Annotated in this window: 48 protein-coding genes and 1 pseudogene (2 of these 49 cut by a window edge); 37 read left to right on the top strand and 12 right to left on the bottom strand. The window is 64.0% G+C overall.

Annotated features, from left to right (window positions below):
• Positions 1 to 290: the start of a LysR family transcriptional regulator gene (locus tag IVB36_RS35190; RefSeq protein ID WP_247394698.1), read on the bottom strand. Its footprint begins 604 nt before the window's first position; the window shows 290 of its 894 coding nt (coding positions 1–290); its start codon is at positions 288 to 290; its stop codon lies beyond the left edge, outside the window.
• A gap of 100 nt (positions 291 to 390) precedes the next feature.
• Between IVB36_RS35190 and IVB36_RS35185 the strand changes: the two genes are divergently transcribed.
• Together IVB36_RS35185 and IVB36_RS35180 are read left to right on the top strand one after the other, a co-directional pair.
• Positions 391 to 1,260, top strand: coding sequence for an NmrA/HSCARG family protein (locus tag IVB36_RS35185; RefSeq protein WP_247394472.1), 870 nt, complete (start codon positions 391 to 393; stop codon positions 1,258 to 1,260).
• A 42-nt stretch (positions 1,261 to 1,302) separates the two neighbouring features.
• Complete coding sequence (locus IVB36_RS35180) at positions 1,303 to 1,977, top strand: SDR family oxidoreductase (protein WP_247300278.1); 675 nt, start codon at positions 1,303 to 1,305, stop codon at positions 1,975 to 1,977.
• Positions 1,978 to 2,000: 23 nt separating this feature from the next.
• Here IVB36_RS35180 and IVB36_RS35175 read toward each other — a convergent pair whose 3' ends face one another.
• Positions 2,001 to 3,737, bottom strand: a complete 1,737-nt coding sequence (locus IVB36_RS35175) for a bifunctional protein-serine/threonine kinase/phosphatase (RefSeq protein WP_247300324.1) — start codon at positions 3,735 to 3,737, stop codon at positions 2,001 to 2,003.
• A gap of 55 nt (positions 3,738 to 3,792) precedes the next feature.
• Positions 3,793 to 4,632 (bottom strand): formate/nitrite transporter family protein, encoded by an 840-nt coding sequence (locus IVB36_RS35170; RefSeq protein ID WP_018457093.1) that lies wholly within the window; start codon positions 4,630 to 4,632, stop codon positions 3,793 to 3,795.
• Between the two features lie 676 nt (positions 4,633 to 5,308).
• Here IVB36_RS35170 and IVB36_RS35165 point away from each other — a divergent pair.
• The 11 genes from IVB36_RS35165 to IVB36_RS35115 all read left to right on the top strand — a co-directional run bounded on the left by IVB36_RS35165 (position 5,309) and on the right by IVB36_RS35115 (position 18,892).
• Positions 5,309 to 6,628 (top strand): CmpA/NrtA family ABC transporter substrate-binding protein, encoded by a 1,320-nt coding sequence (locus IVB36_RS35165; RefSeq protein WP_085352121.1) that lies wholly within the window; start codon positions 5,309 to 5,311, stop codon positions 6,626 to 6,628.
• Between the two features lie 60 nt (positions 6,629 to 6,688).
• Complete coding sequence (ntrB, locus tag IVB36_RS35160) at positions 6,689 to 7,585, top strand: nitrate ABC transporter permease (RefSeq protein WP_085352122.1); 897 nt, start codon at positions 6,689 to 6,691, stop codon at positions 7,583 to 7,585.
• A gap of 11 nt (positions 7,586 to 7,596) precedes the next feature.
• Positions 7,597 to 8,391 (top strand): ABC transporter ATP-binding protein, encoded by a 795-nt coding sequence (locus IVB36_RS35155; protein WP_085352123.1) that lies wholly within the window; start codon positions 7,597 to 7,599, stop codon positions 8,389 to 8,391.
• Positions 8,392 to 8,729: 338 nt separating this feature from the next.
• Positions 8,730 to 10,109, top strand: a complete 1,380-nt coding sequence (locus IVB36_RS35150; RefSeq protein WP_018457089.1) for an MFS transporter — start codon at positions 8,730 to 8,732, stop codon at positions 10,107 to 10,109.
• A 119-nt stretch (positions 10,110 to 10,228) separates the two neighbouring features.
• The gene (locus IVB36_RS35145) at positions 10,229 to 10,657 is read left to right on the top strand and encodes a globin family protein (RefSeq protein WP_026233298.1); all 429 of its coding nucleotides are present in this window, start codon (positions 10,229 to 10,231) and stop codon (positions 10,655 to 10,657) included.
• 10 nt (positions 10,658 to 10,667) lie between these two features.
• Positions 10,668 to 11,885, top strand: a complete 1,218-nt coding sequence (locus tag IVB36_RS35140; RefSeq protein WP_085385885.1) for an FAD-dependent oxidoreductase — start codon at positions 10,668 to 10,670, stop codon at positions 11,883 to 11,885.
• 15 nt (positions 11,886 to 11,900) lie between these two features.
• Positions 11,901 to 14,606: a nitrate reductase gene (locus IVB36_RS35135; protein WP_247394469.1), complete on the top strand. Its 2,706-nt coding sequence runs from the start codon at positions 11,901 to 11,903 to the stop codon at positions 14,604 to 14,606.
• 232 nt (positions 14,607 to 14,838) lie between these two features.
• The gene (locus IVB36_RS35130) at positions 14,839 to 15,741 is read left to right on the top strand and encodes an SMP-30/gluconolactonase/LRE family protein (protein WP_085352126.1); all 903 of its coding nucleotides are present in this window, start codon (positions 14,839 to 14,841) and stop codon (positions 15,739 to 15,741) included.
• Between the two features lie 45 nt (positions 15,742 to 15,786).
• On the top strand, positions 15,787 to 16,626 hold the full coding sequence (locus tag IVB36_RS35125) for an aldo/keto reductase (protein ID WP_247394668.1): 840 nt from the start codon (positions 15,787 to 15,789) through the stop codon (positions 16,624 to 16,626).
• A 185-nt stretch (positions 16,627 to 16,811) separates the two neighbouring features.
• Positions 16,812 to 17,753, top strand: a complete 942-nt coding sequence (locus IVB36_RS35120) for a DMT family transporter (protein ID WP_018457082.1) — start codon at positions 16,812 to 16,814, stop codon at positions 17,751 to 17,753.
• A gap of 59 nt (positions 17,754 to 17,812) precedes the next feature.
• Positions 17,813 to 18,892, top strand: a complete 1,080-nt coding sequence (locus IVB36_RS35115; RefSeq protein ID WP_085352129.1) for a zinc-binding dehydrogenase — start codon at positions 17,813 to 17,815, stop codon at positions 18,890 to 18,892.
• 4 nt (positions 18,893 to 18,896) lie between these two features.
• On the opposite strand, the gene IVB36_RS35110 is transcribed toward IVB36_RS35115, so the two are convergent.
• Complete coding sequence (locus IVB36_RS35110) at positions 18,897 to 19,358, bottom strand: Lrp/AsnC family transcriptional regulator (protein WP_014497003.1); 462 nt, start codon at positions 19,356 to 19,358, stop codon at positions 18,897 to 18,899.
• A gap of 133 nt (positions 19,359 to 19,491) precedes the next feature.
• Between IVB36_RS35110 and IVB36_RS35105 the strand changes: the two genes are divergently transcribed.
• Positions 19,492 to 21,855 (top strand): transketolase, encoded by a 2,364-nt coding sequence (locus IVB36_RS35105; protein WP_085352130.1) that lies wholly within the window; start codon positions 19,492 to 19,494, stop codon positions 21,853 to 21,855.
• A gap of 206 nt (positions 21,856 to 22,061) precedes the next feature.
• Entirely contained in the window at positions 22,062 to 23,492 is a 1,431-nt protein-coding gene (locus IVB36_RS35100; RefSeq protein WP_018457078.1) for an aldehyde dehydrogenase family protein, read from the top strand.
• A gap of 173 nt (positions 23,493 to 23,665) precedes the next feature.
• On the opposite strand, the gene IVB36_RS35095 is transcribed toward IVB36_RS35100, so the two are convergent.
• The gene (locus tag IVB36_RS35095) at positions 23,666 to 24,634 is read right to left on the bottom strand and encodes an SMP-30/gluconolactonase/LRE family protein (protein ID WP_247394466.1); all 969 of its coding nucleotides are present in this window, start codon (positions 24,632 to 24,634) and stop codon (positions 23,666 to 23,668) included.
• A gap of 89 nt (positions 24,635 to 24,723) precedes the next feature.
• On the opposite strand from IVB36_RS35095, the gene IVB36_RS35090 reads away from it, so the two are divergent.
• Positions 24,724 to 25,545 carry an NAD(P)-dependent oxidoreductase gene (locus tag IVB36_RS35090; RefSeq protein WP_247394463.1) on the top strand — a complete coding sequence of 274 codons (822 nt, stop codon included), beginning with the start codon at positions 24,724 to 24,726 and terminating at the stop codon, positions 25,543 to 25,545.
• A 38-nt stretch (positions 25,546 to 25,583) separates the two neighbouring features.
• Here the strand turns inward: IVB36_RS35090 and IVB36_RS40610 are convergent.
• Positions 25,584 to 26,856: pseudogene (locus IVB36_RS40610) on the bottom strand (MFS transporter).
• Positions 26,857 to 27,156: 300 nt separating this feature from the next.
• On the opposite strand from IVB36_RS40610, the gene IVB36_RS40605 reads away from it, so the two are divergent.
• Entirely contained in the window at positions 27,157 to 27,570 is a 414-nt protein-coding gene (locus tag IVB36_RS40605) for a hypothetical protein (RefSeq protein ID WP_018457074.1), read from the top strand.
• A 66-nt stretch (positions 27,571 to 27,636) separates the two neighbouring features.
• On the opposite strand, the gene IVB36_RS35075 is transcribed toward IVB36_RS40605, so the two are convergent.
• Both IVB36_RS35075 and IVB36_RS35070 read right to left on the bottom strand, forming a co-directional pair.
• Positions 27,637 to 28,053, bottom strand: coding sequence for a DUF1236 domain-containing protein (locus tag IVB36_RS35075; RefSeq protein WP_026233295.1), 417 nt, complete (start codon positions 28,051 to 28,053; stop codon positions 27,637 to 27,639).
• Positions 28,054 to 28,234: 181 nt separating this feature from the next.
• Positions 28,235 to 28,936, bottom strand: a complete 702-nt coding sequence (locus tag IVB36_RS35070; protein ID WP_085352224.1) for a GntR family transcriptional regulator — start codon at positions 28,934 to 28,936, stop codon at positions 28,235 to 28,237.
• A gap of 176 nt (positions 28,937 to 29,112) precedes the next feature.
• On the opposite strand from IVB36_RS35070, the gene IVB36_RS35065 reads away from it, so the two are divergent.
• From IVB36_RS35065 to IVB36_RS35050, 4 genes are all read left to right on the top strand, one after another.
• On the top strand, positions 29,113 to 30,843 hold the full coding sequence (locus IVB36_RS35065; RefSeq protein ID WP_247394460.1) for an IlvD/Edd family dehydratase: 1,731 nt from the start codon (positions 29,113 to 29,115) through the stop codon (positions 30,841 to 30,843).
• A gap of 62 nt (positions 30,844 to 30,905) precedes the next feature.
• Complete coding sequence (locus tag IVB36_RS35060) at positions 30,906 to 31,913, top strand: TRAP transporter substrate-binding protein (protein WP_247394458.1); 1,008 nt, start codon at positions 30,906 to 30,908, stop codon at positions 31,911 to 31,913.
• 149 nt (positions 31,914 to 32,062) lie between these two features.
• Entirely contained in the window at positions 32,063 to 32,644 is a 582-nt protein-coding gene (locus tag IVB36_RS35055; protein WP_085362278.1) for a TRAP transporter small permease, read from the top strand.
• Entirely contained in the window at positions 32,641 to 33,981 is a 1,341-nt protein-coding gene (locus IVB36_RS35050; RefSeq protein ID WP_026233292.1) for a TRAP transporter large permease, read from the top strand. The genes IVB36_RS35055 and IVB36_RS35050 overlap by 4 nt, the downstream gene beginning before the upstream one ends.
• A 17-nt stretch (positions 33,982 to 33,998) precedes the next feature.
• Here the strand turns inward: IVB36_RS35050 and IVB36_RS35045 are convergent, their stop codons facing one another.
• The gene (locus IVB36_RS35045) at positions 33,999 to 34,793 is read right to left on the bottom strand and encodes an enoyl-CoA hydratase/isomerase family protein (RefSeq protein WP_018457067.1); all 795 of its coding nucleotides are present in this window, start codon (positions 34,791 to 34,793) and stop codon (positions 33,999 to 34,001) included.
• 225 nt (positions 34,794 to 35,018) lie between these two features.
• On the opposite strand from IVB36_RS35045, the gene IVB36_RS35040 reads away from it, so the two are divergent.
• On the top strand, positions 35,019 to 36,239 hold the full coding sequence (locus IVB36_RS35040) for an FAD-dependent oxidoreductase (protein WP_247394455.1): 1,221 nt from the start codon (positions 35,019 to 35,021) through the stop codon (positions 36,237 to 36,239).
• Here IVB36_RS35040 and IVB36_RS35035 read toward each other — a convergent pair whose 3' ends face one another.
• On the bottom strand, positions 36,240 to 37,157 hold the full coding sequence (locus IVB36_RS35035) for a ribokinase (RefSeq protein ID WP_018457065.1): 918 nt from the start codon (positions 37,155 to 37,157) through the stop codon (positions 36,240 to 36,242). It abuts the gene before it with no gap.
• Between the two features lie 18 nt (positions 37,158 to 37,175).
• A complete protein-coding gene (locus IVB36_RS35030; protein ID WP_247394661.1) occupies positions 37,176 to 38,069 on the bottom strand; it encodes a sugar kinase in 894 nt (297 codons plus the stop codon).
• Between the two features lie 210 nt (positions 38,070 to 38,279).
• On the opposite strand from IVB36_RS35030, the gene IVB36_RS35025 reads away from it, so the two are divergent.
• The 9 genes from IVB36_RS35025 (at position 38,280) to IVB36_RS34985 (ending at position 47,622) form a co-directional block, all read left to right on the top strand.
• Positions 38,280 to 39,128: a VOC family protein gene (locus IVB36_RS35025; protein WP_247394449.1), complete on the top strand. Its 849-nt coding sequence runs from the start codon at positions 38,280 to 38,282 to the stop codon at positions 39,126 to 39,128.
• 221 nt (positions 39,129 to 39,349) lie between these two features.
• A complete protein-coding gene (locus IVB36_RS35020; RefSeq protein WP_018457063.1) occupies positions 39,350 to 40,009 on the top strand; it encodes a TetR/AcrR family transcriptional regulator in 660 nt (219 codons plus the stop codon).
• Between the two features lie 289 nt (positions 40,010 to 40,298).
• Positions 40,299 to 41,108, top strand: a complete 810-nt coding sequence (locus IVB36_RS35015) for an ABC transporter permease (protein WP_007593901.1) — start codon at positions 40,299 to 40,301, stop codon at positions 41,106 to 41,108.
• A 62-nt stretch (positions 41,109 to 41,170) separates the two neighbouring features.
• Complete coding sequence (locus IVB36_RS35010; protein ID WP_204510597.1) at positions 41,171 to 42,163, top strand: ABC transporter substrate-binding protein; 993 nt, start codon at positions 41,171 to 41,173, stop codon at positions 42,161 to 42,163.
• Positions 42,160 to 43,008 carry an ABC transporter ATP-binding protein gene (locus tag IVB36_RS35005; protein WP_247394446.1) on the top strand — a complete coding sequence of 283 codons (849 nt, stop codon included), beginning with the start codon at positions 42,160 to 42,162 and terminating at the stop codon, positions 43,006 to 43,008. The genes IVB36_RS35010 and IVB36_RS35005 overlap by 4 nt, the downstream gene beginning before the upstream one ends.
• A gap of 4 nt (positions 43,009 to 43,012) precedes the next feature.
• On the top strand, positions 43,013 to 44,410 hold the full coding sequence (locus tag IVB36_RS35000) for a hypothetical protein (RefSeq protein ID WP_247394659.1): 1,398 nt from the start codon (positions 43,013 to 43,015) through the stop codon (positions 44,408 to 44,410).
• On the top strand, positions 44,407 to 45,558 hold the full coding sequence (locus tag IVB36_RS34995; protein WP_247394657.1) for a Gfo/Idh/MocA family oxidoreductase: 1,152 nt from the start codon (positions 44,407 to 44,409) through the stop codon (positions 45,556 to 45,558). The genes IVB36_RS35000 and IVB36_RS34995 overlap by 4 nt, the downstream gene beginning before the upstream one ends.
• Positions 45,559 to 45,568: 10 nt before the next feature.
• Positions 45,569 to 46,759 (top strand): dihydrodipicolinate synthase family protein, encoded by a 1,191-nt coding sequence (locus tag IVB36_RS34990; RefSeq protein ID WP_247394429.1) that lies wholly within the window; start codon positions 45,569 to 45,571, stop codon positions 46,757 to 46,759.
• Complete coding sequence (locus tag IVB36_RS34985) at positions 46,759 to 47,622, top strand: sugar phosphate isomerase/epimerase family protein (protein ID WP_247394655.1); 864 nt, start codon at positions 46,759 to 46,761, stop codon at positions 47,620 to 47,622. Before IVB36_RS34990 ends, IVB36_RS34985 begins: the two co-directional genes overlap by 1 nt.
• Positions 47,623 to 47,758: 136 nt before the next feature.
• On the opposite strand, the gene IVB36_RS34980 is transcribed toward IVB36_RS34985, so the two are convergent.
• Positions 47,759 to 48,979 carry a cytochrome P450 gene (locus IVB36_RS34980; protein ID WP_204510601.1) on the bottom strand — a complete coding sequence of 407 codons (1,221 nt, stop codon included), beginning with the start codon at positions 48,977 to 48,979 and terminating at the stop codon, positions 47,759 to 47,761.
• Between the two features lie 107 nt (positions 48,980 to 49,086).
• Between IVB36_RS34980 and IVB36_RS34975 the strand changes: the two genes are divergently transcribed.
• From IVB36_RS34975 to IVB36_RS34950, 6 genes are all read left to right on the top strand, one after another.
• A complete protein-coding gene (locus IVB36_RS34975) occupies positions 49,087 to 49,641 on the top strand; it encodes a phosphonopyruvate decarboxylase (protein WP_247394653.1) in 555 nt (184 codons plus the stop codon).
• Entirely contained in the window at positions 49,638 to 50,228 is a 591-nt protein-coding gene (locus IVB36_RS34970) for a thiamine pyrophosphate-dependent enzyme (RefSeq protein WP_247394422.1), read from the top strand. The genes IVB36_RS34975 and IVB36_RS34970 overlap by 4 nt, the downstream gene beginning before the upstream one ends.
• Positions 50,229 to 50,317: 89 nt before the next feature.
• Positions 50,318 to 51,019: a TetR/AcrR family transcriptional regulator gene (locus IVB36_RS34965; protein ID WP_085352143.1), complete on the top strand. Its 702-nt coding sequence runs from the start codon at positions 50,318 to 50,320 to the stop codon at positions 51,017 to 51,019.
• Position 51,020: 1 nt separating this feature from the next.
• The gene (locus IVB36_RS34960) at positions 51,021 to 52,214 is read left to right on the top strand and encodes an efflux RND transporter periplasmic adaptor subunit (protein ID WP_018457051.1); all 1,194 of its coding nucleotides are present in this window, start codon (positions 51,021 to 51,023) and stop codon (positions 52,212 to 52,214) included.
• Between the two features lie 76 nt (positions 52,215 to 52,290).
• A complete protein-coding gene (locus IVB36_RS34955) occupies positions 52,291 to 55,386 on the top strand; it encodes a MexW/MexI family multidrug efflux RND transporter permease subunit (protein WP_026233289.1) in 3,096 nt (1,031 codons plus the stop codon).
• Positions 55,387 to 55,527: 141 nt separating this feature from the next.
• A protein-coding gene (locus IVB36_RS34950) for an ATP-binding protein (protein ID WP_247394650.1) crosses the window boundary here: on the top strand, positions 55,528 to 57,671 show its 5' portion. The gene runs 454 nt beyond the window's last position; only the first 2,144 of its 2,598 coding nucleotides appear in the window; its start codon is at positions 55,528 to 55,530; its stop codon lies beyond the right edge, outside the window.

Here is a 57,671-nt window from a genome sequence, read left to right as displayed (position 1 = left end):
GCGCTGATCCGCAAGCGCCCCCGCGGCCTGTCCCCACCCGACGCGATCGCTGTCGCCGTCTCGTCGAGCTCTGTGAGCAAGGCTCCCGTCCGCTCGTAAAGGGCACGTCCTTCCTGCGTGAGTTTCAGGGCCCGCGCGCCACGCTCGAACAGGCGGAGGTCAAGCGCGGCTTCCAGCTCGGCGACCCGCCGGGACAGGGTGGCTTTCGGGCGTCCGGCGGCCCGCGCGGCCCGTCCGAACCCGCCGTGCCGGGCGACAAGATTGAAATCGGCGAGTGCGAGCAGGTCCATTGTTCCACCAGTGAGACGGTCTGTCCAGATATAGCGGCTATCGGTTCGTTTGTGGATCGCTAATTTCCGGGTGTCTTCTGACCAACCCGGAGTGATCTCCATGACCATCCTCGTTACCGGTGCAACCGGCACCGTCGGCCGCCACGTCGTCGAACAGCTCGTCAAGCGCGGCGCCGATGTCCGTGCTCTCGCCCGCGATCCAGCCAAGGCAAACCTCCCGGCAGGCGTCACCGTCGTGCAGGGCGACCTGCTCGACGTCGACTCGCTCCGCAGCGCATTCAAGGGCGTCTCGACCCTGTTCCTGCTCAACGCAGTGGTGCCGGATGAATTCACGCAAGCGCTGATCGCGCTCAACGTCGCCCGCGAGGCTGGCGTCGAGCGGGTCGTGTACCTCTCGGTGATCCACAGCGATCGTTACGTGAACGTCCCGCACTTTGCCGGCAAGTTCGGCGTCGAGCGGATGATCGAGCAGATGGGCTTCAACGCCACCATCCTGCGCCCGGCGTACTTCATGAACAACGACGTCACGATCAAGGACGTGGTGACCGGATACGGCATCTATCCGATGCCGATCGGGAGCAAGGGGCTCGCCATGATCGATGCGCGCGACATCGGCGAGATCGCGGCCCTCGAGCTCATCCGTCGTGAGCGCGCCGCATCACCGCTTCCGCTCACGCGCATCAATCTCGTCGGTCCTGATACGCTGACCGGCGCGAAAGCCGCCGCGGTCTGGTCGGAGGTGCTGGGCCGCACGGTCGCCTATCCCGGTGACGATACCGCCGGCTTCGAGAAGAATCTCCGGCAGTTCATGCCGAGCTGGATGGCCTACGACATGCGGCTGATGAGCGAGCGTTTCCTCACCGAGGGAATGGTCCCCGAAGCCGGCGACGTCGAGCGTCTGACCGCGTTGTTGGGCCGCCCCCTGCGCTCCTATCGCGACTTCGTCTCCGAAATCGCGGCCTCTGCCTGACGGCATGGGCACGTCCCCATCACGACAACGAGGACTCCTATCATGACCTCTTCAATCGCCACTGTTCCGGCGGATCCGCAAGGTGCGACGAAGATATTGGTGCTTGGAGCGACCGGTGCCACCGGTCGCCTGATCGTCAACCAGGCGGTGGCGCGAGGCTACGACGTCACCGTGCTGGTGCGTTCCGCCGAGAAGGCACGTGACATCACGGGGGCGAAGCTTATCGTCGGAGACGCCCGCGATGAAACAGCCCTGCGCGCAGCCCTCAAAGGCCGTGAGGCCGTGGTCAGTGCGCTGGGTACACCGGTAAGCCCGTTCCGCGAGGTGACGCTTCTCTCGACCGCGACGCGCGCACTCGTGAGCGCGATGAAGGCCGAGCAGGTCTCGCGGCTGGTTTGCATCACCGGAATGGGCGCCGGCGACAGTGCCGGGCACGGCGGCTTTGTCGCCGACAATGTGATCTTTCCGCTTCTCCTGAAGAAGGTGTACACCGACAAGGACCGGCAGGAAGCAATCGTCAAAGACAGCGGGCTGGACTGGGTCCTGGTTCGCCCCTCGATCCTGAACAACAAGCCCGGCCGCGGCTCGGTCCGGGCCCTGACGGATCTTTCGGGCTTCCATGGCGGTAGCATCGCGCGCGAAGACGTTGCGACATTCGTGCTGGATCAAGTGCGCGCCGATACCTGGCTGCATCGGTCTCCGCTGATCACGTGGTGATGCTTTGCGTGGCGACACCCGGATCAGCGCGCGTGCAACATCGCAAGCAGGACCACGACGACGCAGGCGAGCGCCGCCGTGGTCAATTTCCAGAACATCAGCGGGCTGCGCTCCAAGAGCGGCGTGATCCGCGTGTCGAGATAGGCCGGATTGGGTGTGCGAAGCTCGAAGACGAATTCGGACAGATCCTCGTGCCGCTTGTAGGGATCCGGATGCAGCGCACGTCTGAGCGCGCCGTCGACCCAGGCGGGCACGTTGCTGTCGTCATCGGCCGGGCGGTATTTGAGCCTCCGCACGTCCGCCTTGCGCCGGATCCTGGCGATTTGGGTGCCATAGGGAAGCTTTCCCGTCAGCATCTGGTAACAGATCACGGCGAGCGAAAACATGTCGGAGCGCGGCGAGCCGCCTTGCCCAAGAAAATATTCCGGCGCCGTGTACTGGACCGTTCCCAGAATTTCGTCGGTCTCGTCCTGCGGGGCGGCTTCCGCGACGCCTGCCACCTTGACCGATCCGAAGTCGATGATCTTCGCGGTGCCGGTCTTGTCGATCAGGATGTTGTCGGGCCTGAGGTCCTGATGCAGCATTTCCATGCGGTGGAAGGCGCGCAGGCCCGCGGCGATTTGCTCGACCAGTCCGCGCACGGTTTCGAGATCGGGGCGCGGATTGTCCGTCATCCATTGCCGCAAGGTCTGACCTTCGACGAATTCGGTCGCGACGTAGAGGTAACCGCGCCGTTTCGACTGCGACAGCGGCTTCAGCACGTGCGGGCTGTCGATCCGGCGCGCGATCCACTCCTCCATCAGGAAGCGCTTCAGGTAGGCGGCATTGTCGCGCAAATCGATCGACGGAAGCTTCAGCGCGACCGGCTCCTCGGTCACTGCGTCGACGGCAAGGTAGATATGGCTGCGGCTGCTGGCGTGGATTTCGCGGACGATTCTGTAGCCGTCGAAGATGGCCCGCGGCTCCGGCAGCGGGGGAAGCGGCAGCTGGGAGGTCTGGTTGAAGATGCCGGCCGGCTCGCGCTGCGGCACCGCATCGATGCGGAGGATCTGGACTGTGATGTTGTCGTCGCTGCCGCGCCGGTAGGCTTCCTCGACGATCGCCTTCGCCGCTCCGTCGAGCTCGGCTGCATGGTCGCTGAGCGCACTCGTGACAAAACGCGCGTCGACGAATTCATAGGCGCCGTCGGTCGCCAGCAGGAACGTGTCGCCAGTCTCGATCTCGAAACTCTGGTAGTCGATCTCGAGCTGCGGATTGATCCCGAGCGCACGGCCGAGATAGGTCTGCTCCGAGGACACGATGATCCGGTGATCGTCGGTCAGCTGTTCGAGCGCCTTGCCGGCCACGCGGTAGACGCGACAGTCGCCGACGTGGAAGATGTGCGCGGTGGTCGCCTTGATGACCATGGCGCTCAGCGTGCAGACATAACCCTTGTCGCGGTCATAGGCATATTGGCTCTTGCGCGTCTGCGCGTGCAGCCAGGAATTGGTCGCGTCCAGCACGCGGCGGGCGGAGGTCTTCACCGTCCAGGATTCCGAGGTGCAGTAATAGTCCATGAGGAAGCTCTTGACCGCCGACTCGCTGGCGATCTGGCTCACCGTGCTGCTGGAGATGCCGTCGGCGAGGACGGCTGCAATGCCCTTCAGGCTGAGCATCGGCTCGTCCGGAACGAGGACGCCGTGAAAATCCTGGTTGATGGGCTTGCGACCCTTGTCGGAATGCTGGCCGACCGAGATCTGAAGTCCGCGGGTCATCGTCATCACCGGCAAAGGGGAGCCTCACCCTGATCGGGCGAGGCTCTCCTGTCGAGACGTATCAGGCCGCGACGCGGGGCGACGTGGCCTTGCCGGCCTGGCGCTTCGGCTTGGTCATGACGTGCGTGGCGTAGAGGGTCATGCCGGTGAAGGCGAGGCCGCCGACGAGGTTGCCGAGCACGGTCGGGATCTCGTTCCAGATCAGGTAATCCATGATCGAGAATTTTGCGTGCAGCATCAGGCCCGACGGGAACAGGAACATGTTCACGACGGAATGCTCGAACACCATGTAGAAGAACACCAGGATCGGCATCCACATCGCGATGACCTTGCCGGGGACCGAGGTCGAGATCATGGCGCCGACCACGCCGGTCGAGACCATCCAGTTGCAAAGCATGCCGCGCAGGAACAGCGTCGCCATGCCGGCCGCGCCATGCGCAGCGTAGCCCAGCGTTCGGCCTTCGCCGATATTGCCGATCGCGGTGCCGATCTTATCGGGGTCCTGCGTGAAGCCGAAGGTCGTGACGAAAGCCATCATGAAGGCCACGGTGAAGGCGCCGGCGAAGTTGCCGACGAAGACGAGGCCCCAGTTGCGCAAGACGCCACCGATGGTGACGCCGGGGCGCTTGTCGATCAGGGCGAGCGGGGAGAGCACGAACACGCCGGTCAGGAGGTCGAAGCCCAGCAGATACAGCATGACGAAGCCGACCGGGAACAGCAGCGCGCCGATCAGCGGCTGCCCCGTGTTCACGTTGATCGTGACGGCGAACCATGCCGCGAGCGCCAGGATGGCGCCGGCCATGTAGGCGCGGATGATGGTATCCCGGGTGGACATGAAGACTTTGGACTCGCCCGCATCCACCATCTTGGTGACGAATTCCGAAGGCGCGAGATACGACATCGATGGTTCCTTTTGCTTCCTAAGAAAGAGATCTCGCCCTCCTGCGAGAGCGATTGAACGTCACTGCCCGTGCGGGCTGACCTGCCGCGCACGAGGCGATGGAGAGTTGGAAGCCTTTGGGATTGCGTCACGACGACCGAGCCGAGGAGGGCCGCGAAGCAGTTGAGCTTCCGGGATGCAGCCGCCAGCGCCTGCATCAATGCGGCAAAGCCGCAGTCTTCATTGACGTAAATGGAGAAGCAAGTTGCGTGCCGTGTGCTGGGCTCATAAAAAAGCAAGCAACATCAATCTGATAGAGCTTTGGCTGCCCCGGCTTTTGCGCTTGATGCGGCCTTTCGCTTGAGCTGCTGCACAACTGTTGTGCGCCGCACAAATATTGAGCAAGCCGCAAATTTCGCGAGCGGAACGGGCCTGCGACAGACTGGCGCGCTGCCTGTAGCGTGTTGATCTTTCGAGATTTTCTGCGTTGTGGCGCTTGGCATGAAGCTTGAATAGTTCCAGGCCGACGCCATTGAAGCCGTCCCGCGAGACTTCTCATCCGAATTGCCGACGCCACCAGACGGGGGTCTCCCCGTCGCGCGTTCGCATGCGCTGCTTCAGGCGTCACCGGACCGGATGGGCTGCTCGTGTGCACTGACGCAATCATTCTGCAACGACGCAAAGGACGATACCGCCTATGACCAAGCGCACCCGCCGGCCGTCGGACACTGGCCTCAGCCGCCGTCAATTGTTGAAGGCCGCCGGCTCGACCGCCGCACTCCTGGCCGCCGTAAAACTGAATTTCCCCGCCGGCGCGTTCGCGCAGGACGCCGGCCCCGAGGTCAAGGGCGCCAAGCTCGGCTTCATTGCGCTGAGCGATGCCGGCCCGTTGTTCGTCGCCAAGGACAAGGGCCTGTTCGCCAAATACGGCATGCCCGACACCGACGTGCAGAAGCAAGCCTCCTGGGGCACCACGCGGGACAATCTCGTGCTCGGCTCCGAAGGCAACGGCATCGACGGGGCGCATATCCTGACCCCGATGCCGTATCTGATCTCGGCCGGCAAGGTGACGCAGAACAATCAGCCAACGCCGATGTACATCCTGGCGCGGCTCAATCTCGACAGCCAGTGCATCTCCGTCGCCAACGAATATGCCGACCTGAAGCTCGGCGTCGACGCCACGCCCTTCAAGGCGGCGCTGGAGAAGAAGAAGGCCTCGGGCAAGGCCGTGAAGGCCGCGATGACCTTCCCCGGCGGCACGCATGACCTCTGGATCCGTTACTGGCTCGCCGCCGGCGGGATCGATCCCGACAAGGACATCGAGACCATCGTGGTGCCGCCGCCGCAGATGGTGGCCAACATGAAGGTCGGCACCATGGATTGCTTCTGCGTCGGCGAGCCCTGGAATCTGCAATTGATCCATCAGAACATCGGCTACACCGCCATCAACACCGGCGAACTCTGGAACAAGCATCCGGAAAAATCCTTCGGCATGCGCGCCGCCTTCGTCGATAAATATCCAAAGGCCTCGAAGGCGCTGCTGATGGCGGTGATGGAAGCGCAGCAATGGTCGGACAAGGCCGAGAACAAGGCCGAGCTTGCCGCCATCATGGGCAAGCGGCAGTGGATGAACTGCCCCGTCGAAGACGTGCTCGACCGCACCGCTGGCAAGTTCGACTACGGCATCCCGGGCAAGGTGGTCGAGAACTCCCCGCACATCATGAAGTATTGGCGCGACTTCGCCTCCTATCCGTTCCAGAGCCACGACCTCTGGTTCCTCACGGAGGACATCCGCTGGGGCAAGTACGAGGCGAATTTCGACACCAAGGCGCTGATCGCCAAGGTCAACCGCGAGGACATGTGGCGCGATGCGGCCAAGACGCTCGGCGTCGCAAGTGCGGAGATCCCGGCCTCTACGTCGCGCGGCAAGGAGACCTTCTTCGACGGCAAGGTGTTCGATCCGGAAAATCCCGCTGCCTATCTGAAGTCGCTCGCGATCAAGCGCGTCGAAGTCTGATGGCGCCAGCGGCCGCCTCCGGGCGGCCGCATCGTCTTTTGCAGCCGGAGAGATATTGCGATGAACATGCCCGCCACGAAGATCGAGGTTGAGACCGCGAAGCCTGCGAGCGCTGCCGCGCCGGTCGTCGCGATGACACCGAAGCGGCCGCCGCGATCGGAGACTTACGCGCGGATGGCGCGGGAGACCGCCGTGCGCGTCATCCCGCCGCTCGTCGTGGTCGCGTTGCTCATGCTGATATGGGAGCTGGTCTGCCGTCGCGCCGGCTCGGCGCTGCCGCCGCCGTCAAAAGTCTTCAAGGACACCAAGGAGCTGATCCTCGATCCGTTCTTCGACCATGGCGGCATCGACAAGGGTCTGTTCTGGCATCTCTCCGCCAGTCTCCAGCGCGTCGCGCTCGGCTATTCGCTCTCCGCCATCGCCGGCATCGCGCTCGGCGTCCTAGTCGGCCAGTCGGTCTGGGCCATGCGCGGGCTCGATCCGCTGTTCCAGGTCTTGCGCACGATCCCACCGCTGGCCTGGCTGCCGCTTTCGCTCGCGGCCTTCCGTGACGGCCAGCCGTCGGCGATCTTCGTCATCTTCATTACCTCGGTCTGGCCGATCATCATCAACACCGCGGTCGGCATCCGCAACATTCCGCAGGACTATCGCAACGTCGCCGCAGTGGTGCAGCTCAACCCGCTCGAGTTCTTTGCCAAGATCATGATCCCTGCCGCCGCGCCCTACATCTTCACGGGACTTCGCATCGGCATCGGCCTGTCATGGCTCGCGATCGTCGCCGCGGAAATGCTGATCGGCGGCGTCGGCATCGGCTTCTTCATCTGGGACGCCTGGAACTCCTCGCATATCAGCGAAATCATCCTGGCGCTGTTCTATGTCGGCATCATCGGCTTCGTGCTCGACCGCCTGATCGCAGGCGCCGGCAAGATCGTCACCCGCGGCACCGCGCTGAATTAAAGGGGAAGCACATGACCGCTTATCTGAAGCTCGACCACGTCGACAAGATTTTCACCCGCGGCGCAGCCTCCACGGAGGTGCTGAAGGATATCAATCTCACCATCGACAAGGGCGAATACGTCTCGATCATCGGCCATTCCGGTTGCGGCAAGTCGACCCTGCTCAACATCATCGCAGGCCTGACCAACGCCACCATGGGCGGCGTGCTGCTCGAGAACCGCGAGGTGAACTCGCCGGGACCGGATCGCGCGGTGGTGTTCCAGAACCACAGCCTGTTGCCATGGCTGACCGTGTACGAGAACGTCCGGCTCGGCGTCGACAAGGTCTTCGCCAAGACCAAGAAGCGCGCCGAACGCGACGCCTGGGTCATGCACAATCTCAACCTCGTGCAGATGGCCCATGCCAAGGACAAGCGGCCCTCGGAAATCTCCGGCGGCATGAAGCAACGCGTCGGCATTGCCCGCGCGCTTGCCATGGAGCCGAAAGTATTGCTGCTCGACGAGCCTTTCGGCGCGCTCGACGCACTGACCCGCGCGCATTTGCAGGATTCGGTGATGGCGCTGCATCAGAAGCTCGGCAACACCATTCTGATGATCACCCACGACGTCGACGAGGCGGTGCTGCTGTCCGATCGCATCGTCATGATGACGAATGGGCCGAGCGCGCGCATCGGCGAGGTGCTGGAGGTGCCGCTGGCGCGGCCGCGCAAGCGGCTCGAACTCGCGACCAACGTCACTTACCTGAAGTGCCGGCAGCGCGTGCTCGAATTCCTCTATGAGCGTCATCGCTTCGTCGAAGCCGCGTAGGCGCGTCACCAACAGGTGCTCACGCAACGCCTAATTTTGAATCATCAAGCTCAATCCTTGTGCGGCGCACAGGGATTGAGCGAATCGCAAAATTTGCGTGCGAAATAGTGCTGCAAGAATTTGGGGCACGACGAACAAGCTCCTGAATTTCCTGCGTTTCCGGAATGCGCGCAGTTGGCACGGAAATTGAAACACCGACCGCGACGCCAACGACGACGTCCCTCAACATCATCAATCAGCATCGTGAACTCGCCACCGGGGCTTGGCCTCGGCGCGCGCCTCCGTGGCCGGAGGCTGAGCCTGCAACGACGCAGCGGTGAGGCAAGAAGGGATACTCAATGACGAAGAATCCAACCTGGATTTCAGACTGGCGCCCCGAAGATGAGGCGTTCTGGAATGCGACCGGCAAGACTATCGCGCGACGCAACCTGATCTGGTCGATCGTGGCCGAACATATCGGCTTCTCGGTCTGGCTGATCTGGAGCATCGTCACCACCAAGCTGCCGCAGGCGGGCTTCCACTACACCACCGACCAGCTGTTCCAGCTCGTCGCGGTGCCCGGGCTGATCGGCGCGTTGATGCGCTTTCCCTACACCTTCGCGGTGACGACCTTCGGCGGGCGCAACTGGACCATCTTCAGCGCGGCGATCCTGCTCATTCCGACGCTTTCGCTGGCCTATTTCGTCGGCCAGCCCGACACGCCGTTCTGGCTGATGCTGCTGATTGCCTCGACCGCCGGTCTCGGTGGCGGCAATTTTGCCTCCAGCATGACGAACATCTCGTTCTTCTTCCCCGACCGGATGAAGGGGTGGGCGCTCGGACTGAATGCGGCCGGCGGCAATATCGGCGTCTCCAGCGTGCAGCTCCTGACCCCGATCCTGATGACGCTCGCCGTCATCAACCTGTTCCAGGCATCGCCCGTCGACGGCGTCTTCCTCCAGAACGCCGGCCTGATGTGGGTGCTGCCGATCGCGATCGCGGTGTTCGGCGCAGTGTTCTTCATGAACAACCTGACCACGGCCAAGTCGTCGATCAAGAACCAGCTCGCCGTGGTCAGGCGCAAGCACACCTGGATCATGGCGTATCTCTATATCGGCACGTTCGGCTCCTTCATCGGCTACTCGGCTGCATTTCCGCTGTTGATCAAGACCCAGTTCCCGCAAGTGACGATTGCGATCGCGTTCCTGGGGCCGCTGGTCGGCTCGCTGTCGCGGCCGCTCGGCGGCTGGCTTGCCGACAGGATCGGCGGCTCGGTCATCACGTTCTGGAATTTCATTGTCATGGCAGGCGCGACGATCGGCGTGCTCTACTTCGTCGGGCACAAGGATTTCATCGGCTTTCTGTCGATGTTCCTGGTCCTGTTCGTGACGACGGGCATCGGCAACGGCTCGACCTACCGCATGATCCCCTCGATCTTCCGCGAGCAGAACTTGTTCAGGGTGCGCGGCAAGGGCGATGCGGAGCGCGCGGTCGCCTTGAAGACGGCGAGCATCGAGAGCGGTGCTGCGGTCGGCTTCATCGGCGCGGTCGGCGCCGTTGGCGGCTATCTGATCCCGACCGGGTTCGGCAAGTCGATCGCGCTGACCGGCGGGCCGCAGCTCGCGCTCGCGATCTATCTCGGCTTCTACGCCTCCTGCCTCGCGCTGACCTGGTGGTTCTATCTGCGTCGCAGCCCGCAGGGCGAAGGCGCGTCAAGCCTCGCCGGCGCGCGTGTCTAATACTTGGTACGAATCTCGCTTCTCCCCATACGCGGGGAGAAGCATTGCCCGACAGTTTGACAATGAACCTGGTTCGCAATGGCGCGCACCAAGGCAAACCCAACAGGCAGGAGAACATCATGACGCCGGAACAGATCACCCTCGTGCAGCAGAGCTTTGCCAAGGTCGCGCCGATTTCCGCGCAGGCCGCGGTGCTGTTCTACGATCGCCTGTTCGAGGTGGCGCCATCCGTGCGCGCGATGTTCCCCGAGGACATGACCGAGCAGCGCAAGAAGCTGATGGGCATGCTCGCCGCCGTCGTCGGCGGTCTGTCGAATCTGGACTCGATTCTTCCGGCGGCCTCCGCGCTTGCGAAGCGTCACGTCGGCTACGGCGCCAAGGCCGAGCACTACCCCGTGGTCGGCGCGACCTTGCTGTGGACCCTGGAGAAGGGCCTTGGCGAGGCCTGGACGCCCGAACTCGCTACCGCCTGGACCGACGCCTACGGCGTGTTGTCCGGCTACATGATGTCCGAGGCCTACGGCGCACAGTCGCAGGCCGCTGAATAGGAGATGCGTTGTGAGTGAACCGCTGGTCATTGTCGGAAACGGTATGGCGGCCGCGCGTCTGGTCGACGAGCTCGCCAAGACCGCACTCGGCCGCTACGCGGTCGCCGTCATCGGCGAAGAGCCGCGGCTCGCTTACAACCGTGTTCTGCTCTCCTCCGTGCTGGCCGGCGAGACCGGCTCGCACGAGATCGAGCTCCGACCCGCCGACTGGTGGCGCCATCGCGGTGTCACGGTGCGCTACGGCTATCGGGTCACCGAGATCGACACCGGCCGACGCGAGCTCAAGATCGAAGGCGAAGAGAGCATGGAATATTCCAAGCTCGTGCTCGCCGTCGGCTCGACGCCGCTACGGCTCAACGTGCCCGGCGCCGATCTCGCCGGCGTGCACACCTTTCGCGATACCCGCGACGTCGACCTGCTGCTGACGCTCGCGGCCGCCAGGAAGCGCGTCGTCGTGGTCGGCGGTGGTCTGCTCGGACTCGAAGCGGCCTACGGCCTCGCCAAGGCCGGAGCGCCGGTGACGCTGCTGCACCTGATGGACCGGCTGATGGAGCGCCAGCTCGATGCCTCCGCCGCGGACCTGCTCAAGACACTGGTCGAGCGCAAGGGCATTCGCATCCTGCTCAATGCATCCACAGCGCGCATCCACGGCGAAGGTCATGTCCAAGCGGTCGAGCTTGCCGACGGCAGCCGCATCGAGGCCGATGCGGTGATTTTCGCCGCCGGCATCAGGCCCAACATTGCGCTCGCAAAGGACGCCGGCATCGCAGTCAACCGCGGCATCGTCGTCAACGACGAGATGCAGACGGCGTCACCCGATATCTATGCGCTTGGCGAATGCGCCGAGCATCGCGGCACCTGCTACGGCCTCGTCGAGCCTGCCTACGAGCAGGCGCGCGTGCTGGCGCGGCATCTCGCGGGCCGTCCCGCGGCCTATCAGGGCAGCGTGGTCTCGACCAATCTGAAGGTGTCGGGCGTCAGCGTATTCTCCGCGGGCGACTTCATGGGCGGGGAGGGCAGCGAGAGCCTCGTGCTGTCAGACCGCAGGCGCGGCACCTACAAGAAGCTCGTCATCTCCGACGGCCGGCTCACCGGCGCGGTGCTGATCGGCGATACCGTCGATGCGCTCTGGTATCTCGAACTGATCCGCAATCGTGACAAGGTGGCGGCGATCCGCACCGACATGATGTTCGGCCGCGCGCTCGCGCGTCCCTCCAAAGCGGCTTGATTGAGGCGGCTCGATATGACGGCGATCGACCCCACGCTCCGCGCTACCAAAACGACCTGTCCGTATTGCGGCGTCGGCTGCGGCGTGCTGGCGACGCCAGACGGCAAGGGCGGCGCGGCGATCGCGGGCGATCCCGATCATCCTGCCAATTTCGGCCGGCTGTGCTCCAAGGGCTCGGCGCTCGGCGAGACGGTCGGGCTCGAAAGCCGGCTGCTCTATCCGATGATCCGCTGCAAGGGCGTGCTCGAACGCGTCGCCTGGAGCGATGCGCTCGATCACGTCGCCCACCGCATGCAGCACATCGTCGCGCGCGACGGCGCCGACGCGGTCGCATTCTATCTCTCGGGCCAGCTGCTGACCGAGGACTATTACGTCGCCAACAAGCTGATGAAGGGCTTTGTCGGCACTGCGAACGTCGACACCAATTCGCGGCTCTGCATGTCGTCATCGGTCGCCGGTCACCGCCGCGCCTTCGGCGCCGACACCGTGCCCGGCTGCTACGAGGATCTCGACCAGGCCGATCTTCTGGTGTTCGTCGGCTCGAATGCCGCCTGGTGCCATCCCGTGCTGTTCCAGCGCATGCTGAAGAACCGGCAGGAGCGCGGCGCGCGCATGATCGTGATCGATCCGCGCCGCACCGACACCGCGACCGACGTCGATCTGTTCCTCGGCCTCAAGCCCGGCACCGACACGGCGTTGTTCTCCGGCCTGTTCGTTCACCTCGCCGACAATGGTGCCCTGGATCAGGACTACATCGGGCAAAACACGTCGGGCTTTGACGACGCGCTGGCGCGCGCACGCAGCATCGCCGGCAGCATCACCGCGACCGCACTGGCGACCGGCCTCTCCGAGCAGGACGTTGCCACCTTCTTCAAGATGTTCCGTGACACGCCCCGCGTCGTCACGCTGTACTCGCAGGGTGTCAATCAGTCGGCGCAGGGCACCGACAAGGTCAACGCGATCCTGAACTGCCATCTCGCCACGGGGCGCATCGGCAAGCCCGGTGCCTCGCCGTTCTCGCTCACCGGCCAGCCCAACGCGATGGGCGGCCGCGAGGTCGGCGGCCTCGCCAACCAGCTCGCCGCACACATGAACTTCACGCCGCCGGACATCGATCGCGTGCGGCGGTTCTGGAAGGCGCCGCGTATCGCGACCCATGAAGGGTTGAAGGCGGTGCAGCTGTTCGAAGCCATCAACCGCGGCGAGGTTAAGGCGCTGTGGGTGATGGGCACCAACCCCGCAGTGTCGCTGCCCGACGCGGACTTCGTGCGCGAGGCGCTGAAGAAGCTCGAGCTGTTCGTGGTCTCCGAGAACGTGCTCTCCAACGACACGGTCGATGCTGGCCCGCACGTGCTGCTGCCCGCGCTCGCCTGGGGCGAGAAGTCGGGCACCGTGACCAATTCCGAGCGCCGGATCTCGCGCCAGCGTTCGTTCCTGCCGGCGCCCGGCGAGGCGCGGCCGGACTGGTGGATCCTGAGCGAAACCGCAAAACGCCTCGGCTTCGGCGACAGTTTTAATTACAAATCCGCAGCCGACATCTTTCGCGAGCACGCCGCGCTCTCGGCGTTCGAGAACGATGGCAGCCGCGACTTCGATATCGGCGCGCTGACCTCGCTGTCCGACGAGGGCTTCGACGCGTTGAAGCCCGTGCAGTGGCCCGCGCCCGAAGGCCAGGCGCCCGGCGAGCGCTTCTTCGCGGCCGGCGGGTTCTTCACCAATGACGGCAAGGGCCGCTTCGTCGCGCCGGAGGTGCCGGCGCTGCGCGGCGAGACCGGGCCGTCGCGGCCGCTGCGGCTCAACACCGGGCGCATCCGCGACCAGTGGCACACCATGACGCGCACGGGCCTCAGCCAGCGGCTCGGCGCGCATCTGCCCGAGCCGTTCGTCGAGATTCATCCCGATGACGCCGGCAGATACAACGTCGTTCATGACGGCTATGCCCGCATCACCACCGACTACGGCCAGTGCACCCTCAAGGTCGTCGTCAGCGACCACCAGCAGCGCGGCACGCTGTTCGCGCCGATCCACTGGAGTGCGATGAACGCCTCGCACGGTCGCGTCGGGGCGCTGGTCGCACCGTTCACCGATCCGTTCTCGGGGCAGCCGGAGTCGAAGGCGACACCGGCGGCGATTTCGCCTTATGAATACGTCTTCCGCGGCTTTGCGTTGTCGCGCAAGCAGCTGGAGCTGCCACCGAACCTGATGTGGACCCGCGTCACTGTTACCGGCGGCTTCGGCTACCTCTTCGCCGACAATGCGGACCTGTCGCGCTGGCCGACCTGGCTCGGTGGCGTTGCCGGCGAGGACGTCGCCGACTATCGCGACCTCGGCGGCGGCGTTTATCGCGCGGCCTCGTTTGCCGGCGACCGCATCGAAACCTGCCTGTTCGTCGGCCCCGCGCATGATGCCGGGGACTGGGAGGTGGTGAAGAGCCTGTTCGTGGCCGACCACGTCACCGATGAGCAGCGGCGCATGCTGCTGTCCGGCAAGTCGAGCGAGGGCGCGGCTTCGACCGGTCCTGTCGTCTGTGCCTGCTTCGGCGTCGGCCGCGGCACCATCTGCGACACCATCGCCGCAGGCGCGCGCACAGCCGCCGAGATCGGCGCAAAGCTCAAGGCCGGCACCAATTGCGGCTCCTGCATCCCCGAGCTGAAGCGCCTGATCGCGACGACCGAAATTGCGCCGGCGAAGCATGCCAAGCACGCGGTCGCGGCGGGGTAGGGGCGACTTTCTCGGTCGTCGCGCATACTCCGCCGTCATCGCCCGGCTTGACCGGGCGATCCAGTACGCCGAGACGCCTGTGATCAAGCGCTAAGGCCACTGCGTACTGGATTCCCTGCTTTCGCGGGGAATGACAGCGAGGGCGGGGCGCTATGCTTCGGCCCAATCGACGCACGCCTCATTGTGTCCTATGGTGCCGCGCTCTCGCCCTCAACACGCAAAAACAACAATGATGTACCTGGAAACGCCGCCGCGCCTGATCGAGACCAGGCTCTTTTCCGCCATGCCCGACAAATTCCGCCGCAAGGGCGAGCGCACCGATTGGGCCGATGCCAACCGGCCCGGTGTGCCGACGGATTCCTTCATCGAAGGGCCGTCGTTCGACAAGGATGCCAATCTCTACATCGTCGACATTCCCTTCGGCCGCATCTTCCGCATTGCGCCTGACGGCGAGTGGTCGCTGGCGATTGAATATGAGGGCTGGCCGAACGGGCTGAAGATCGCGGCCGACGGCCGCATCCTGGTCGCCGACTACAGGCACGGCATCATGGAGTTCGACGCCAGGGCAGGGCGCATTGCGCCGGTGCTGACCTCGCGCAACTCGGAGTCTTTCCGGGGCTGCAACGATCTGCATCTCGCGTCCAACGGCGACATCTATTTCACCGACCAGGGACAGACCGGCCTGCATGACCCCAGCGGCCGCGTCTATCGCCTGACGCAAAGCGGCCGGCTCGATTGCCTGATCGACACTGGTATCAGCCCGAATGGCCTGGTGCTCGATCCAACCGAGACCGTGCTGTTCGTCGCAATGACGCGCGACAACGCGGTGTGGCGGCTGCCGTTCATGAAGGACGGCAGCGTGTCGAAGGTTGGCCGCTTCTGCTCGCTGTTCGGCACCAGTGGCCCTGATGGCATGACAATGGATGCCAAGGGCCGCCTGTTCGTCGGTCACGCCTCACTCGGCCATGTCTTCGTGTTCGCGCCCAACGGCGAATTGATTGCGCGGGTGAAATCGTGTGCAGGGCCGAACTGCACCAATGTCGCGATTGGTGGCGCGAAGAAGGATCGGCTCTACATCACGGAGTCCGCAACCGGTAGCGTATTGGTCGCTGACATCGGCGGATTGAACTCTTGAGCGCGACGGCGGTTGCCTCAGCGAACGAGTGGTATCGGAGCAAATATGAACACGAAACCCTTCGGCAAAACGGGTGCCAGCGTCTCCGTCATCGGGCAGGGCACCTGGTATCTCGACCATGGCGATCGCAAGCGCGCGATCGCGGCGCTTCAGCGCGGGCTCGATCTAGGCATGACCCACATCGATACCGCCGAGATGTATGGCGATGCCGAACTCGTCATTGCGGATGCGATCGCGGGCCGACGCGACGAGGTTTTCTTGGTGTCAAAGGTGCTGCCGAGCAACGCCTCGCGCCGCGGAACCATCACCGCCTGTGAGCGCTCGCTGAAGCGGCTGAAAACCGATCGGCTCGACTGCTATCTGCTGCATTGGCGCGGCTCGTATCCGCTGGAGGACACCGTCGCCGCATTCGAGGAACTGGTGAAGGCCGGCAAGATCAAATCCTGGGGCGTCTCCAATTTCGATGCCGATGATCTCGACGAGATCCTCGACGCCGCCGGCGAACACCGCATCGCCTGCAATCAGGTGCTCTATCCTCTGAAGGAACGCGCGATTGAGCACGCGGTGATCCCGTGGTGCGAACGGCATGGTGTCGCCGTGGTCGCCTATTCGCCATTCGGCCACGATGATTTCCCTGCGAGCAACAGCAAGGGCGGCGCGGTGCTGGCGCGCATCGCGGAGGCGCGTCGCGCGACGCCGCGCCAGGTCGCACTGAGCTTCCTCACCCGTGCAACTACGGTGTTCGCGATCCCGAAGGCGTCGTCCGCGGAACATGCCGGCGACAATGCTGCGGCCGGCGATCTGGTGCTGACGAAAGACGAGATCGCGGCGCTCGATGCGGCGTTTCCGCGCGGTCCGAAGCCGCGCGGCCTGCCCATGCTGTAGTGCACAAACGCCCGTTATTAATGGAGTCTTGACGTGCGCGGACGTGAGCGCATATCGGCATCCTGTTTTCGGAAGTTGTGAAAGCGGCGCAATTATCGTTTTTTACGATCATTCCCGATTCGCATTCCTAGGTTCCAGCCGTGACCCCGCCGCCCGCCGCAGCCGCAAGGCTCGACAGTATTCCCATGCCCATGCCGGAAAAGAAGCCGCAGGCGCGACGGGCGCCGGCGCGCGTCGATCACCCGTTCAAAGGCATCGCGCTGGTGCTGCTGTCGACGATCTTTCTCGGCTGCTCCGATGTTACCGCGAAATATCTGTCGTCGAGCCTGCCGTCGATCGAGATCACCTGGATCCGCTTCGTGACGTTTGCGCTGATGTTCACGCCGGTGATGCTGCCGGGCTCGCCGCTCCATGCGATGCGCACCGAGCGCCTCGGCCTGCAGTTGATGCGCGGCGCGGCATTGCTCGGCTCTTCGCTGTTCTTCATCACCGGCCTGAGCTTCCTGCCGATCGCAGAAGCGTCCGCGACCGGCTTCGTCTCGCCGCTGTTCGTCACCGCGCTCTCGATCGTCTTCCTGAGCGAGAAGGTCGGCATGCGCCGTTGGATCGCGACCGCGATCGGCCTGACCGGCGTGCTGATCATCCTGCGCCCGGGCTCCAGCGCGTTTCACGCCGCCGCCTTCTTCCCGATCGTCTCGGCGTTCTGCTGGGCCGCGGCGCTGATCCTGACGCGCATGATGAGCGGGCGTGAAGCCGTCCTCACCACGATGGCCTATTCGGCGCTGACGGGCGTTGCGATCCTCTCCCTGATGGTACCGTTCGTCTGGGTCACGCCGACCTGGACGGCGATCGGGCTTGGCATCGTGATCGGCGTCGCCTCCACCGTCGGCCAGTGGATCATCGTGCTGGCCTATCGCTACGGCGATGCCTCGGTACTGGCGCCGTTCTCCTACACGCAGTTGCTGTGGGTGAGCATCCTCGGCTTCTTCCTGTTCGGCGAAGTGCCTGATGTCTGGACCGTCACCGGTGCGGCCTTCATCGTCGCCAGCGGCCTCTACATCGCCCATCGCGAGCGCATCCGCCGCGCCCAGCTCCTGATCCTGGAAGAGCGTTCCCCGAACCCCTGACGCAAGATCGCGCGTCCGCTTCGTGCTATCGACGGCTCCAACAAGACGGGAGGAGCCGGATGCGCGCTGCGATTTTCAGGAACGGTGAGATTGTCGTCGACCGGATGGCCGAGCCAAAGCCCGGCCCCGGCCAGGTGCTTGTCAAGACGCTCGCCTGCGGCATCTGCGGCTCCGATCTGCACGCGCGCCAGCACGCCCACCGCATGGTGGAGATGGCGCGAAAGACCGGCCGCAAGCCGATGGATCTCGCCCGCGACGTCGTGTTCGGCCACGAGTTCTGCTGCGAGATCGTCGACTTCGGCCCGGGGACCGTGCGCAAGCTCAAGTCGGGCACGCGCGTCTGCTCGCTGCCAGCCCTCGTAACGCCGCAGGGCATCGAAGGTATCGGTTACTCCAACGACAATATTGGCGGCTATGCCGAGGCGATGCTGCTGAGCGAAGCGCTGCTGCTCGAGGTGCCCAACGGTCTCGCGCCGGAGCATGCCGCGCTCACCGAACCGCTCGCGGTCGGCGTTCACGCCGTCGCCAAGGCCAACATCCGAGGCGGCGAAGTGCCGCTCGTGATCGGCTGCGGTCCGGTTGGGCTCGCGGTGATTGCGGCGCTAAAGCTCAAGGGCCTGCATCCGATCGTCGCGGCCGACTATTCGCCGGCGCGGCGCGCGCTTGCGGCAAAACTCGGCGCCGATGTCGTCGTGGATCCACGAGTGTCGCAGCCCTATGCCACCTGGGCCGAGCATGCGCAGATGTCCGATGCCGAAAAGGCGGCCCGGCCGCCGTTCCAGGCGATGCTGCCCGCGCTGAAGCCCGCGATCATCTTCGAATGCGTCGGCGTGCCCGGTCTGTTGCAGCAGGTCTTCGAAGGCGCGCCGCGCGATGCGAGGATCGTCGTGGTCGGTGTGTGCATGGAGACCGACAGGAGCGAGCCCATGCTCGGCATCATGAAAGAGCTCAACGTCCAGTATGTGCTCGGCTACACGCCGGACGAATTCGCGGCGTCACTGCGCCTGATCGCGGAGGGGCAGGTGGATGCGGCGGCAATGGTGACGGCGGAAGTCGGCATCGACGGTGTCGCAAAGGCTTTCGCAGATCTCGCCAACCCTGAGGCTCACACCAAGATCATCGTGCAGCCGTGGCGGTGATGCCTTACACCGGCAGCGCGATCGAATATTTCACCTGGCTGAGCGCAAAGCTGGACTCGATCGAGGCGATGCCGTCGAGCCGGGTCAGCTTGGTCTTCAGGAAAGTCTCGTAGGAGGCGAGGTCGGCGGCGACCACGCGCAAGAGATAGTCGCGATTGCCGGTCATCAGATAGCATTCCAGCACCTCGTCCCATTTCGAGATCGCGCGCGCGAAGCGGTTGAGGTCCTCCTCCTTCTGCCGGGCCAGCTTGATCGAGATGAAGACGCTGACATGCAGCCCCAGCGCCTTCTGGTCCACGGTCGCGATGTAGCGCGAGATGACGCCGCGTTCCTCGAGCAGCTTGACCCGGCGATGGCATGGCGACACCGACAGCCCGACCTTGTCGGCCAGTTCCTGCATGGTCAGGCGGCTGTCGTTCTGGAGCAGAGCGAGGATTTTTCGGTCAATGGCGTCGAGGTCGGGCATTGGGATGAACCTGTCGTTTTTGTCGGCTGATTGGTAAGCTATCCCAATATTGGCTGGTATTGCGCGAAAAATTGAGAAGTTTGGCGCTTCCTGCAGGGGTATCATCGGGCACCTGTTTTCCGGGAGCATTGCCATGCCCGTTGATACCGCCCGCCTCGACACCTTGACCGCGCTGGCCCGCAAGACGCTGTGGCTGTCGTCATGGACCATCCATCACGCCAACCACATCCGCCCGAATGCGGACGGCCTGAAAGTCGGGGGACATCAGGCCTCGTCGGCCTCGCTCGCCACCATCATGTCGGCGCTGTATTTCCACGTGCTGAAGCCCGAAGATCGCGTCGCGGTGAAGCCGCATGCGAGCCCGGTGTTCCACGCCATCCAGTATCTGTTCGGCCGGCAGAGCCGCGAGAAGCTGGAGAATTTTCGTGGCTTCAAGGGCGCGCAGTCCTATCCCTCGCGCACCAAGGACGTCGACGACGTCGATTTCTCCACCGGCTCGGTCGGCCTTGGCGTGGCGCAGACGCTGTTCGCCTCGCTGGTGCAGGACTACGTCAAGGCACATGGCTGGATGAAGGATCGCCGCGAAGGGCGGATGATCGCTCTGGTCGGCGATGCCGAGATGGACGAGGGCAACATCTTCGAGGCGCTGGCGGAGGGCTGGAAGCACGGCCTGCGCAACACCTGGTGGGTGGTCGACTACAACAGGCAGTCGCTCGACGCCGTCGTCCGCGAAGGCCTCTGGGAGAAGTTCGAGACCGTGTTCCGCAATTTCGGCTGGGACGTGGTGATCGTGAAATATGGCCGCCTGATGCGCGAGGCCTTTGCGGAAGCTGGCGGCGAGGCGCTGAAGCGCTGGATCGACAATTGTCCGAACGCACTCTACGCCGCATTGTGTTTTCAGGGCGGCGCGGCGTTCCGCAAGCATTTGCACGACGAGATTGGCGATCAGGGCCCCATCACCAAGCTGATCGACAGGCGCAGCGACGACGAGCTGCTGGCGCTGATGTCGAACCTCGGCGGCCATGACATGGCGAGCATGCTGGACGCCTTCGAATCCATCGACCACGACCGCCCGGTCTGCTTCATCGCCTACACCATCAAGGGCGTCGGCCTGCCGTTCCAGGGCCACAAGGACAATCATGCCGGCCTAATGACGGTCGCGCAGATGGAGAAATATCGCGACAGCCAGAACATCCGGCCCGGACACGAATGGGACAGATACGAGGGTCTCGCGCAAAGTGCCGCCGAGCTCGACGCCTTCCTCGCGGGCGTGCCGTTCAACCAGGACGGCCGCCGGCTCACCGCGCCTGTTATCGAGGTGCCGTCGCAGCTTGCCTTCAAGCCGGCGCCGCAGATGTCGACCCAGCAGGGTTTTGGGCTGGTGCTGAACGAGATCGCGCGCGGCGACAGCGAGCTCGCCAAGCGCATCGTGACGACATCGCCTGACGTCACCGTCTCGACCAATCTCGGTCCGTGGGTGAACCGGCGCGGCCTGTTTGCGCGCGGCGAGAAGGCGGACTTATTCCGCAGCGAGAAAATTCCATCCACCTTCAACTGGGACTTCTCGCCCAAGGGCCAGCATCTCGAACTCGGCATCGCCGAGATGAACCTGTTCATCATGCTCTCGGCGCTCGGCCTGTCGCACCAGATCAACGGCGAGCGGCTGCTGCCGGTCGGCACGCTCTACGATCCCTTCATCGAGCGCGGTCTCGATGCGCTGAACTATGCCTGTTACCAGGATGCGCGCTTCATGGTGGCGGCGACCCCCTCAGGTATCACGCTCGCGCCCGAAGGCGGCGCGCATCAGTCGATCGCAACCCCTTTGATCGGCATGGCGCAGGATGGCCTTGCCTCGTTCGAGCCGGCCTTTGTCGACGAGCTCGCCGTGATCATGGGGTGGGGCTTCAATCACATGCAGCGCGATCCGGGTGAGGGCGGCTCGGTCTATCTGCGGCTCTCGACGCGCTCGATCGAGCAGGCGCAGCGGATCATGACGCCCGAGCTTGCACAGGGCATCACCGACGGCGCGTATTGGTTGCGCAAGCCGGGGCCCAATGCCGAAGCCGTCATCGCCTATACCGGCGCCGTGGCGCCAGAAGCGATCGAAGCGACCGGCTTCATTGGCGAGAGCCGGCGCGACATCGGCCTGCTCGCGATCACGTCCGCGGATCGTCTGCATGCGGGATGGACGGCCGCACGGAAGTTGCGCCGTGATCGGCGCGGCGTGCAGCATCTCAGCCACATCGAAAAACTGCTCGCACCGCTGCCGCGCGACTGCGGCATAGTGACGGTGATCGACGGCCATCCGGCGGCGCTCGGCTGGCTCGGCAGCATCCGCGGCCATCGCGTCGAGGCGCTCGGCGTCGAGCAGTTCGGCCAGACCGGCACCATCGCAGACCTCTACCGCCACCACGGCATTGACGCCAACGCCATCATCGATGCGGCCGAAAGCCTCACCACCGGCGCGCCGGTGTTGCATCGGAAGATGGCGGTGTAGTTCTCCGTCGTGGTCCTGGCCCCCGTGCGCAATTGCGCACGGGGCCAGGACGACGGCAATCGAGACCTTGCCACCCCTCCGCCATCGGCTCATATAACCTCGGTCCGCCGCAATGCTGGCCCCGCATATGGCGGGTTCAATTGCCGGCGCTTTCGTGCAAGGATGCCTGCCGAAACGCCCCCCAAGCCCCCAAGAAGAGGTTCACTATGGTCAATCGCATGCAGTTCTACATCGACGGCGCCTGGGTCGATCCCGCCGTCAAGAAGTCCACCGCCGTGGTCAATCCGGCGACGGAAGAGGCGATGTACGAGGTTGCGCTGGGCTCCAAGGCCGACGTTGACAAAGCCGTCGCCGCCGCCAAGCGCGCGTTCGTGACGTTCTCCCAGACCAGCCGTGACGAGCGCGTCGCGCTGCTCACCAAGGTCATCGAGATCTACAAGGGCCGTCTCAAGGAGATCGGCGCCGCCGTCTCCGACGAAATGGGTGCGCCGCTGCCGATGGCGGAGAAGCTGCAGGCCGGCGCCGGTCTTGGCCACCTCATGACCACGCTCGACGTGCTCAAGAACTATCATTTCGAGGAACCGGTCGGCACCGCCATGGTGCTGCGCGAGCCGGTCGGCGTGGTCGGCATGATCACGCCCTGGAACTGGCCGCTCAACCAGATCGCCTGCAAGGTCGCGCCCGCACTCGCCGCTGGCTGCACCATGATCCTGAAGCCATCGGAGTTCACCCCGACCTCGGCGCTGATCTTCGCGGAAATCCTCCATGAAGCCGGCGTGCCGAAGGGCGTGTTCAACCTCGTCAACGGTCTCGGTCCCGAGGTCGGCGCCGCCATGAGCGAGCACCCCGATATCGACATGATCTCCTTCACCGGCTCGACCCGCGCCGGCATCGACGTGGCCAAGCGTGCGGCACCGACCGTGAAGCGCGTCAGCCAGGAGCTCGGCGGCAAGTCGCCGAACGTCATCCTCGAAGGCGCCGACCTCACGAAGGCGGTGACCGGCGGCGTGATGCACATGTTCAACAACTCCGGCCAGTCCTGCAACGCGCCCTCGCGCATGATCGTGCCGGCCTCGAAGATGAAGGAAGTCGCCGCGATCGCGAAGGCCGTCGCCGACAAGACCAAGGCGGGCGATCCGCGCGCCGAAGGCACCACCATCGGTCCCGTGGTCAACCGCGGCCAGTGGGACAAGATCCAGGGCCTGATCAAGAAGGGCATCGACGAGGGCGCAACGCTCGTCTCGGGCGGCCCGGGCCTGCCCGAGGGCGTCAACAAAGGCTTCTATGTCCGTCCGACCATCTTCGCCGACGTCACCCCCGACATGACGATTGCGCGTGAAGAGATCTTCGGACCGGTGTTGACCATCATCGGCGCCAAGGACGAAGCCGAGGCGGTGCACATCGCCAACGACACGCCCTATGGGCTTGCGGGCTACGTCACGGGCGCGTCCGTCGAGGACGCCAAGCGCGTCGGCCGTCAGATCCGCGCCGGCAACGTCAATCTGCAGGGCGTGCCCAACGATCGCTCCGCGCCGTTCGGCGGCTACAAGCAGTCCGGCAACGGCCGCGAGTGGGGCAAGTACGGCCTCGAGGACTTCCTCGAAGTGAAGGCCGTCGCCGGCTTCAACGCGGCGTAGGCGTTAGCGCCTGGGTAAACATGACGCCGGAGCGGGTAACCGCTCCGGCGTTTTTGTTCTATCTTTCGTCATTGCGAGGAGCGAAGCGACGAAGCAATCCAGGCTGCCTCCGCGGAAAGATTCTGGATTGCTTCGCTCCGCTCGCAATGACGAGAGGCGTGACGGAGGAAAAACTATCCCCCGACCGCGCCCTGCGTGTTCACATACAACGCGTAGATCGACTGGCTCGCGGCCATGAACAGGCGGTTGCGCTTGACGCCGCCGAAGCAGAGATTGGCGCAGCGTTCGGGCAGCGCGATGCGGCCGATCATGACGCCGTCGGGCGCGAACACCACCACGCCGTCGAGCTCGGGATCGCCCATGCCCCAGCCGCACCAGAGATTGCCGTCGATGTCGCAGCGCATGCCGTCGGGCGTGCCCGGGCCGGCGTCGATGTGGACGCGCTTGTTCGAGATCGTGGTGCCGTCCGCCGAGACGTCATAGGCGAGGATCTTGCGGTTCGGCACGCCGCGTGATTCCACGACGTAGAGGATTTTCTCGTCCGGCGAGAAGCACAGGCCGTTGGGCCCGAGCACGCCTTCGGCAACGATGGTCGCCTTGCCGGTCGCGGGATCGAACCTGTAGACGTTCGGCTCGATCTCGGGCTCGGCCTTGTAGCCCTCGTAATTGCCGAGCAGGCCGAAGGTGGGATCGGTGAACCAAACCGCACTGTCGGATTTCACCACGACGTCGTTCGGCGAGTTGAGCTTCTTGCCGCCGAACGAGTCCATCAGCACGGTGATGCTGCCGTCATATTCGGTGCGGGTGACGCGTCGCCCGCCATGCTCGCATGTGACGAGCCGGCCCTGCCGATCCCTGGTGTTGCCGTTGGCGAAATTGGAGGGCTTGCGGAACACGCTGACGGCGCCGGTCTCCTCTTCCCATTTGACGATGCGCTGGTTCGGAATGTCGCTGCACAGGAGATAGCGCCCGTCGCCGAACCACACCGGACCCTCGGCCCAGCGCAGGCCGGTCGTCAGCCGCTCCACCGCCGACAGTTTCAGCCAGTATTTTTCGAAGCGGGCGTCCAGTGCTTTTATCGCGGGATCGGGGTAATAGGTCGCGGGCCGCCAGCCTTGAGTGTGGGACGATGCCTCATTCATGTCGGTTCTCTCGTTTCGTTCCCTCTGGACAATCCAGCTATCATTAGAGACACGTGACGGCAAATCGGTCGCCAAAGACGAGGAATGACATGCGCATCTTGATGACGGGAGCTTCGGGTGGAATCGGTACGCGGCTGCGGACATTGCTGCCGCCGATCTATCCCGACCTGCTGCTCAGCGACATCCGCCCGCCGGCCGATCTCGGCCCCAACGAGCAATTCAAGGCGGCGGACCTCTCTGACCTGGCGCAGTGCGAGGCGATCTGCGAGGGCGTCGACGGCATCATCCATTTCGGCGGCTATTCGGTCGAAGGTCCCTGGAACGACATCCTCCAGGCCAACATCATCGGCGGCTACAATCTGTTCGAGGCCGCGTATCGCAAGGGCGTCAAGCGCGTGGTGTTCGCCTCCTCGAACCATGCCGTCGGATTCTATCCGCGCCACCACAAGATCGGCACCGACGTGACCCCGCGCCCCGACGGCCGCTACGGCGTCAGCAAGGTGTTCGGCGAAGCGGTCGGCGCGCTCTATGCCGACAAGCATGGAATGAAGGTGACTTGCCTTCGCATTGGCAATTTCGGCGACGTGCCGCTGGACCTTCGCCGGATCTCGATCTGGCTGAAGCCGGAAGATCTGGTGCAGCTCTGCCAGATCGGGCTCGAGCATCCCGATATTCATTTCGAGATCTTCTACGGCGTGTCCCTGAACGAACGCGCGTGGTGGGACAACCACCGCGCCTACGAGTTCGGTTACCGTCCGACGGGGCGCTCCGAGGATCATGTGGCACATGCGATGGCCGAGCAGGCCAAGCTGAAGCCCGATCCGGTCGGCGATCACTATCAGGGCGGCGCGTTCTGCAGCAACGAGTTCGACGGCGACACAAGTCGCATCATCGATTGGACCAAGCGGTAGGAGCGCATTCGCAAATCCAGGGCGTCGGAATCGACGCGCTAAACAACGCGTTTGCCGGCCTGGGCCGCGATGGGCCTCTGTACAAAGTACATCAGGATCAGGGAAATCACCGCCGTCGTCACGACGACGTATCCCAGCCGGTCGAAATGCCGGAGCGTACCGTCGGCGTCCTGCGCGATGAGTGCGGCGGCGAGCACGGAGCCGAGCCCGCCGGAGAGCTGTTGCAGCGACGCGCCGACCGCGCTGAAGGAGCCGCGTTGCGCCGGCTCGGGGATTGCCGAAATCAACGCCTGCGAAGGAATCATGCGGGAGAAGATGCCGACGAACATCAGGACGTTGACCAGGATCGCGACCGTCAGGCTCACCTCGCCGAGATGGGTGTAGATCAGCACCATCACGATGGACATGGCGCTGCCGAAGACGAAGGTGGGGTATTTGCCGAAGGCAATCGCTCGCGCGTCCCACCAGCGGGCCGATGACAATGCTGAACAGGCCGGAGACGAGATAGATCGTCGGCAGATGCACGATGTCGATGCCGAGATTGTGCACGGTGTAGGCGCTGCCGAACGGCATCAGCATGTAGCCGCCGGTCGCCAGCAGGGTCGTTACCGAAAACGCCATCCAATAACGCGGCTGCGAGACCGTGGCGATCAGATGCCGGAACGGATTTCGATCCTGCTTCAGCCCGAGATGGCCGTTCACCGGCTTCATCAGGAGCATCACTGCGGTCATCCCGATCACCGACAGTCCGACCAGCGCGCCGAACGCGACGTGCCAGTTCCACTGGTTGGCGAGGAAAAGACCGGCCGGGATGCCCAGCACCTGGCTTGCCGCGAAGGCGGTTTGCACGAAACCCATGACGCGGCCGCGCAATTGCAGCGTGAACAAATCGGTGACGATGGCGAGCACGACCGAGCCGATCACGCCGCCGAACAGGCCGGTCACGATCCGCCCCAGCAGCAACAGATGATAGTTGGGCGCGATCGCGCACAGCATCGTGCCAAGGGTGAAGCCGGCGTAGAAGAACAACAGCAGCCGCTTGCGATCAAACCGGTCGGCAAAGCCGGCCGCCAGGATACCGGAAATCCCCGCGCTGAACGCATAGGCCGAGACCGCCACGCCGAACTGAGCGGCCGAAATATCGAGCGCCGGCATCATGATGGCGCCGAGCGGCGACATGATCATGAAATCGATGATGATCGTGAACTGGACCAGCGCCAGCAGCGCAACGAGGATCGCCTGGTAGCGCGAAAAGCCTCGGGATGGCGCTTGCCGCTCGGCGATCGGCTCCGTCAGGGTTTGTTCGGTCATGGCATTTCATTTGGGAGGGAGTGGAGGAGGACGCGCGACGTGGCGCCGGAGCCCGGCCCATATTTATTTCCGGCTCTGCGAAATTTCGATGGCTTGACAAGCAGTTTTAGTGTCCGTCCCAGCGCGGTGCCTCGATTCACACGGGGCGAGCGACGCAAAGGCCTGAGCCTCGCTTTGGCCGTTCCGGCCATTGATCCAGATCAACGTTGCTCTGGCCGTCTGGCTCTCGATTTTGCGAGACCGCAATTCGGCAATCGGTGCCTCGATCACGGCTCAACGGCGGCAGCGCGAGTCAGGACAATGAAAATCGAATTGCCAGCCGCCGTACTGCTCACGCTGTTCATGTCGGGACCGGCGCGAGCCGCGATGCTCGGCGACGCCGAGGCGACGTTTCTCGACCAGCTCGTCACCGCATCCGCGGTGCTCGAACAACGATGTGTCGGCTACGAGGTCAATGGTGCCGGCAGTGTACAGCTCGGCGCCCGACTTCTCGGCAGCACGGATGCCGCGATGGCGATGATCGACGCCTATGCTGCAGCCATCAAGGCCCGCGATGGCGAGAGCTCCGATCCCGGTAAATTCCGCCCCGAAGTGTCCGACGCTGCCGGCAAAACGTTCAGGCGCGTCCGGACCGATCTGATCAGAAACCCGAAGAGAGCCTGCGCCGACTATGGCGATGCCAGCGTGGATCGCGGTCTGCTGAGGCGGTACTGAACCGGGACTTGAGGGATTCAGATCTGCGCAAACGAAAGGGCCGTCTCGAAAGACGGCCCTTGGTTGTTATTCGACGATCTCAACGATCCGGTGGGTTCGCGGTTCGACCAGAACCGTGCGACCGTTCACCACCGTGTAACGATACTCACGGGCGCCGTACTCGGGCGGCACCTCGTAATAGGTCACGCCCTCTTCCGGAAGAACCGCCCCGACTCTCACATCTTCGCGGTACTGATATGAGGGCCGCCGCTGTTCGACGACGTAGGAGTGAAAGCGAGGACGTTGATCGACACCAAGGACTCCCGCCACGCCGCCAACGACGCCGCCGACGACGCCACCCACAACTGCACCGACAGGCCCTGCCGCTCGCTCACCATCCCGCGCACCGCGTTCGACGCCTCCGGGAACGCCCTGGGCCTGGGTCGTTACGGGAAGCAGGACGGCGACGGCAACAGCGGCGGCTCCGACTAAACGGCAAATCATGGCAGCTCCTATGGTGGGGGATTGGTGCAAGACCAAGTACCAAGCCGACCATAGGTTCCCCAGAAGTTGTGGACTGCGGGCGTTATTGCCCGAAATGGGCTCGTGCGGCCTGCAATTGCGGGCAATCCAGCGCGCCCGTATCGCGTGAACTGCACCACCGCGCGAAGCGAACGTCTCCCATCTATGAACGCGGGCCCTGCTGTTCGGCTTGCTCACCCCCAATCCGCGCCAGATAGTCCGACTTGCTGAACTGCATATGATCGACGCACAGCTGGGCCAGCGCCCAGCTGTCACGGCCTTTCAATAGCTCGATCATCAGCTCGTGCTGGCGCCTTGATTGCGCGAGGCCGTCTCGGTCGGCGAGGTTCTTGGCGCGCATCGGCAGCGTCAGGTTCATGTAGTCCTGCAGCGAGCGCACCAGATAGGGATTGCCGCAGGCCGAGAACAGCGCGAGGTGGAAGGCGTCGTTGGCCTCGTGGATACCGCGCAGGTCCTGCAAATCCGCTCTCGCGCAATATTGCCGCTGCAATGCAGAGAGCTCGTCGATCAGGCCTTGTTGTGCGGGCAGGGGGATCATCAGCGCCGCCTGCCGGGTCAGCATCTCCCGGACCTCGTAGATCTGCCGGACCTCTTCGGCCGAATAGAACCGCACGGTGGCGCCGACATTCTTCTCGCGGCGGACGATGCCCCGGCGCTCCGCATCCACCAAGGCCTGCCGCACGAAATGGCGCGAAGTGCCGTAAGCCGACATCAGCGCGTCCTCTGTGAGGCGCGCGCCTGGCGCAAGTCGGCCGAAGATGATGTCCTCTTCGAGCCGCGCGACGATGTCGTCCGGATCGTCGCGCCGGACCATCGTGGCGTCTGCGATGTGAATGTCGGACATGCCCTCGGCCTCCCGGCGCTTGGCCGGTTCGTCCTGTGGAGCAGGGAAGGCCCTGATTGTCAATAATCTGGTCTCCCACCAGCGCGCAACTCGGGTAAATGGCAGGTTTGACGTCTGTCTTATTGACAATCAAGGGGCAGTCTGTAGGACAATGACCCGGTAATGGGAGTGGTATGATGACGAGTGGGTTGCGCAAAGGGCTGACGAGCTATGGCGATGCCGGCTTCTCGCTGTTCCTGCGCAAGGCGTTCATCAAGGCCATGGGCTATTCCGACGACGCGCTGGAGCGTCCGATCGTCGGCATCACCAACACCTATAGCGACTACAATCCCTGCCACGGCAACGTCCCGCAGATCATCGAGGCCGCCAAGCGCGGCGTGATGCTGTCGGGCGCGATGCCGTTCGTGTTCCCGACGATCTCGATCGCGGAGAGTTTTGCGCATCCGACCTCGATGTATCTGCGCAATCTGATGGCGATGGACACCGAGGAGATGATCCGCGCGCAGCCGATGGATTCGGTGATCGTCATCGGCGGCTGCGACAAGACTCTTCCTGCGCAGGTGATGGCGGCGATCAGCGCCGACCTGCCGACGGTGGTCATCCCCGTTGGCCCCATGGTGGTTGGTCATCACAAGGGCGAGGTGCTGGGCGCCTGCACCGATTGCCGTCGCCTCTGGGGCAAGTATCGCGCCGGCGAAATGGATGATGTCGAGATCGAGGCGGTGAACGGCCGCCTTGCGCCGTCGGTCGGCACCTGCATGGTGATGGGCACCGCCTCCACCATGGCCTGCATGATCGAGGCCATGGGCCTGTCGCTGCCGATGAGCGCGACGATTCCCGCCCCGCATGCGGAGCGCTTTCGCCTTGCCGAGGCGAGCGGCAGGGTGGCCGCCGAGATGGCCAAGACCAAAGGTCCGAAGCCGAGCGAGGTGCTGACGCCGGCATCTTTTAAGAATGCCCAGGTCGTGCTCCAGGCGATCGGCGGCTCGACCAACGGCCTGATCCATTTGACCGCGATGGCACATCGTTCGCCACACCGGCTCGACCTCGGGGTGTTCGACCAGATCGGCCGCGAGGTGCCGGTGCTGGTCGATCTCAAGCCGTCCGGCGAGCATTACATGGAGCATTTCCATCACGCCGGCGGCGTGCCGAAACTGCTGGCGCAACTCGGCGATCTCGTCGATCTCGATGCCAAGACGATCACCGGCCAGACGCTGCGCGATATCGCGGCGAACGCGGAAGACGTGCCCGGCCAGGACGCGATCCGTCCGCGGGACAATCCGATCAAGAAGGAAGGTGGCCTCGCCGTGCTGCACGGTAATCTCGCGCCGCGCGGCGCGGTTATCAAGCAATCCGCCGCGAGCCCAAAGCTGCTGCAACACACGGGCCGTGCGGTGGTGTTCGAATCGGTCGAGGATATGACGCTGCGGGTGGACGATCCCGATCTCGACGTCACGGCCGATGACGTGCTGGTGCTGCGCAACGCCGGTCCTAAGGGCGCGCCCGGCATGCCGGAGGCGGGCTATCTGCCGATCCCGAAGAAGCTCGCGCGCGCTGGGACCAAGGACATGGTGCGCATTTCGGATGCGCGCATGAGCGGCACCGCATTCGGCACCATCGTGCTGCACATCACTCCGGAATCCGCCGTCGGCGGCCCGCTGGCGCTGGTGAAGAACGGCGACATGATCCGACTCGACGTCGCCAAGCGCAGCATCGAGCTTCTGGTGGATGCTACCGAGCTGGAACGGCGGCGTACGGCATTGAAGCCCGCGGCTGCGCCGGATGAGGCGCGGCGCGGCTATGCGTGGCTGTTCAACGAGACCATCATGCAGGCCGACGAGGGCTGCGATTTCGATTTCATGCAGAGGACTGGGAAGAAGACTGAGCAGAAAACTAAGAGAGGGTGACCAACCACCCGGAAGCGTAGCCCAGACCGCTAAAGCGGCGGGCGTTAAAACAGGGGGAAACGATGATCGCACGATCCATGCCAAGATTCTTACATCGGCTGGCGGCAACGGCCGCAATCCTGTTCGTCACGGGCGCATCTGCGCAGGAGGTGAAGCATTATCGCTTCGCCTACGACCAGCCGCGCAATACCGGCTACTCTATCGCGGGCGACCTCTTTGCCGAAAAGCTCAAGGAATTGAGCAAAGGCACCATGATCATCGATCAATATCCGGGCGCGCAGCTCGGGCAGGAGCCGCAGGTGCTCCAGCTCGTGAAGGCGGGCGACGTCGAGTTCTCGATCATCTCCTCGGCGAACACCGCGACGATCTCGCCGCAAGCGGGCGTGATGTCGTTGCACTTCCTGTTCCGCGACGAGAACCACGTGGTCAAGGGTCTGGCCGATCCAAAAGTGTTCGAGGCGCTCAAGACCATGATCGACGAGACCACGCAGGGCCTGCATGTGATCGCGACGGGGTCGCAGGGCGTGCGCCACATGTACTCCAAGAAGGAGATCCACAATGTCGGCGACATCAAGGGCCTGAAGATCCGGGTGCAGGCGACTGCGACCGAGGACACCATGTTCCCGGCCTACGGCGCCCAGACCGTGCACATGCCGTTCGGCAGCGTCTACACGAGCCTGCAGACCGGCGTCGTCGACGTCGCCGAGAACAGCATCAATGTCTACCTCGTCAACAAGCACTACGAGGTCGCCCCGGTCCTGAACATCACCGAGCACGAGGCCAACAACGCGTTGGTGTTCATCTCCGACAAGCTCTGGCAGAGCCTGTCGGCGGAGCAGAAGCAATGGGTGCAGGCGGCGGGGAACGAGGTCAGCTCCAAGGAGCCGCAGAAGGCCTTCGACCTCGAACGCACCGCGGCAGAGAAGCTGAAGAAGATGGGCGTGAAGATCGTCGACAACGTCGACAAGAAGACCTTCACGGCGATCGCCGATCCCTATCTCGACAAGCTCGCCAAGGAGCTCGGCCCGCACGCCGAGAAGATCAAGGATTTGATCCGCTCGATCAACTAGGCCGCGTACCGTTGCCTCCGCGTCGTCCCGGCGAAAGCCGGGACCCATACGCCGCGGCGGAGCTTGGGGCAGGATAGCCGCCAGCTTGCTTTGACCACACGCAGCTGGGGATATGGGTCGCGGCTTTCGCCGGGACGACGGGGATAGTGATGACAATCGCCGACAAACTGCTGGTGCAACGCCAACGGCACCTCAAATGGCGCGGGCTGGACTGGCTCGAGCTCGCCTTGATGATCCTCTGCGGCGTGCTCTGCTTCGGCTTCTCGCTGTCGGTGACCGCCGACATCGTCACCCGTACCATCGGCCATCCCTGGCTCTGGCTCCAGGAAGTGACCTCGACGCTGTTCATCTATGCGATTTTCGTCGGCACCGCGGCCGCGACCCGGCGCAACGACCACCTCTATCTCACCGCGATCTCCGAGGCGATGCACGGCACGCCGCGTCTGATCGTCGAAGTCATCATCCGGATCGTGGTGCTCGGCGTCGCCTTCGGCCTGATCTTGTACGGATATCAGAACTATCTTCGCGGCTTCGGCAGTTTTCGCCTGCCGTCGGGCACGCCGATCGCCTCGCTCTACGCGATCATCCCGCTGTCGGGCGTGCTGGTCGGCCTGTTCACCATCGAGCAGCTCGTCAACGGTCTGCGCAACGGCTTTGACCACCCCGAGCCGCCCGAAGAGGATGACGGGGCGCCTGTTATCACCGACGCGCAGATGAGGGCGCAGCCGTGAGCGCACCCCTTGTTCTGGCGTTGATGACGGTCTGCTTCCTGTCGTTCGGCTATCTCGGCGTGCCCGTGCCGTTCTCGCTGATGGCCGGTGTCTTCATCGGCGCGCTGCTGTCGGACGTCTCGCTCGCCGCAATCATCCAGAAAATCTTCGACGGCGTCGATTCCGAGGCGCTGCTGGCGATCCCGTTCTTCCTGCTGGTCGGCGAGCTCATGAGCTCGGCCAATGTGGTGGTTCGAATAGCCAACCTCTCGGTGTCCCTCGTTGGCCACATCAGAGGCGGCCTGTCGCAGGTCGTGGTCGTCTTCAGCATGTTCTTCTCGGAAATGTCGGGCTCGACCACGGCCGACGTCGCTGTGATGAGCCGCGCTCTGGGCGGCCCGATGAAGCGCGAGGGTTACGAGCCCGCCTTCATCGCCGCGATCATCGCATCCGCATCGACCATCGCGGCGCTGGTGCCGCCGAGCATCACCGCGGTGGTCTATGGCGCCGTCGGCAATGTCTCGATCGCCGGCCTGTTCATGGCAGGCGTCGTGCCGGGCCTGATGATCGGCTTCGGGTTGATGATCTATTGCTATTTCTTCGGCCCGTCCGGCCTGCGCAAGCCGCGCGCGCCGCTGCGGCAGGTGGTGTTCGCGGCCGGCGATGCGGCGCTGCCGCTGATGATTCCGGTGATCCTGTTGGGGGGCATCCTGACCGGCTGGTTCACGCCGACGGAAGCCGGTGTCGTCGCCGTGGTCTGGATTGTCGTCGTCGTGATCCCAGCGCTCAACCGCGGGCATATCAGGAAGATTCCGTACGATTTCTGTCTCGCCGGCCTGATCTTCTCGCTGCCGCTGATCACGATCGGCGCCGCCAATGCGTTCGGCTGGATGCTCGCCTATTTGCGCGGTGCAAGCTACATCGCCGAAGTCATCACCTCGCTCGCCGGCAACGACCCGCATCTGATCATGCTGCTGATGGTGCTGCTGTTCACGGTCGTCGGCGATTTCATCGAGCCGGTGCCGACCATCATCATTTTCATGCCGCTGGTCAACACACTGACGGAAGCCGGCGACATCAACGCCGTGCATATGGGCGTGGTGCTGATCGCCACGCTCGCCTTCGGCCTGATCACGCCGCCTTACGGCTTGGTGCTGCTGATGGCCTCGAAATTCGTCGGCGTCAGTTTCGCAAAGGCGCTACGCGCCGCTTTGCCGATCTATCTGGTGTTCCTCGGGACGATCGCGTTTGCGATCTATTTCCCGAGTGTGGTGCTGTGGCTGCCGCAGAAAGTGCTGCCGGAATCGGTCGGATGCTTCAAGTCGCCGGCGGGCACGGGCTATATCTGTCCCAAGTAAGCCTGCTCGAGTGAACGCTACTTGCTCTTGCTGGTGAATTTCTTCACGGCGGTTCGAAACTCCGCAGTGTTCATCGCCATGATGATCTTGTGCTCCTCGGCGTCGAGCTGCTGCTTCACCGGGGTCGTGGCGGCCTGGTAGACCAGCGACTTGGTGCCGGCAATCGCGGCGAGCGGGTTCTGCGCCAGCCGCTCGGCGAGGGTTCGCGTTGCCGCCTTCAACTCGGCGGCGGGAACGAGCTTCGCAACCAGACCCCATTCATGGGCCTGCTGCGCGGTAAAATTATCCTCGGCCAGGAAAATCTGCAGCGCGCGGCGGGAGCCGACCGTGTTGACGATGCCGACCGTAGATCCGCCATCCGGCGAGACGCCGATCTTGGCATAGGCCGGCGTGAATTTGGCATCCTCCGCGGCGATGCAGAGATCGGTGACGAAGGCGAGGCCCATGCCGGCGCCGGCCGCCGAGCCGTGCACGCTGGACAGCGAGACCTTCGGCATGCGCCGGAGGATCTCGATGAAGGCGTGATAGTGCTTCAACAGCTCGCCGACGACCGGCGTCACCGTGCCCGCTTCGGCGGCGGCGCCGATCGTCTGCAGATCGCCGCCAGCCGAGAAGGCGCGGCCTTCGCCTTCGAGGACCACGACCCTGATGTCGTCGGCGCCCTCAATGTAAGCCGCGAGCTGTTCGAGCTGTTGTGCAATCGCCAGATTGATCGAGTTGAACGCGGCGGGCCGGTTGAGCGTGATGGTCGCGATCGGCCCGTCGATCCGCAGCAAGGCGGGATCGTCGGGCTGGGAGACGGGAGCTGGCATCTTGAAATCCCCGGCATGAGGTCGTTCGTGCGACTAAATCGCAGAAGGCGAGGGGTGACAATCCCCGGCAGGCGCCCTTGCGCAAGCCGGAACGATAGGTTCAAATGGACCTGCCTTCGTCAGGGACGGACACGAGCGCCGGCTCCTCCTGGGCAAGCAAGCCAAAATCAGCGCGAGAGGAGACGACATGGGTGACGCTCGTGTCTTGCGGAAATGGGCTGTCCAATGACGGACGGTCCGGTGGTCATTATCGGTGCCGGCCATGGCGGCTACCAGGTGGCGGCATCGCTGCGTCAGGCGGGATTTTCCGCTGCTATCTGCCTGATCAACGACGAGGCGCATCTGCCCTATCAGCGGCCGCCTTTGTCCAAGGCTTACATCAAGGGGACCGCCGGGCCGGAGAGCCTGATGTTCCGGCCGGGGAAATTCTACCAGGACCAGAGCATCGAGCTGGTCGCGGGCCGCGCCGTGTCGATCGACCGCGCGGGGCGCAAGGTGCTGCTCGCCTCGGGCAGGCCGCTGCCCTACGGCCACCTCGTGCTGGCGACCGGCGCCCGCAACCGGCTGCTCGATCTGCCCAATGCGAACCTTCCCGACGTGAAATATCTGCGCATCCTCGACGACAGCGAGGCGCTGCGGCAGATCATGCCGTCAAAGACGCGGGTCGTGGTGATCGGCGCCGGCTTCATCGGCCTCGAATTCGCGGCCACCGCGCGCATCAAGGGGCTAGAGGTCGACGTGCTCGAACTCGCCCCGCGCGTGATGGCGCGCGCGGTGACGGCTGAGGTGTCGGAGTATTTTCAGGCGCGGCATCGCGAGGCCGGCATCCGCATCCACCTCGGCGTGCAAGCAACCGCGATCGGGGCGGAGGACGGCAAGGTCACCGGCGTCTCCTTGAGCGACGGAAGGCATTTGCCGGCGGATCTTGTCGTGGTCGGCGTCGGCGTGCTGCCGAACATCGAGCTTGCGGCGGAGGCGGGGCTGCCGGTCGCGGCCGGGATCATCGTCGACGAATATCTCTCGACGGCCGATCCTGAAATCTCGGCGATCGGCGATTGCGCGCTGTTCAACAGCCCGCGCTTCGGCGGATCGCAGCGGCTGGAATCGGTGCAGAATGCCACCGATCACGCGCGCTGCCTCGCGGCGCGGCTGACTGGCGACCGCAAGGCCTATGACAGCCATCCCTGGTTCTGGAGCGACCAGGGCGAGGACAAGCTCCAGATCGCGGGCCTCACCACCGGCTACGACCGCGTCGTCCTGCGCGGCGATCCCACCAGGAAGGCATTCTCGGCGTTCTGCTACAAGGGCGACAATCTGCTCGGCATCGAATCGATCAACCGTGCCGGCGACCACATGTTCGGCCGCCGCCTGTTCGGCCTGGATCGCTCGATCACGCCGGAGCAGGCCGCCGACGAAAGTTTCGACCTGAAGGGCGCGCTGGCGTGATCAGTTCGCATTGAGGACGGCGGCGACTTCCGCGGCCGTCGGCATCGACGGCCCCGCGCCCATGCGCTGCACGGAGATCGAGGCGGCCGCATTGGCGAAGGCGAGTGCTGCGCGCAAGTCGACGCCGTCGGCGAGTTGCGCCGCGAGTGCTCCCACAAAACAATCGCCTGCGCCCGTGGTGTCGACCGCCTTCACCACGCGGCCTTGCACCGAAATCTCCTCGCGTCCCGCGAGCGCCAGCACGCCGCGCTTGCCGAGGGTCACGCAGATGGTCTGGTCCTCGCGCGCCTGAAGTTTTCGTGCGACGTCGAGGATCCGCGCGGCCTCGTCACTGTCGGACAACTCCACGCCGGCGAGGAGGCCGAGCTCGGTCTCGTTCAGCACGAGGATGTCGATCAGCGCGAGCAATTCGCTCGACATGGTTTGTGCCGGAGCCGGATTGAGCAGCGTCGTGGCGCCAATGTCGCGAGCCCGCCGGAAGAACGCGGCGATCGTCGGCAGCGGGATCTCGAATTGGCTGACCGCGACGTCGCCCTTGGCCAGCGGGACGGCCGCGACGTCATCGACGCCGACAAGCGCATTGCTGCCGGGAATGACGACGATGGTGTTGTCGGCCTCCGCCACCGTGATGATGGCCGTGCCTGTGTGCGCCTCGGCCGTCTCTCGGATCGCGCCGAGATCGATGCCTTGCGCGCCGAGGAACGTCCTCAGCTCACCGCCGAACGAATCCTTGCCCAGCCGGCCGATCAGCGTGGTCCGCGCGCCAAGCCGCGACGCCGCCACCGCCTGGTTGGCGCCCTTGCCGCCCGGAAAATACAGCACCTGCTTGCCGGCGACGGTCTCGCCGACCCTGGGATGGCGATCGGCTGTCGCCACCACATCCATGTTGATGCTGCCGGCGACGAAGACGCGCCCCATGAGAGACCCCTGCGAGCGCTAGACCCTGACCTCGAACTCGTGCCTGACCTTGGCGATGTCGACAAGAGTCGGCAGGCCAGCTTCGTTGCCAAGACGCTGGATCTTGAAGGTCGAGGCTGCCCGGGCAAAATCGAAATGCTCGCGCCAGCTTTTGCCGGGATGGGCGAGATAGGAATAGACATAGGCGCCATGGAAGACGTCGCCGGCGCCGTTGGTGTCGATCACGCGCTCGCGCGGAATCGGCATCGCCGGCATCACCTGCACCGTTCCGGTCTCGTCGAACCAGAGCAGGCCCTTCTCGCCCATGGTGATGCCGCCGATCTTGCAGCCGCGGCTCTTGAGATAGTCCAGCATCTTTTCCGGCGTCAGATCCATCTGCTCGCACAGGCGCTCGGCGACGATCGCGACGTCGATGAATTCCAATAGCTCATGCGTGTTGGTGCGCAGGCCGCCACCGTCGAGCGAGGTCAAGATGCCGGCCTCGCGGCAGACTTTTGCGTAGTGGATCGCGGCATCGGGCTGATGGCCGTCGACATGCAGCGCGCGGCAGCCGCCGAGATTGAGCATCGGGAAGGGATGGATGTGGTCGTCGTCGCGGCAGCGGACGATGGCGCGCTTGCCGTCCTTGGGCATGATGAAGGACAGCGAGGACTGATTGACCTTCCGCCCATGGAGCGAAATCGCATATTTCGTGCACATGTCCATGAACATGCGGCCGAGCCAGTCATTGGCCGCGGTGGCGATCAGATCGGGCACGATGCCGAGCTTGGCGCAGCAGAACGCCGCGGTCACCGCATTGCCGCCGAAGGAAACCGCGTAGTCGGAGGCCACGTGCTTCTCGTCGCCCGTCGGCATGTGGTCGGTGATGAAGACGACGTCGATATAGGTCTGTCCGATGAAGAGAGCCTGCATTGCTTGTCCGTGATGCGCTTTGTGGTCCCGGCCGGCGTGCTTACTGTAACACCGGTTCCGTCGCGGGACCGCTGAAATTATTCGCAAAACCGCCGCTGGGAGTGCTTGAGGTCGGCATGCGGCCGGAATACGACCATCACCGGGCAATGCCAAGCCCGGACAAACGCCCTCTCTCGGTCCACGGTTCCGGGCCGCTCAACAGGGGGAAGCATGATCACCGGCCTCGATCACGTCGTCGCACTGGTCAGGGATATCGGTGCGGCCAAGGCGGCCTATCAGACGCTGCTCGGGCGCGCGCCGGCCTGGCAGAACTCGGGCGAGGGCGCCGACCGGGTGTTGTTCACTCTTGCGAACATGACGATCGAATTGATGGCGCCGAACGGCTTCAGCGTGGCCGCCGACCGCATGCGCGCGCTGCTCGACGACCAGGAAGGCGTGCTCGCCAGCCTGTGCTTTCGTGTCGCGGACATGAGAAAAATGCACCGGCGGCTGGAGCGGGTGGCGCTCAAGCCGGATCCGGTCGCCGAGGTCGAAAGCAGCGATGCGGAGAGCGGTGCGGTTCTGCACTGGAAGCGGACGCGCGCCGCCACGGAGCTCACGCGCGGCGTGCGCATGTTCTTCCTCGAACTGGCTGATGAGCGTCCGCTTTCGCCGGCGACCGATATCGCGCCGATCGATGCGCTCGACCACGTCGTGATCATGACCGAAGACTCCGATCGCGCCGCCGCGCTCTATGGCGCGCGGCTCGGGCTCGATCTGGCGCTTGACCGCTCGCACCAGGATTGGGGCCAGCTGATGTTCTTCCGCTGCGGCGATCTCGTCGTCGAGGTGGTGCGCCGCCCCGTTGCGGGCGGCGATTCCCTGCATGACCGCCTCTGGGGCCTGAGCTGGCGGGTGGCCGATATCGACGCCACGCGCGCCCGCCTGATTGCCGCCGGCCTCGACGTGAGCGACGTGCGCAACGGCCGCAAGCCGGGCACGCGGGTGATGACGGTGCGGACCGGCACCTGCGGCACCCAGACGGTCCTGCTGGAGCGCTCGTCGAAGCCGGTGGATTGAGGTTCAGTCCTCCCCTCGTCATTGCGAGGAGCTCTTGCGACGAAGCAACCCAGACTGCCTCCGTGGTGGCAGTCTGGATTGGGTCGCTACGCTCGCAATGACGAAACTATGCGGCGGGCCGAGCGCGTGTTACACGGCATCCTGATAGCACCCAGCGAGCAACCGGTTTGGCGAAAGCAGCGGCAAAGCGAACTCTGAAATGGCAGCGCGATCCCGAGGGGATGCGGCTGCGCATTCTCGAAGCCGCCAAGCAGGAATTCTCGGCGCACGGGCTTGCCGGTGCGCGCGTCGACCGCATCGCGGCCAACGCCGGCGCCAACAAACGGATGCTGTATTATCACGTCGGCAACAAGGACGAGCTCTATCTCGCGGTGCTCGAAGGCGCCTATGACAAGATCCGCAGCGAGGAGCGCGGGCTCGATCTCGAACATCTCGATCCGCCCGAGGCCATCCGCCGCCTGATTGAGTTCACCTGGAATTATTTCCTGCGCAATCCCGAATTCCTGTCGCTGCTCCAGACCGAGAATCTCGCGCGCGCAAAGCATCTCAAGAAATCGACCAAGGTGAAGTCGATGCACTCGCCCTTCGTCGAGATGATCGGCACCGTGGTGCGGCGCGGTGTGTCCGGCGGCGACTTCAAGGTCGCGGTCGATCCTGTCCAGCTCTATATCTCGATCGCGGGACTCTGCTTCTTCTATCTGTCGAACTCGGCGACGCTTAGCGTGATCTTCGGTCGCGATTTGCTGGCCAAGGACGCCAAGGACGAGCGGCTGGACCACATGGTCGGCCTCGTGCTGGCAGCGCTGACGGGGCAGTCGGCCGCACTGCTAGCTATGACGAAGGCGCCGAAGTCGCGCGCCGCGGTGGCGCAGACGGTTTAGCGGTGTAACTCGCTACAGCTCGATGGATTATCGGCGCTTCTCCGAACTCAGCCGTCATCGTCCGGCTTGACCGGACGATCCAGTACTCCGAGACGGTTTTGGTTGAGCCGACGGGTCGCGGCGTACTGGATTCCCCGCCTCGCGGGGAATGACACCGAAGACGTGGCGCTGCCGACGCGTCCCTCAAGCCACCCGGAACCCGCCCAAAACGTCGCAGGAAAACCGCTGGACAGTATTTACCCAACGGGTTAATTTCTCGCCCAACGAACAAGACTGCCGGGAGTGAGACGTGGCTGAGCTGAAGCCGCAGAGTGCGGTGTCCAAGATGCTGAATGCGGCCTGGATTCGGCCGTTTTTGTTCCTGGTGTTCATCGTCGTGGCCTGGGATCTCGCCATCCGGCTGTTCAAGATTCCCGCCTACCAGATCCCGTCGCCGGGCGATGTCATTGCGGTGCTGCGCACCGATTGGCCGGAACTGTTGCGCCAGTCCTGGCCGACGACTTATGCCACCGTCTGCGGTTTCGCGCTCTCGGCGTTGTTTGGCATCCCCATCGCGATGCTGATCGCGGGCTCCAAGACGGTGGAGAGCTACGTCTATCCGCTGCTGGTGTTCTCGCAATCCGTGCCGAAGATCGCGATCGCGCCGCTGTTCGTAGTCTGGTTTGGCTTCGGCATCATTCCGAAAGTGATTTCGGCTTTCCTGCTCGGCTTCTTTCCGGTGGTGGTCTCCGCCGTGCAGGGCTTCAAATCGGTCGATCCAGATATGGTCGATCTCGCCCGCGCCATGCAGGGCAGCCGCTTCCAGGTGTTTTGCGCGGTGAACCTGCCGCATGCGCTGCCCGCGATCTTCTCCGGCCTCAAAGTGTCAGTGACGCTCGCCGTGGTCGGCGCCGTCGTCGGCGAGTTCGTCGGCTCCAATTCCGGCATCGGCTATGTGATGCAGCGCTCGATCGGCACCTTCGACCTGCCCACGATGTTCGCAGCGCTCGTGATCCTCGCGCTGCTCGGCGTCATCCTGTTCTGGATCGTGGACCGGATCGAGAAGCTGGTCATTCCCTGGCATGTCAGCCAGCGCGAGGACGTGATTTTCGCCTCTTAACAGCAACCAAAGCAACGAACGGCCGCCAAAGGCCGGCGCAACAACGATAAGGGAGAGTGACGATGAAGCGGTGGATAGGAGCTGTCTCGGCGGCGCTGATGGTGTTCGCAGCCATGCCGGCGCAAGCGGCCGACAAGGTCGTGCTGATGCTCAACTGGTACGTCTATGGCGAGCACGCGCCGTTTTATTACGGCAAGGCCAAGGGCATCTACGCCGCCGAAGGCATCGACCTCGAGATCCAGGAAGGCCGCGGCTCGGCTGCGACCACGCAGGCGGTGGCCGCCAAGACCGCCGATTTCGGCTATGTCGACGTGCCCACCATGATGCGCGCCGCGATCAAGGGCGCCCCGGTGGTCGCGACCGGCGTGCTGCTCCAGACCAGCCCGATGTCCGCGATGGGTTTCGTCGACAAGAACATCAGGAAGCCCGAGGACATCAAGGGCAAGACGGTGGCGATCACGCCGGCCGATTCCATGACGCAGATCTGGCCGCTGTTCCTGAAGAAGACCGGCCTGAAGGAAAGCGACTTCCAGACGGTGGCGGGCGATGGCCAGACCAAGCTCAACGCGGTCATCAACGGCCAGGCTGACCTCTTGCTCGGCTACGTCATGGACCAGTCGATGAAGATCAAGGACGCCACTGGCAAGGACGTCTATCCGATCAAGTTCGCCGACTACGGCATCAACATGGTCTCCTCGGGGATCATCGCCAACACTGACTATGTGAAAGCCAATGCCGACCTCGTCCGCCGCTTCATGTCGGCGACGACGAAAGCGGTCGAAGCCGCCGAGAAGGAGCCGAAGGCCGCGGCACAGTCGATCCTCGATGCCAACCCCAAGGGCGGCAAGATCGACACGCTGACGCAGGGTTTTGAGCTAACCATTCCGCTCTACCGGACTGCTGAGACCAAGAGCAAGCGGCCGTTCCAGGTCACCGACCAGAACATGACCGACAGCGTCAATCTGATGGTCGAATATGGCGGGCTCGATGCCAAGGCCAAGGAGAACCCGAAGGCGTTCTATACCAACGACTATCTGCCGAAGAGCGGTTCGTGAAACCCGCGACAGCCCTGAGTGAAACCCTGCAACCGGCCGCGCATCTGAGACTGGTGAGCGACCGGGCTGCGGGCGATGCGTCGGGCATCAAACTGTCCGGCGTGTCGAAGACCTATAGGACGCGCGACGGCGATGTGCCGTCGTTGCGGCCGCTCGACTTTCACATCAACGACGGCGAGTTCTTCGTCGTGGTCGGCCCATCCGGCTGCGGCAAGTCCACGCTGCTCAAGCTGATCTCGGGACTGCTGCCGCCGACGACGGGCGAGATCCTGGTCGAGGGTGAGACGGTGACGACGCCGCACGGCAATGTCGGCATCGTGTTCCAGAACGCGCTGCTGCTGCCATGGCGCAACATCCTGTCCAACGTGATGCTGCCGATCGACATGAAGCGGCTGCCGCGGCAGACATATCTCGACCGCGCCAAGGCGCTGTTGAAGCTGGTCGGGCTCGAAGGCTTCGAGAAGAAGCTGCCGTGGCAGCTCTCCGGGGGCATGCAGCAGCGCGCCTCGATCTGCCGCGCGCTGGTGCATGATCCCAGGATCATGCTGATGGACGAGCCGTTCGGCGCCCTCGACGCGTTGACGCGCGAGCGCATGAATGTCGAGCTGATGCGGATCCAGCGCGAGACCAGAAAGACGGTGCTGCTGATCACGCATTCGATCCCCGAGGCCGTGTTCCTCGCCGATCGCGTGCTGGTCATGACCGAGCGGCCCGGCGCGGTCGCCGCGATCTACGACGTCCCGCTGCCGCGCCCGCGCTCGCTCGACGTGATGGCCGACCCTGTGTTCACCGAACTCGTACAGCGCATACGCAAGCATTTCTTCTCGCAAGGTTCGCTGGACTAAAGCCATGGCGCCGCGTCTGAAGCTGCGAGATATCGCGTTCTTCGAACGTCCCGTGCAGTTCGCGCGGCCGTTCCGCTTTGGCGCGATCACGATCAACGCGACGCCGCAGCTGTTCGTGCGGGTCGAGATCGAGGTGGAGGGCCGGGGAAGCGCGGTCGGTGCCAGCGCCGAGCTGCTGGTGCCGAAATGGTTCGACAAGCGGCCGGAACTGTCGCCGGCGCAGACTGTCGATGATTTGCGCCGCGCGCTGGAGATCGCGCGGGGGCTTTATCTCGCGCGAACCGGGTTTTTGACGGCATTCGATCTGCATGCCTCGTGCATCGGTGCCCAGGTCGCGACATGTGCGAAAAAGAACATTCCGGCGCTTGCGGCGGCTTACGGCCCCGCCGAAATCGACAAAGCGATCCTCGATGCGCTGCTCCGCGCTGCCGAGACCAATTTTTTCGACGGCATGGCCGGCAACATCGCCGGCATCGACGCGCGGCTTTCGCCCGACCTGAAGGAGACGGATCTCACGACGTTTCTATCCGGCCGGAAGCCGCTGCCGCGTGTTGCCATCAGGCATACCGTCGGCCTCGACGACACCGTTGAAGGCGAGGGCGGGGTGGCCGATGCCCGCGAGAACTCCGGGGCAAGATACTTCAAGCTGAAGCTATCGGGGGACCCCGTCGCCGATGCAGCGCGGCTGGCGCGCATCGGCAAGGAGCTCGATGCGCTGGACCGTGACTACAACCTGACGCTCGATGCCAACGAGCAATATGCCGATCTCGCAGCCTTGCATGAACTCATCGGCCGGCTCGACCATTATACTGCGCTGCGATCGATTTCATCCAGGCTGCTCTATATCGAGCAGCCAATGCCGCGCGATGTTACGAGGCTGTCGCCGCTCGGCTCTCTCGCTGCGCGCGGTTTCATCATCGACGAAGCCGACGATTCCTACGATACGTTTCCTGCGGCACGGGCGCTTGGCTATCACGGCATCTCGTCGAAATCGTGCAAAGGGCTTTACAAGTCCATCGTCAACGCGACGCGCGCGGCGAAATGGAGCGTGGCCGGCGAAAGATTCTTCGTGACCGGCGAGGACCTGACCTGCCAGGCGGGCGTCGCCGTGCAGCAGGACCTTGCGCTCGGTGCCTTCATCGGCATCACCCATGCCGAACGTAACGGCCACCATTACGTCGATGGCTTCGGTGATACGCCCGCCGCGGAGGCCCAGGTTTGCGCCGTCGCGCATCCCGATCTCTACGCGGATGCCGGGCAGGGCATCCGCCTCTCTATTCACAACGGCGATCTCCTCACGGGATCGCTCAATGCAACGGGATTTGCGACGTCGGTCCATCCGGACTGGTCGGCGCTACGCCCGCTCGAACAGCCCAAATCACTGCAGGAGCAATCGGCATGACCACCCAACGCCTCGGCCTCATCATGAACGGCGTTACCGGCCGCATGGGCCTCAACCAACATCTGATCCGCTCGATCGTCGCGATCCGGGAGCAGGGCGGCGTGCGCTTGAAGAACGGCGACCGCGTGATGCCCGATCCGATCCTGGTCGGCCGCAGCGCCGAGAAGGTCGAGGGGCTCGCCAAGCGCTACAACATCCCGCGCTGGACCACCGACCTCGATGCGGCCCTCGCCGACAAGAACGACACCATGTTTTTCGATGCCGCGACCACGCAGGCACGGCCGGGCCTTTTGACCCAGGCCATCAATGCCGGCAAGCATGTCTATTGCGAGAAGCCGATTGCGACGAATTTCGAGGCGGCGCTCGAGGTCGTCAAGCTCGCCAATTCCAAGGGCATCAAGCACGGCACGGTGCAGGACAAGCTGTTCCTGCCCGGCCTGAAGAAGATTGCTTTCCTGCGCGACTCCGGCTTCTTCGGCCGCATCCTCTCGGTGCGCGGCGAGTTCGGCTATTGGGTGTTCGAAGGCGGCTGGCAGGAGGCGCAGCGGCCGTCATGGAATTACCGCGACGAGGATGGCGGCGGCATCATCCTCGACATGGTTTGCCACTGGCGCTACGTGCTCGACAATCTCTTTGGCGAGGTCGAGAGCGTGAGCTGCATCGGCAACACCGACATCCCCGAGCGTTTCGACGAGCAGGGCAAGAAGTACAAGGCGACCGCCGACGACTCCGCCTATGCCACGTTCCAGCTCAAGGGCGGCGCCATCGCCCACATCAACATGTCCTGGGTGACGCGCGTCTATCGCGACGATCTCGTCACCTTCCAGGTCGACGGCACGCTCGGCTCGGCCGTCGCCGGCCTTTCCGACTGCATGATCCAGACACGGCAGGCGACGCCCCGACCGGTGTGGAATCCCGACGAGAAGCGGCTGCACGATTTCTACGGCGACTGGCAGAAGCTGCCTGACAACGTCACCTACGACAACGGCTTCAAGGAGCAGTGGGAGATGTTCATCCGCCACGTCTATGAGGATGCGCCCTACAAGTTCACGCTGCTCGAGGGCGTCAAGGGCGTGCAGCTCGCCGAATGCGCGCTGAAGAGCTGGAAGGAGCGGCGCTGGATCGATGTCGCGCCGATCAAGGTCTGAGGAGGGACACATGAATAAGCCCGTCCAGCCGATGTCGTCCCTGTCGCTCAAGCTGCCGAAGGCCGATCGCTCGATCGAGACCTACAGGCTCGCGGCCTCGCGAACGTTTCCGGCAAAGCTCGAGGGGCCGCTGAGCCGCATCGCGTTCTCGGCCGTCCATACCGTGACCGATCCCTTTGCCGACAACGACCCGTGGCTCTCCGCCGCTGTCGACTGGGACAAGACTATCGCCTTCCGCGAGCACGTCTGGGACCTCGGGCTTGGCGTTGCGGAAGCCATGGACACCGCGCAACGCGGCATGGGGCTGGACTGGCCGACCTCGCTGGAGCTGATCACGCGCTCGGTGTCTGCCGCCAAGCGTCGCAACGCGCTGGTGTTTTCCGGAGCGGGCACCGACCATCTCGCGGTGGAGGACGCCAGAAATATGGACGACGTGATCCGCGCCTATGAGGAGCAGACATCGGCGGTCGAGAAGGTCGGCGGCCGCATCATCTTGATGGCGTCGCGCGCGCTGGCGAAGCTTGGCCGTAATGCCGACGATTACGCAAAGGTCTATGATCGCGTGCTGTCGCAGGTTCGCGAGCCCGTGATCATCCACTGGCTCGGCGACATGTTCGATCCGGCGCTGACGGGATATTGGGGCACCAACGATCTCGACAAGGCGATGGATATTGCGGTCGCCATCATCAACGGCAACGCCGCCAAGGTCGACGGTGTCAAGGTATCGCTGCTCGACAAGCAGCGTGAGATCGACATGCGCCGTCGTCTCGACAAGCGCATCAAGATGTATACGGGCGACGATTTCAATTATGCGGAGCTGATCGCCGGCGACGTCGAAGGCTTTTCGCACGCGCTGCTCGGCATTTTTGACGCGATCGCGCCGGCGGCGTCCTACGCCTTGTCGCGCCTGGCAGCGGGTGACGAAGCCGGCTTCCACGACGTGCTGGGGCCGACGGTGCCGCTGTCGCGGCACATCTTCAAGGCGCCGACGCGGTTCTACAAGACCGGCGTGGTTTTCATGGCCTATCTCAACGGCCACCAGGACCACTTCACCATGGTCGGCGGGCAGGAGAGCACGCGCTCGACGCTGCATCTGGCCGAACTGTTCCGGCTGGCCGACAAGGCCGGACTGCTCGCCGATCCGGAGCTGGCGACGCGGCGGATGCAGGCGGTGCTCTCAACGCACGGAATCGAATCCTGATGCGTGATTTCTCGTCCGACCATCGTTGGCTGTCGCTCAACACGGCGACAATCCGGAAACAGGGTGATCTCGTCGAGATCATCGACGCCTGTGCCAGGCACGGTATCCGCGCCATCGACCCCTGGCGCGACCAGGTCGCAACCGTCGGTCTCGATCGTGCCGCGCGTGCGGTGCGCGATGCCGGTCTCGACCTATCGGGCTATTGCCGTGGCGGCATGTTCACCTCCGACGCAGCGCGCCGCGGCGAGGTGCAAGACGACAACCGGCGCTGCGTCGATGAAGCCAAGGCACTGGGCGCCCCCTGCGTCGTGCTCGTCGTCGGCGGCCTGCCGCAATATTCGCGGCCGGGCAGCGAGGCGTCGAAGGACATCGCCGGCGCGCGGACGCAGGTCGAGGAGGCGCTCGCCGAAATGCTCGACTATGCCAAACAGGCCAAGCTGCCGCTGGCGATCGAGCCGCTGCATCCGGCTTATGCGGCCGACCGCGCCTGCGTCAACACGACGAAGCAGGCGCTCGACATCTGCGACCGGCTCGACCCTGATCGCAGCGGCATGCTCGGCGTCGCGCTCGACGTCTATCACATTTGGTGGGATCCGGAGCTGATGGGGCAGATCGCCCGCGCCGGCCAAGATCGCCTGCTCGCCTTCCATGTCTGCGACTGGCTGGTGCCGACCAGGGACATTCTCAACGACCGCGGCATGATGGGCGACGGCGTGATCGACATCAAATCGGTGCGCGAAGCGGTCGAAGCGCAGGGCTTTGCCGGCTATTCGGAGATCGAAATCTTCTCCAACGACTGGTGGGGTAAACCGTTGGACGAGGTGCTGCAAACCTGCATCGCGCGGCACAAGACGGTGGTTTAGGCCTTCCGGCAATTGTTGCGCGCGGCGGCGCTGATGGCCTGAGATGTCAAATGGTTGCGCGGAATCGCTGGCCCATCCCGCGCCGGTAACCTTCTACTGTGCATGGGGTTGTTTTCGCGTTTTTTCGTTTGAGGCCTCAGCCGATCGCGCAGGGCACGCTCAAAAAGCCGCGGAACCGCACCCGTCCACCTCTGACCGGCCGTCCGCTCACGGCATAGTTCGGGAAGCGCGCCAAGAAGCGTGAGACCGCGATGGCGCCTTCCAATCGTGCCAGCGCCATGCCGGCGCATTGATGCGCGCCGGTGGCGAAGGCGAGATGCCGGTTCGGCGTGCGCGCGATGTCGAATCTCTCCGGGTCCGGAAACTGTGCGGGGTCACGGTTGGCAGCGCCGATACAGAGGGTGATGGATGTGCCGGCTTCGAGCATGACGCCGCCGAGTTCGACCCGCTCCGTGGTCATGCGGTTGCCGAGCTGGTTCGAGCTCTCGTAGCGCAGCATCTCTTCGACCGCAGTCTTGATCAGCTCAGGATTGTCGATCAGCCGCCGCTTCTGATCCGGATTCCGGTCGAGCGCCACGAGGCCGTTGCCGATCAGGTTGGTGGTGGTCTCGTGGCCGGCATTGAGCAGGAAGATGCAGTTGTGCAGCAGCTCCTTCTCGGTCAGCCGCTCGCCGTTGTCTTCACCCTGTATCAGGCGCGTCAGCACGTCGCGCTCGGGGTTGCCGGGCCTTTCGCGCCGGCGCGCGACCAGCGTTCGGAGGTAGGCGAGGAAGTCCGTCACCGCCTTGTTGCCGCGGGCAGCCACTTCAGGTGACACCACCGGTTCGAGGGCGCCCAGGATCGCCAGCGACCAGTCGCGCAGCGGCGCGCGCTCGTCATGGGGCACGTCAAGCAGATTGCCGATCACCTCGATCGGGATCGAGGCGGCGAAGTCCTCGATCAGCTCGCAATCACCTTTGGCGGCAATGGCGTCAAGCAGGCCGTCGACCAGCTTGATGATGTCAGGCTCCATCCCCGCGATCGCGCGCGGCGACAGCGCGCCCATGATCAGACGCCGCACGCGGGTATGCGCCGGCGGATCGTTGAAGACGAGGCTCGTGGTGTGGTGCTCGTAGAGCGGGGTGTCGCCGTATTTCGGCGCGAACTCGCGCTTCTTGTCCGAGCTGAACGATTTTGTGTTCTTGTAGGTCGTAACGAGGTCGTCATAGCGGGTCAGGAACACGGTGCCGTTGCGCAGGCGCTTGACCGGCTCGTTCTCCCGCAGTGCACGATAGGTCGGGTAGGGATTGTCGTAGAATTCCGCCGTCAGCTGTTCCAGATCGAAACTGGCCGCCAGTTCATTCGCACTTGCGTTCATGCCGCCATACTCGCCGGTTGAGTCCGATATGCTGTATTCGCTCTTTTGAGCGGCTCGGTTCACCGTCTACAGTCGAGCCGCGATTTGCAAGCCGACCGGACAGGAAAATGCACGCCCGCGCTGACGCTGCCGACACGGCCGTCGAGTCCAGCACACAGTGGCCCGACGATATTTTCGCGACCTTGCAACGCTTCGACGTTCGGCAGGTGCCCTACGTGCCCGACGCCGGCCATTCAAAGCTGATCCAGCGCGTGCTGGCATCGTCCACGATGCGCGGCATTCCGCTCACGACGGAGGAGGAGGGCGTGGCGCTTCTCGCCGGCGCCTGGACGGGGGGCCAGCGCGGCGTGCTGTTGATGCAGTCGAGCGGGGTCGGCAATTGCATTAACATGCTCTCGCTGATCCCGATCCTGCGCTTTCCCTTCCTCACGCTGGTGACGATGCGTGGCGAGTGGGGCGAGTTCAATCCATGGCAGGTGCCGATGGGATCGACCACGCAGGGCGTGTTCGAACTCTCGCGCGTCAAGGTGCTGCGGGCTTCGACCGCAGCAGAGGTGCCGGCCGTGCTCGAGGCGGCGGCCGCGCAGGCCTATAACGCGCTCACGCCCACCGCCGTCCTGCTGTCGCAGCGCCTGATCGGCGCCAAGGTTTTCACCAAATGAGCAAGGCCAATCTCCTCGACCGCCGTCAGGTGGTGTCCACGCTTCTCGCGGACCGCAAGGACGTGGTTGCGATCGGCGGCCTCGGCGCCTCCACCAACGACATGTGCGCAGCCGGCGACCATGCGCGCAGTTTCTACCTCTGGGGCGGCATGGGCGGGGCGGCGATGATCGGCCTGGGCCTCGCTCTGGCGCAGCCAAAATTGCCGGTGCTGGTCATCACCGGCGACGGCGAGATGCTGATGGGCATGGGCAGCCTTGCCACTATCGGTCTGCAAAAGCCGTCCAATCTCTCGATCGCGGTGCTCGACAACGAGGCCTATGGTGAGACCGGCGGTCAGACCAGCCACACGGCCGCGGCCGCCGACCTGGTCGGCGTCGCCCGGGCCTGCGGCATCGGGGATAGCCGGTCTGTGACGACCATGGCCGAGGTCGAGGCCTTCGCCAAAGCCGTCCACGACGTCACGGCCGGGCCGCGCTTTGCCAATGTGAAGATCGACAGCGCCAATCTGGAGCGGATTTTGCCCAGCCGGGATGGGACTTACATTCTCAACCGGATCCGCGGCGACCTCGGCTTGCGCCCGATTTAGAACTTGGGATACCTCTAAGAGACGATTCTTGTAGGTTGCATCGCACCATTCGGCTTGACTTTTGCGTGGGTGAGTGCTTACTCACTAGCATGAGCTCATTGCGTATGACGAGCGACCTGAGGCGTCAATTGATCCTCGGCGCCGCAAAGCGTTGCTTTGCCCGACACGGCTATACCGGCACCACGACCAAGAGCGTGGCGGCCGCCGCTGCCATTTCCGAAGCGCTGCTGTTCAAGCATTTCCCGTCCAAGGCCGCGCTTTACGCCGAAATTCTCAGCGATGAATGCGAGGCGGACCCGGCGCTCATGGAGCTGCTCGAACGTGAGCCGTCGACCGCTACGTTGGTCGAAGTGATCCGCGGCATGGTCGGGCATTTCATGCACATCGCCGATGGCCCTGACCAGGAAGAGGCCCAGCGCCTGCGACTGATGACCACGAGTCATTTGGAGGATGGCGAATTTGCCCGGTTGCTATATGCCAAGATCGAGGCGCTGATCGGGGCGGCCTTCGTCGCCTCGCTCGAGCGTGCGGTTGCCGCGGGGGACGCGCGGCCATACAACGGCGAACCGCTCAACCTGTTCTGGTTTGCGCATCACACCGTGATGACGGCTGCGCTGACCAGGCTGCCGGCCACGCCGTGTCTCGCTTACGGCAAGGCGAACGACCTCGAGCGGCAGCTCTGTGAGTTTCTTCTGAGGGGTATCGGACTTAACGACGCCGCAATTGTTTCGCATTTGGGCCGCGATCAGGCCAGTTGTGCGGGCAAGACGGCGATTGCAGAAAGTGCATGACATGAACATCGTGACCGAACACAAGATTTCGGGCGAACCGATCGACAACAAGGCTCCCAAGCGTCCGGTCCGGCCGGTGCTCTGGTTCATCGTCGTCGGCACGCTTCTGGCCGTGCTCGTCGGTGGCCTCGTCTGGTTCAATTATTTCCGCGGCCAGATGATCAAGCAGTTCTTCGCCAACAACAAGCCGCCGCCGGTCGCGGTCAGCGCCGCCGAGGCGAAGTCCGAGGTGGTGCCGAACCTGTTGACCGCCGTCGGTGGTCTCGCCGCCGTGCACCAGGTCGACGTCAGCGCCGACGTCAACGGCCGTGTCACCGAGATCAAGTTCGAGCCGGGCACGCATGTCGAGGCCGGCACACCGCTCGTGCAGATGTTCGACGCGCCGGAGCAGGGCGACCTCGCCAATTACAAGGCGCAGGCCACCGTCGCACAGCTGTCGCTCGATCGCGCCAAGCAACTGGCGTCGCGCCAGTTCGGGCCGCAGGCAACCGTCGACACCGCGCAGGCCGCGTACGATCAGGCGCAGGCGGGTATCGCCAAGACCGAAGCGTTGATCTCGCAGAAGCTGGTCCGCGCGCCGTTTTCCGGCGATCTCGGCGTCCGCAAGGTCGAGGTCGGCCAGTATCTGACCGCCGGCACGGCCATCGTTTCGCTGACGGATCTGTCGGAGCTGTGGGCCAACTTCACGGTGACGGAAAAGGACTCGGGCAGCCTCAAGGTCGGTCAACCGGTCCGGCTGAAGGTCGACGCCTATCCCGGCCGCACCTTCGACGCCAAAATCACCACGATCGAGCCGCAGATCTCGACCGACACCCGTAACATCCGCGTGCAGGCGACCATCGCTAATCCGGAGAAGATCCTGAAGCCCGGCATGTTCGTGACCACCACGGTGGTGCTGCCGGACAAGCCGGCCGTAGTCACCGTGCCGGAGACGGCGGTCGACTACACGCTGTACGGCGACTCGGTGTTCGTGATCACCGAGAAGAAGGAAGCCGACGGCAAGACCAGCCTGAGCGCGGTGCGCACTTTCGTGCAGACCGGCAACCGGGTCGAAGGCCGCGTCGAAATCGTCAAGGGCGTGAAGCCGGGCGACAAGGTCGTCGCCGTCGGCCAGCTCAAGCTGCAATCGGGCGCGGCGGTGTCGATTTCGACCGACCCGGCTCCGCAGATCCCGGCGCAGCCGCCGCGCTACTGACATCGTACACGTTGCAGCATGATCCGGCACGGCCGGGTCACGCGCTTTGCAAGTCAAAGAAATCGAGATCGCCGCGATGCGCTTTACTGATATTTTCATCAAACGCCCGGTCCTGTCGGTCGTCGTCAGCCTGCTGATCCTGCTGATCGGCCTGCGCGCGGCGACGACGCTGCCGATCCGGCAATATCCGAAGCTGTCGAACACGGTCATCAACATCACGACCGTCTATCCGGGCGCGTCCGCGGACCTGATCCAGGGCTTCATCACCACGCCGATCGAGCAGGCGGTCGCCTCCGCCGAAGGTGTCGATTACATCACCTCGTCCTCGGTGCTCGGCACCTCGACGATCCAGGTCTACATCAAGCTGAACTTCGATCCGAACCAGGCGCTGACCGAGGTTCTGGCCAAGACGAACTCGGTCAAATACCTGATTCCGAAGGAATCCAACGATCCCATCGTCACCAAGACCACGGGCCAGACCACGGCCGTGATGTATCTCGGATTCTCGTCCGAAGAGCTGTCGGGCTCGGCGATCTCCGACTACCTGACGCGCGTTGTGCAACCGGTGCTGTCGACCGTCGACGGCGTCGCCTCCGCCGACATTCTCGGCGGCCAGACCTTTGCGATGCGGCTGTGGCTTGATCCTCTCAAGATGGCCGGCCGCAACGTGTCGCCTGCGGATGTCGCGACCGCGATCACTGCCAACAACTTCCAGTCAGCGGCGGGGCAGACCAAGGGTTATCTCATCGTCTCGAACGTATCGACGAATACGGGCCTGACCGACGTCAACCAGTTCAAGAAGATGATCGTCAAGGCCAAGGACGGCGGCTTCGTGCGGATGGAGGACATCGCCACCGTCGAACTTGCGGCCCAAAGCACGGACGCGAGCGTCGCCTTCAACGGCGAGCACGCCATCTTCATCGGTGTGCAGGCGACGCCGCAGGGCAACCCGCTGACGCTGGTCAAGGGCGTGCGGGCGCTATTCCCCGAGCTGGAGCGCAATCTGCCACCGTCGATGAAGATGAAGGTCGCCTACGATTCGACCAAGTTCATCCAATCCTCGATCGACGAGGTCGAGAAGACACTGGGTGAAGCCGTGATCATCGTGATCGTGGTGATCTTCCTGTTCCTGGCGTCGTTCCGTTCGGTCATCATTCCCGTTGTCACCATCCCGTTGTCGATGATCGGCGTCTGCACGCTGATGCTGGCGCTGGGCTTCAGCTTCAACCTGTTGACCCTGCTCGCGATGGTGCTGGCGATCGGCCTCGTGGTCGACGACGCCATCGTCGTGGTGGAAAACATCCATCGTCATCTGGAGGAAGGGAAAACGCCGGTCCAGGCGTCGCTGGAAGGCGCGCGCGAAATCGTGGGTCCCGTCGTCTCGATGACCATCACGCTCGCAGCCGTGTACGCGCCGATCGGTTTCCTCGGCGGTCTGACCGGCTCGCTGTTCCGCGAATTCGCCTTCACACTTGCGGGCTCGGTGATCGTGTCCGGCGTGATCGCGCTGACGCTCTCGCCGATGATGTGCTCGGTGCTGCTGAAGAACACGGAAGAGGGGCGCTTCGCCAAGTTCGTCAACAAGGTGTTTGGCGCGCTGACGCGGTGGTACGGGCGCAGGCTCGACCGCTCGCTCGACTACAAGGCCATCACCGGCCTGTTTGCGGTGACCATCCTCGGGCTCGTCGGCTTCCTTTACATGCACACGTCGAAGGAGCTGGCGCCTGAGGAAGACCAGGGTATCGTGTTCGCGGTGACCAAGGCGCCGAAATACGCCAATATCGACTACGTCGATTTTTACGGCGAGAAGCTCGACAAGGAATTCCAGAAATTCCCCGAGACCGATCTGCGCTTCGTGCTGAACGGCATCAACGGCCCGCAGGGCGGTATCGCCGGCATGCTGCTCAAGCCCTGGGAGGAGCGCAAGCGCTCGTCGATCCAGCTGAAGTCGCTGGTGCAGGCCGAGCTTTCCAAGATCGAGGGCGTGCAGGCGTTCGCTTTCAACCTGCCGCCGCTGCCGGGCGGTCCGGGCGGCCTCCCGGTGCAGATGGTGATCAACTCCACCGCCAGCTTCCAGACTGTCTACGAACAGATGGAGAAGCTGAAGGCCGCCGCCCGCAAGAGCGGAATGTTCATCGTCTCCGACAGTGATCTTGCCTACAACCAGCCGAACGTGAAGGTGACGATCAACCGCACCAAGGCGCAGGATCTCGGCGTCAACATGCAGAACCTCGGCAGCACGCTCGCGGTGCTGCTCGGCGGCAACTACATCAACCGCTTCAACCTCGAGGGCCGTTCCTATCAAGTTATCCCGCAGGTGCCGCGCGGCCAGCGGCTCTCGCCGGAATCGCTCGCCGGCTACTACGTGACCACCAATACCGGCCAGCAGCTTCCGCTCTCGACGGTTGTGTCGATCGAGACCAAGACCGAGCCGAATTCGCTGACACATTACAATCAGCTCAATTCAGCGACCTTCTCGGCCGTGCCGATGCCCGGCGTGACCGTCGGTGCGGCGGTCGACTTCCTCGAGAGCGAGGCCAAAAACCTGCCGCAAGGCTTCAGCCATGCTTATCTGGCTGACAGCAGACAGTATGTGCAGGAAGGCAACCAGCTCGCGATCACCTTCGGCTTCGCGCTGATCATCATCTTCCTGGTGCTGGCGGCGCAGTTCGAGAGCTTGCGCGATCCGCTGGTCATCATGATCTCGGTGCCAATGGCGATCGTTGGCGCACTGATCCCGCTGTTCTTCGGCGTGGCGACCATGAACATCTACACCCAGGTCGGCCTGCTGACCTTGGTGGGCCTGATCACCAAGCACGGCATCCTGATGGTGGAGTTCGCCAACGAGCTCCAGATCAACGAGCGGCTCGATCGCCGCTCCGCCATCGAAATGTCGGCCCGTATTCGTCTGCGGCCGATCCTCATGACCACGGCCGCGATGGTGACGGGCCTGATCCCGCTCCTGACCGCGACCGGCGCAGGGGCCGCCAGCCGCTTCTCGATCGGTCTGGTGGTCGTGGCCGGCATGTCGATCGGCACGTTGTTCACGCTGTTCGTGTTGCCGGCGGTCTACGTGGTGCTGGCGACCGACCATCGCGCGGCGGCCGATTCCGAGCGGAACAAGCAGGTCAACGACCTCGACCTCAACGCCAAGGCGCTGCGGCCGACCTGAGGCCACCGATAAAGCGAACCCGAGGGCGGCAGCGGCCAATCCGCTGCCGCCCTTTTCTATTTGCCTCGGGGGCCCGGCTGCCATCAGGCTTTCCCGCGCTCGCGAGAGACAAGGTCCGGTCTTCTTGCTAGGTTCAGCGGGATGAGCCTTCCCCTCCATCCCGACACCCCGCAAGCACGGACGCTGCCGAGCGCCGCGGGGGATGGCGTCGCGTCCGGTACGATGCCGGGGCAGGGGATCAGGACGCGGCTGTTCGCCAAATATGTCGCGTTGTTCGTGGCCGTCGTCGCGATCGCGCTGCTGGCCAACGGCCTGTTCGAGGTCGTCTTTTATTATGGCGAGCACAAGGCCGCGCTGATCCGGGTTCAGCATGAACAGGCCGAGGCGGCCGCTGCCAAGATCGGTCAGTTCGTCAAGGAGATCGAGAGCCAGCTCGGCTGGACCACGCAGCTGCCCTGGTCGGTGGGGTCGCTCGAGCAGCGCCGCTTCGATGCGCTGCGGCTGCTGCGCCAGGTCCCTGCGGTCACCGAGCTCGCGCAGGTCGATGCGACCGGCAAGGAGCGGCTGCGGGTCTCGCGGCTTGCCATGGACGCGACCGACAGCGGGATCGACCTGTCGGAGGATCCGAAGTTTACCGAGGCGGTCGCGCACAAGGTCTATTACGGTCCGGTCTATTTCCGCAGGGAGTCCGAGCCGTATATGACCCTGGCGCAGGCTGGGTTGCGCAAGGATGCCGGCGTCACTATCGCGGAGGTCAATCTCAAGCTGATCTGGGACGTCGTGTCCCAGATCAAGGTCGGCGAGCACGGACACGCCTACGTGGTGGGTCCGGAGGGACGCCTGATCGCGCACCCCGATATCAGCCTGGTCCTGCGCAACACCGACATGTCTGGTCTCACCCAGGTGCGCGCCGCGCTTGCCGGAGGCAGCGCCGCGTTCGACCCGCTTTCCGAAGCGCGCAATCTCCAGGGACAGACGGTGCTGACCGCGTCGGCCCCGATCGCGCCGCTGCACTGGACCATGTTCGTCGAGCTCCCGGTCGAGGAGGCCTATGCGACGCTCTATGCCGCGTTGGAACGGCTTGCATTCGTGCTGCTCGCGGCGTCGATCTTCGCGGTGCTTGCCGGGATATTCCTCGCGCGCCGCATGGTCGGGCCGATCCAGGCGCTGCGCAGCGGTGCCGAGCGCATCGGCAGTGGCGATTTCTCCCAGCGCATCTCGATCCGAACCGGAGACGAACTGGAGGGGCTCGCGGACCAGTTCAATGACATGGGCGAGCGCCTGCAGGAATCCTATGCGGACCTGGAGAAGAAGGTCGAGGTGAGAACCGCCGAGTTGACCGAGTCGCTCGAGCAGCAGACGGCGACGTCGGAAGTGTTGCAGGTCATCAGTTCGTCTCCGGGCGAACTCGCACCGGTGTTCCACAAGATGCTCGAGAATGCCACACGAGTCTGTGGCGCGAGTTTCGGCGTCATGAATTTGTGGGATGGAGAGAATTTCACAATTGCTGCGGACTACAATGTGCCGCCTGCGTTCGCGGCTTCGCGGAAAGATATGGCGATCCGTCCCCATCCGGAGAGCGCGCTTGCCGTGGTCGTCAGAACACGTCAAGTCGTCCACGTTCACGATGTGCAACAAACTCCGGCCTATCTTGCCGGAGGTCCGACCATTCGTGGAATCTCAGACGTCGCCGGCGCCCGTACGATCGTAATCGTGCCCATGATGAGGGAAAGCGAGCTGATCGGAACCGTCGCGGTTTATCGCAAGGAGGTCCGGCCGTTCACCGACAAGCAAATCGCGTTGGTTGAGAACTTCACGAAGCAAGCCGTCATCGCCATCGAGAATACGCGACTGCTGAACGAATTGCGCAAGCGCACGACGGAGCTGTCGCAATCCCTCGACGATCTTCGCACCGCGCAGGACCGCCTGGTCCAGACCGAGAAGCTCGCGTCGCTCGGCCAGCTCACGGCGGGAATCGCGCACGAGATCAAGAACCCACTCAATTTCGTCAACAATTTCTCGGCGGTGTCGACCGAGTTGATCGACGAGCTCAACGAGGCGCTGCAGGCGGCCTCGCTCGACGGCAAGACGAAGGCGGAGGTCGACGAGCTGACTGGCATGCTCAGGAGCAACCTCGAAAAGGTGGTGCAGCACGGCAAGCGCGCCGATTCCATCGTCAGGAACATGCTCCTGCATTCGCGCGAGGGCTCCGGCGAGCGCCGTCCGGCGGACATCAATGCCATCGTCGAGGAAAGCCTCAACCTCGCCTATCACGGCGCGCGAGC

Source organism: Bradyrhizobium sp. 35 (genome assembly GCF_023073215.1).
GTDB lineage: Bacteria > Pseudomonadota > Alphaproteobacteria > Rhizobiales > Xanthobacteraceae > Bradyrhizobium > Bradyrhizobium canariense_D.
This window is presented reverse-complemented; position numbering and strand designations above follow the sequence as displayed.

Bases quoted from the DNA above. Each gene is read 5' to 3' on its own strand.
- IVB36_RS34960 (WP_018457051.1), top strand. From the start codon at position 51,021: ATGAACATCGTGACCGAACACAAGATTTCGGGCGAACCGATCGACAAC.
- IVB36_RS35135 (WP_247394469.1), top strand. From the start codon at position 11,901: ATGACGGCGATCGACCCCACGCTCCGCGCTACCAAAACGACCTGTCCG.
- IVB36_RS35075 (WP_026233295.1), bottom strand. From the start codon at position 28,053: ATGATTTGCCGTTTAGTCGGAGCCGCCGCTGTTGCCGTCGCCGTCCTG.
- IVB36_RS35025 (WP_247394449.1), top strand. From the start codon at position 38,280: ATGATCACCGGCCTCGATCACGTCGTCGCACTGGTCAGGGATATCGGT.
- IVB36_RS34955 (WP_026233289.1), top strand. From the start codon at position 52,291: ATGCGCTTTACTGATATTTTCATCAAACGCCCGGTCCTGTCGGTCGTC.
- IVB36_RS35105 (WP_085352130.1), top strand. From the start codon at position 19,492: ATGCCCGTTGATACCGCCCGCCTCGACACCTTGACCGCGCTGGCCCGC.
- IVB36_RS35155 (WP_085352123.1), top strand. From the start codon at position 7,597: ATGACCGCTTATCTGAAGCTCGACCACGTCGACAAGATTTTCACCCGC.
- IVB36_RS35045 (WP_018457067.1), bottom strand. From the start codon at position 34,793: ATGCCAGCTCCCGTCTCCCAGCCCGACGATCCCGCCTTGCTGCGGATC.
- IVB36_RS35100 (WP_018457078.1), top strand. From the start codon at position 22,062: ATGGTCAATCGCATGCAGTTCTACATCGACGGCGCCTGGGTCGATCCC.
- IVB36_RS35115 (WP_085352129.1), top strand. From the start codon at position 17,813: ATGCGCGCTGCGATTTTCAGGAACGGTGAGATTGTCGTCGACCGGATG.
- IVB36_RS35095 (WP_247394466.1), bottom strand. From the start codon at position 24,634: ATGAATGAGGCATCGTCCCACACTCAAGGCTGGCGGCCCGCGACCTAT.
- IVB36_RS34975 (WP_247394653.1), top strand. From the start codon at position 49,087: ATGCACGCCCGCGCTGACGCTGCCGACACGGCCGTCGAGTCCAGCACA.
- IVB36_RS35070 (WP_085352224.1), bottom strand. From the start codon at position 28,936: ATGTCCGACATTCACATCGCAGACGCCACGATGGTCCGGCGCGACGAT.
- IVB36_RS40605 (WP_018457074.1), top strand. From the start codon at position 27,157: ATGAAAATCGAATTGCCAGCCGCCGTACTGCTCACGCTGTTCATGTCG.
- IVB36_RS35125 (WP_247394668.1), top strand. From the start codon at position 15,787: ATGAACACGAAACCCTTCGGCAAAACGGGTGCCAGCGTCTCCGTCATC.
- IVB36_RS34990 (WP_247394429.1), top strand. From the start codon at position 45,569: ATGAATAAGCCCGTCCAGCCGATGTCGTCCCTGTCGCTCAAGCTGCCG.
- IVB36_RS35040 (WP_247394455.1), top strand. From the start codon at position 35,019: ATGACGGACGGTCCGGTGGTCATTATCGGTGCCGGCCATGGCGGCTAC.
- IVB36_RS35185 (WP_247394472.1), top strand. From the start codon at position 391: ATGACCATCCTCGTTACCGGTGCAACCGGCACCGTCGGCCGCCACGTC.
- IVB36_RS35165 (WP_085352121.1), top strand. From the start codon at position 5,309: ATGACCAAGCGCACCCGCCGGCCGTCGGACACTGGCCTCAGCCGCCGT.
- IVB36_RS35030 (WP_247394661.1), bottom strand. From the start codon at position 38,069: ATGCAGGCTCTCTTCATCGGACAGACCTATATCGACGTCGTCTTCATC.
- IVB36_RS35170 (WP_018457093.1), bottom strand. From the start codon at position 4,632: ATGTCGTATCTCGCGCCTTCGGAATTCGTCACCAAGATGGTGGATGCG.
- IVB36_RS34980 (WP_204510601.1), bottom strand. From the start codon at position 48,979: ATGAACGCAAGTGCGAATGAACTGGCGGCCAGTTTCGATCTGGAACAG.
- IVB36_RS35150 (WP_018457089.1), top strand. From the start codon at position 8,730: ATGACGAAGAATCCAACCTGGATTTCAGACTGGCGCCCCGAAGATGAG.
- IVB36_RS35020 (WP_018457063.1), top strand. From the start codon at position 39,350: ATGCGGCTGCGCATTCTCGAAGCCGCCAAGCAGGAATTCTCGGCGCAC.
- IVB36_RS35110 (WP_014497003.1), bottom strand. From the start codon at position 19,358: ATGCCCGACCTCGACGCCATTGACCGAAAAATCCTCGCTCTGCTCCAG.
- IVB36_RS35060 (WP_247394458.1), top strand. From the start codon at position 30,906: ATGATCGCACGATCCATGCCAAGATTCTTACATCGGCTGGCGGCAACG.
- IVB36_RS35065 (WP_247394460.1), top strand. From the start codon at position 29,113: ATGACGAGTGGGTTGCGCAAAGGGCTGACGAGCTATGGCGATGCCGGC.
- IVB36_RS35175 (WP_247300324.1), bottom strand. From the start codon at position 3,737: ATGACGATGACCCGCGGACTTCAGATCTCGGTCGGCCAGCATTCCGAC.
- IVB36_RS35130 (WP_085352126.1), top strand. From the start codon at position 14,839: ATGTACCTGGAAACGCCGCCGCGCCTGATCGAGACCAGGCTCTTTTCC.
- IVB36_RS34965 (WP_085352143.1), top strand. From the start codon at position 50,318: ATGAGCTCATTGCGTATGACGAGCGACCTGAGGCGTCAATTGATCCTC.
- ntrB (WP_085352122.1), top strand. From the start codon at position 6,689: ATGAACATGCCCGCCACGAAGATCGAGGTTGAGACCGCGAAGCCTGCG.
- IVB36_RS35120 (WP_018457082.1), top strand. From the start codon at position 16,812: ATGCCCATGCCGGAAAAGAAGCCGCAGGCGCGACGGGCGCCGGCGCGC.
- IVB36_RS34995 (WP_247394657.1), top strand. From the start codon at position 44,407: ATGACCACCCAACGCCTCGGCCTCATCATGAACGGCGTTACCGGCCGC.
- IVB36_RS35180 (WP_247300278.1), top strand. From the start codon at position 1,303: ATGACCTCTTCAATCGCCACTGTTCCGGCGGATCCGCAAGGTGCGACG.
- IVB36_RS35145 (WP_026233298.1), top strand. From the start codon at position 10,229: ATGACGCCGGAACAGATCACCCTCGTGCAGCAGAGCTTTGCCAAGGTC.
- IVB36_RS35000 (WP_247394659.1), top strand. From the start codon at position 43,013: ATGGCGCCGCGTCTGAAGCTGCGAGATATCGCGTTCTTCGAACGTCCC.
- IVB36_RS35010 (WP_204510597.1), top strand. From the start codon at position 41,171: ATGAAGCGGTGGATAGGAGCTGTCTCGGCGGCGCTGATGGTGTTCGCA.
- IVB36_RS34985 (WP_247394655.1), top strand. From the start codon at position 46,759: ATGCGTGATTTCTCGTCCGACCATCGTTGGCTGTCGCTCAACACGGCG.
- IVB36_RS34970 (WP_247394422.1), top strand. From the start codon at position 49,638: ATGAGCAAGGCCAATCTCCTCGACCGCCGTCAGGTGGTGTCCACGCTT.
- IVB36_RS35055 (WP_085362278.1), top strand. From the start codon at position 32,063: ATGACAATCGCCGACAAACTGCTGGTGCAACGCCAACGGCACCTCAAA.
- IVB36_RS35090 (WP_247394463.1), top strand. From the start codon at position 24,724: ATGCGCATCTTGATGACGGGAGCTTCGGGTGGAATCGGTACGCGGCTG.
- IVB36_RS35035 (WP_018457065.1), bottom strand. From the start codon at position 37,157: ATGGGGCGCGTCTTCGTCGCCGGCAGCATCAACATGGATGTGGTGGCG.